We start from the raw sequence: 56,293 nt of genomic DNA on the forward strand, positions 1-56,293 counted from the left end.
TCGGCTGTACCATTATTTGCCGAGAAGTTTAAACCTTTATCGGCTGTTGCTTGTGCATTATTAGCTGCAGTCTGTGCTGTTGCAGTCGACGATTTTACCGATGAAATTGCGCCATCTACCGTATTCGAACCCGTACCACCAATGTTCGAGGTACTTACAGTACCCTCTGTACCTACAGTAGCACTCCCACCCAATACAGTTTTTATTCCATTTGCAAGATTAGAGCTATATGTTTGAGCATTTTTTAACTGGGCTACATTCACAGCATCTGTATCTGCAGCGCCTGCAGCAACACTTGTAATTTGACGAGTCGTTGTAGTCCCATTACCGACCGAAACTGCACCAGTATTAGATTGCCATGTTGTATTTGTTGCAGTAGAGTTTTTATTGGTTAAAGGATCATAACCTTGTACGCCAGATGCAGTCGAAGCAACAGAACCACTACCAATTGCAACACCATCTGCTGCAGTAGCTTGCGTATTTGCACCTAAAGCCACAGCTCTATCTGCTGTCACACTTGAATTTACACCTATTGCAGTTGCACCAATATTTCTAGCAACTGCCGTTGTTCCTACTGCTAACGCTGAATTTGCAGTTGCTTTAGCTTGAGTACCAAAAGCTGTAGATAAATCACCTGAAGCTCTTGCATTCATACCAATGGCCATAGAAGCATCACCAGAAGCAGTTGTACGATACCCACCTATAGTTTCGCCATTATTAAACTGGCCAGATCGCGTATCTAAAGCTTTACCTGTAATAGACTGATAACCTGTTTTTGTTGCATCACTTACGCTTGCAATATCATCACCACCAAGCGCTATACTAGCAGATCCTACTGCATCAGAATCATTACCTATAGCAACTGCTTCAGATTTTAGAGCTCTAGTACCCGAACCAAGAGCAAGTGCTTGAGATCCAGCTGCAACAGTAGTTTTTGTATTATAAGTTACACCGTCAATTGTATAGCTTGCTCCACCCAATGCTCTATTATCAGCACTACCAATCGCCATAGCACCATACACATTTGCATTTTGAGTCGTGTTGTTACTTGTTGCTGTGGCACCACAGCCAATTGCGATATCTGTACTATATGTTGCTTTTGATGTTGCACATGAACCATTACCAGAGCTAGGTGCCGAAGCTGTCGTACTTACAGGTGCTAAACTAGTACCATCTCCAGTACCAGTTTGAGCAGTTGCCGCAAAAACACCCTGAGATACGAGAACTAAAGCAACTGATGTTGTCGCATTGACGACTGCCCGAGTAGATTTTTTCTTAGATTTACCCAATTCAGATACTGCACACCATGCACCTAGTGCTGCATTCCAGACGACTTTGTAGACTTTATTCATAGGTATACCTTCGTTCTTTATTAAAATTTCGGCTTTCTGCTTGAGTAGAAATTAACCGGCTATTTTTTTGTTAAAGCACATTCAAGCCACATATAATCTTCATATTAATAGCATAACTTTGCGAAAAATAACAATAAAGTCAAAGACCAAGTCTCAGATCACAAAATAAATGTTAACTTATGTATCTCAAAAAAATAAGGCATTTCATCCTAAAACTCATGTACTTATGTTGGTAAAAAACAATATACCTACGCTACCAATTACATTAAATTACATTCCAATAAATTAAAATAGCAATAAATTTCATACACTTAAAAAAACAAAAGATTTTATCAATACTATTATCAAAAAATATTATATAAGACGATAGTGCTTACTTTCACACGTTTTGAATCGTTATAAAAAAGCCCCAACAATAATCGGGGCTATTACTCATTCATAATCTACATTAAAGAAGCCATATTAACCGAGTGTAAAAATTACCATTGAGAAACCAACACAATACAAACCAAATACATGCCATTTACCTTGTTCCAACCAAGAAGATAGCCATTTAAGTGCCAACATACCTGCAATAAAACTTAAGATCATGCCTAAAAGACTTGGTAAAATGATCTGCTGTAACCCTTGAGTACCAATATGGCTATGCATCAAACGTAAAAGCTCTTTTAAAATAATAACTGGCGTTAACACCACAGCAAGTGCAAAACTAAATTGCTCTGCTTTTTCACGAGATATGCCTAAAAACAAGCTGGTCGAAATAGTTGCACCTGAACGAGAAAAGCCCCTAAAAGGCAAACATAAAGCTTGTACAGCGCCAATAATAGATGCTCTTTTCGTGGTCATTGGTTGACTTTCACCCCGATCTAAATACGATGAAAACCAAATCACAATGCCTGCAGCAAATAAAGCACACGCGATCAATTTAGTATTACTAAATAACTGCTCAATTTCGAATGCACTATCGTGAGCAAAAAAAGTATGTTTAATAATAGATTGTAATAATAAACCTAAAACGCCTGTTACTATTGTTGCGATTACAATATATTTGGCGTGCTGTTTAAAATCTTGTACAGAAGAAAAATAACTTTGACGCCATGATTTCCAAAAATACAAAATAACCGCAAACATCGTTCCTGTATGTAACATGACCAGTAAAAAAGTCATATCAGGTGCAGAAGGATTTAAACCCAATAATTTTTCAGCCATAATCACGTGGGCAGAACTTGATACAGGAAGTAACTCGGCGAACCCCTGTATCACAGCCAAAATAAACACATGAAATAATGTCATTGTTATACTCTATTTTAAAATTGTGCCCCTTTATATAAAAATGCCATTAAGTCAAAATTAAAATTATTTTTTAAATACCATGTAACCAACATCTAATTGGAAATCTCCATTATTTTGGATACAAAAGTGTGATGTTACGGTATCTGAAGCCATCGATTGTAAATAGCGTATCGCATCTATTGCAAGTTTTGGCGTATGCATACGTTTTACCCAATCATCCAAGCAAATTGATAATGCTTGCCGTTCAATATTGAACGGGGTCAAACCATGGCTTTCAGTTAAATTTAACCACTGTCCCAAACTATAATTCCGTACGTGGCTTGGATCACGAAGTAACTCTACACTTTGTAAAAATGTATCTAACATCGGTTGATTTGAGCCAATACTATCAATGACAATAAATAATCCTTGTGGTTTAAGCACGCGATATACTTGCTGAATCGCGTGTTGAATGTCTTGCCAATGATGTGCTGAAAAGCGTGTCACGACCACGTCAAAATAAGTATTTTCAAAGGGTAAATCCTCTGCACACCCCTGCTTCACTTGTATATTGTTTATGCCTCTTTGTGCTGCTGTTTGTTCAACTAAGTCAATCATTGATTCAGATAAATCATATGCAATCACTTGCTCACATATCTGTGCAATCTGATAACTGACATGGCCTGCCCCACAGCCTAGATCAAGTGCTTTTACAGGATGAGACCGCTTTGCTATGATTTTTTTAATTTCTTCAAATTCAATACCTTGTGCATGGCTTTGACTATCTAAATAGTTTTTCGCCTTATCTTGGTATTGTTGCTGATTAATCTGTTGTTGTGTTTTCATGAAAGTGCTCTATTTATATAATAGATTTGATCATACCCCTGAATATAAATATAAAAATTGATATATTATTTGTATATACATAACTTAAAGTTATGAAAAATAATAAAACACATATTTATAAAGCAATTTCAAATAGCATATATCTAGGTTATTAACACTCAGTCTCTCTCTACAATTAAGGTTAACAAATTCAAATGTTTTTCCAATTAAGATCGTGCTATTTTAACCCATAAATAAAGCAATAAATGGCACAACAACTAACCATAGCTAAATAAGCCAAAATATATGTCAAAACAAACACCAAAGTATTTAGAGCAACCTCCAAATTGGTCAGATGACGAACGACCCGTTATGCCCGGTTCACCACCGGTGCTTGATCACACACAATTTAAGCGTTATGCCTATTTTATTATTGGTACTTTTATTGCACTAACAGCCAGCTTAAGTAATGGTTTTATTACCGCCAACTTACCACAACTTCAAGGTGAATACGGGCTTACGCCCAGTGAAAGCGCATGGCTACCTGCGGTATATGTTATGGCAAATGTTAGTGCCAACCTTGTTTTATTTAAAACTAGACAACAATATGGTTTAAGATTATTTACAGAAATTTCTTTAATCTGTTTTATTACCGTCATGATTTTGCATTTATTAGTACAAGATGGCCATATGGCTTTGGTTATTCGCTGTATTAGTGGCTTTGTCGCAGCACCACTCAGTTCTCTTGGCATGTACTACATTATGCAATCTTTTGGTAAAGTTAATCGCTTAAAAGGTATTTATGTCGGCTTTGGATTTAATCAACTTGGCATTCCTTTGGCATGGATTATTTCGCCTTTTTTAATCAATGCAAATCAATGGGTCAATCTTTATACTTTCGAATTAGGATTAGCAATTTGTTGCTTTGCCATGGTGGTTGCAGTCAAACTTCCTCGTGGTGTTCGCATAGATGTAATTGAAAAAAAAGACTTTATTACTTTTTTATTGTTAGCACCAGGCTTTGCATGTTTATGCGCTGTACTCTCTCAAGGCCCTATACTTTGGTGGTTTGACTCTACATGGCTGGCTTATGTACTTATCACTGGATTTAGTCTGGTTGTACTTGGCTTCTTTTTCGAACATCAACGCACAAACCCACTTATTTTAACACGCTGGCTTGGCACAGCATCTGTCATACGCTTTGTGATTGGTGCTTTTTTCTTGCGTTTTTTACTTTCTGAACAAAGCTTTACTGCAGTTAACTTTTTAAAAACTATGGGTATTGGGCAAGATCAATTTATTGGTCTATATAGTATTATTTTCATTGGCATATTGTCTGGTACGTTATTCAGCGCCATTACATTTTCAAAAAACCATATATTTTGGCCTTTACTGTTAGCCACTCTACTCATTTTAGTCGCTTGTCGATTAGATGCGCACTTAACAAGTGATGTTAGACCGAATAACTTTTTTTATAGCCAATTTTTAATTGCATTTGCAAATGGTTTATTTATTGGTCCACTATTATTAACAGGTATGGTACGTGCACTTAAACAGGGTACAAACTATGTTCTTACTTTCATTATTTTATTTTCAGCCACACAAAACTTTGGCAGTTTAGTCGGGTCATCTTTTTATAACACATACCAAAAACACCAAGCACAGGTATATCAACTTGATATAGAACAAACACTTAATCGCACAGACCCCAATGTGACTAACAGAATCCATCAGTATACTGCAGTATATAGTCCACACATTACTGACAATGTACTAGAGCAAGCACAAGCCACACAATTATTAGCACAGGTCGTAAACCGTGAAGCTCAAGTGAGAGCATATAATGATGTCGTCAACATAAACAGTCTAATTGCAATTTTATTATTTTTATGGACGCTAACACATATTGTTTGGCAAAAGTACAGCACTCAGCGCAAGTAAAACCTTTGGAATAAAGCCATGACAGACAAAGACACCAACGAGCAAACGAACAAATCTAGTGAAGAAGAAACGAGTAAAACAATACCTACAAGTCTGCCAACACTGATGATTATGGCCATAGTACTCGTGATTGGAATTACTGCAATTTTATGGGCGTGGCGAATTGGACCATTTAATACACCCATACAAGAAACGGACAATAGTTATGTCAAAGGAACAACGACTGTACTCTCGTCACAAATTAATGGCTATATTCAAGAGGTATTGGTAAACGATTTTGACCATGTGAAACAAGGCCAACCACTCATCAAAATTAATCCAGATCGTTACGACCAACAAGTCATACAAGCACAATCTAGTGTTGAACAAAGCCAAAATAACTTTGCCAATCAAAAACAAGCGATTGAACAACGGCAAGCAGATATTATTTCAGCAGAAGCAAAAGTCGAGCAAGCAAAATCACAATATAACTTATCTCGCCAACAACTGAGCCGTTATCAGCAATTATTAAATAGTGGTGCATCATCAAAAACTGAGCAAGATACTGTTGCTGCCAACAATCAAAATAACCTTGCTTTATTAAAACAAGCAGAAGCCAACTTAGATGTCGCAAAAGAAGCATTAAAAACAGCACAAGTTGCACAAATTGGCTTAGAAGCACAAATTAGAAATGCCCAAGCCAACCTAGATCAAGCCAAAATCACGAAAAACTATGCCATTATTACTGCACCAATGGATGGGCAACTGGGCGAAGTTACCCCTCGTTTAGGGCAATATGTAGCCGCAGGTACACAACTCTTATTTTTAATTCCTCCAAAACGCTGGGTCATTGCAAATTTTAAAGAAACCCAAATTGAACATATGAAAATTGGTCAAAAAGCATCTTTCACTGTAGATGCACTTGGCCACGAAAAATTTAACGGTACTGTCGAGCAAATTTCACCAGCTGCAGGCTCTGAGTTCAGTGTCATTAAAGCAGATAATGCAACAGGAAACTTCACCAAGGTCGTGCAACGTATTCCTGTACGGATTCAAATTGATCCAAATCAAAAGGATATTGCATTACTACGCCCAGGTATGTCTGTGTTAACCTCTGTCAATACACACCAATAAAGCAATTTATGTTGACACAGCAGACACCTATTCAGCCAATTTTGCACACATCGCACATTATATTAGACATCAAGCGATTAGATCAGATTCATCCGTTTGTGTCTGGAAACAAGTTTTTTAAATTGAAATACAATATACAAGAAGCCGTTCGTTTAAAAAAAAGTAGCGTCATTACATTTGGTGGCGCATATTCAAATCATATTGTAGCTACAGCCTATGCAGCAAAACAAAACCAGCTAAAGAGTATTGCTATTATTCGTGGTGATGAACTGGCAGATAAACCACGAAATATCACACTTACACAAGCTCAAGCATTTGATATGCAATTCAATTTTGTAGACCGTACACAGTATAAGCAACGACATCACCCACAATATTTAGCACAACTGCAACAACAATATCCCAATAGCTATATTATCCCTGAGGGCGGAACAAATTCACTGGCAATACAAGGTTGCCAAGATATTTTAACCTCAACTGAAAAACAATATTACGATTTCATCTGTGTTGCTGTAGGTACGGGAGGCACAATTGCAGGGCTTATTGAATCAACCACACCAGACACGCATATTTTAGGTTTTTCAGCCCTTAAAGGAGACTTTTTAAAACAAAATATTCAAGACATTACAGCAAAATCACACTGGACATTGCTTAGCAAATATCACTTTGGAGGCTATGCAAAAATAACAGATGAACTTATTGGGTTTATCAATACCTTTGAACAACGCTATGTTATTCCCCTAGAACCCATTTACACAGGTAAAATGATGTACGGAATCTTTGATTTAATCGCTCAAGACTATTTCCCTAAGAATAGTAAAATCCTCGTCATTCATAGTGGTGGTTTACAAGGTAAAGCCAGTTTAATGCCATAAAATCACAGCGTGTTCAGGCAAAATTCAGGTATAATGCCCTGCTTTTTTTCAGTACGGCGTAACGACTATGAATAACCACTTTGATGTCATTGTACTTGGTGCAGGGGCTGCAGGACTCATGCTAGCAGCGCTCGCAGGTCGTCGATGCCGTAGCGTACTGGTTCTAGAAAAAGCCAATAAAGTTGGTAAAAAAATCCTCATGTCTGGCGGGGGTAAATGTAATTTCACCAATTTAGATGTCGAACCAAACCACTTTTTATGCCATAACCCACATTTTGTAAAATCTGCCTTGTCTCGTTATACCCAATGGGACTTTATTGGCCTCGCTTGTGATTATAAAATTGACTATGAAGAACGCAAACACGGGCAACTCTTTACCACTAAAGGTTCAAAATTTATTTTACAAATGTTGCTTGATGAGTGTGAAAAAAGCCAATCTGTATGCATTAAAACCCAGCATGATGTGAGTCAAGTAAAAAAACAACCCAATGGTCATTTTTTAGTTAAAACATCTCAAGGCAATTTCAGCTGTGAATCCGTTGTAGTTGCGACAGGTGGATTATCTATTCCAACACTCGGTGGCTCAGGTATTGGCTATCAAATTGCAAAACAGTTTGGACACCACATTTTTGACACACGTGCAGGGCTCGTCCCTTTTACTTTTTCAGACTATATGAAAGAAAGTGCCACTAAGCTCAGTGGTAATGCTTTAGACGTCACGCTGTCCAACCATAAAACCGCATTTACCGAAGCCATGTTATTCACACACCGTGGTTTAAGCGGACCTAGCGCCTTACAACTGTCTAACTACTGGCAATCAGGTGAATCTTTTTATATTAACTTCTTCCCACAGCTCGATTTAGCACAGTTTTTAAAAGAAAAGAAACAACAACAAGGCAAATCTCTATTACGCACAATACTACTTTCACTGACGACAAAAAGTATTGTTTTAGAACTACAACAGCTAATTTGGCCACAAGAAAGTGAAATAGCGATCGGTCAAATTAATGACCAACGCTTAAATGCAATTGCCAAACAACTAGATACCTTTGAAGTTAAACCATCAGGCACTGAAGGCTACCGAACTGCAGAAGTTACACTTGGTGGTGTAGATACCACTGAAGTTTCTTCAAAAACCATGCAAAGTAACTATGTAAATGGCTTATTTTTTATTGGGGAGATTTTAGATGTCACAGGACATTTAGGCGGGTACAATTTTCAGTGGGCATGGTCATCTGCGGCAGCTGCCGCAGAGTATGTATAAACTTTATTTGGATGTTAATGGTTCATCAGTATCTTTATCATTTGCTAAGTCATCTACATCTTGTGGCTGATGGCTGACGGTCTTAGGCAATGGCTTAGGTGAATCGTCTGCCACATATGAACTTGAACTATTATCTACAAAAATTGCTTTATACGCTTTATAAAGCACCCCTGCAGTAATCCCTGTAATCACAATCGGGGCTAAATAACCTGGCTTTTTCTTTTGACCAAACATACAAGACTCCTTTATAAAAAACATTCGACTGCCTAAGACAGTCGAATGGGTCATCACTAACGTATTAGATTAAGCATTTGGATTTTCATTTTTAGGATCATACGGATTAACTTCATCTGTATTTTCTTTTGTCTCTTTCGCTTCAACCGCTGGCTTTGGCGTATCTTTATCTGCGTTGTTTTTATCTAACAACGAAGTAAGCACGCGTTCAGCAGGTTGACGACCGCCTAACCCAAAGGCCAAAGCGAAGGCAACTGCAACTGCACCCAATGTTAAACCAAAAGCAAGGTTAACAATCGAGTCGGCAATACCCATTGCACGTAAGCCCATTGCAAGTACAAGACCCATAATTAAGACACGAACAACACTACCTAACCAACGAGAGCTATTATACTCACCACGTTGTACAATATTCGCAACAACATTCGCTAACCAGAAACCAATCACCAAAATAACAGCACCGAGTAAAATGCTTGCACCGAATTGAATAAACATTGCAATCAGATTGCTAATTTGTTCAAAGCCTAAACGGTTTGATGCTTCAGATACTGCAAATAGCATCGTGAAAAATACGATCAGTGTACCAACAACTGAGGAAACTTTCGTTTCACCCATAAAACGTTGTACATCTAGTTTTGCTGGAACATTATCCACACCTGTACCAGAAAGCACATCTTGTACTAAACCAGCAACAAAGCGAGATACAATATAAGCAATCACTAAAATCAGGCCTGCTGCAATCAAATTTGGTATTGCATACATAATTTGATTTAACATTGCTGTTGCAGGTTGTGAAATTGCTTCAATACCCAATGCTTCGAATGAAACGATAAGGCTTGTAACAATAATCAAAGCAAATGCAAATGAACCAAGTACTTTGCCAATGCTTGTGTTTTTAAACAAGCCAATTTTTTCAACTTGTGCTTGTAAACCAAAGCCACTCACTACACCTTCAATAATACCACGTACAATTTTAGCAATAATATAACCAACAAAAGCAATTACACCGGCAATAAAGATATTAGGAATAAATCCGACTACTTCATTTACCATGTTCTGAATTGGCAATAACAAACCATCTAAGCGTAAAATTGATAATACGATTGGCAAAAATAGTAATAAAATAAGCCAATATACAATATTTGAAATGTTATCGCTGATCGGCTGTACACCCACCTGACCACTTAATTTCTCATCAAGTTCTGTCTTCGCTAATAATTTACTTAAACCCGCTTTTGCAAGACGCGCTAGAATCCAACCAATACCACCAACAATAAGCGCTGAAATAATATTAGGAATGAATACAAGTACTTGTGTAATCATTTGGCTAAATGGTGCGCTCACACTATTAATGTTTAGAATATTGAGTGCAGCGACTACACCTAAAATTAAAATGAACCAAAATACAAATTTAGATGTCAAGCTTTCATAATCTGGCGTGTGACCAGTTGCAGAAGACAAATGCTTATTCATATTGGCTGCACCAAGTGCTTTTTTAACGCCAGCGGCGATTGCTAACGCTAAAATCCAACAGATAATAAATACAGCAATTGCGCCTAAAATTGGCTGTAGTTGACTCCAATAATAATTGAACTCAGCACCGCCTCGCATACTCGATAAGTAATCATTCATTTTTATACCTCTTGTTTTTATTGCAAATTAAATATTTTTGTCACTCAGTTATAACTTATAGACATCAAGCTTTTTTGTGTGTGACATACCTTTATTTCTAACAATCATACGGTAAAATATTTTTGTACTGTCATAACAACAATCAACAAAAATGTGCTCTGTTCATCTCAAAACCACTAAGCAGATACTTTTTTAGACAAATTAAGTATACAATGTAATCAAAATTTTCTTATTTTAAGTAACAATAAACATAAAAATAACTGCATGAATACAATACTAAAAATGATTAAAACAATAGACATACGATAAGGTCAACTATGTGTCCTTAAAGAAATAATGTATAATAAAGATTAAATTCTCAGCATTTCTATTGTATGGCATATACGCTTAGCCCCATTTCACTTGATTTAAATACAGATATGACACATCAATGCCATGTTCATTTAACACGTGATCAACACATCATTGGTATTATTGAGTTTTATAAAGCTGGCTATACCCTGCAATGGGAAGATCTTGAGTATATACGCCGTAGAACTGAAGAATTTTCACTTTTACCAGCACCTTATGACTGCATTACTGCAATGGTTGTAGACATTCGTAATATCACACCATTTATAGATCAAGATGCTCCGATTATTCCTTGGCGTTTAGTCGATGAAGAATGCCTTATTCGTTTAATTATTCCATCAGACCGTATTGAATTTTATTCTGGTTTTTTTGAACCAACATGGATTACTTCAGACTTAACAAGTGCATTGGCTGAAATACGTACAGCATTAGATAACCTTGTGCACTAATCGAAAATATAATTACCAATAATTTTCTACAGCAATATTGCCTATACCTCGCCTGTTCATGGTAAGCCCACGATTTTTTAATGCATTTTTAGTGTCTTCGACCATTTGTGGATTACCGCACAACATAACATGGCTGGTCTCTACATTTAAGCCATGACCTATTACGCGTTCTAAAGTGCCATTTTCAATCAGTAGTGGTAACCTTTGGTTAAGTACAGCGACAGGGTCACGTGTAATAATAGGAATAAACTTAAACCCCTGATGCCCTTCAGAAAATAATTCTACAACCTGTTGTATCTTATCTGTATATGTCAACTCTTCTTGTGTACGCACACTGTAAGCCAAATAAATCTGTTGATAATTTTTCCACACATCAAAATCTTGTAACATCGATATAAAGGGTGCAACACCGGTACCTGTCGCAAGCAACCATAAATCTTTCGGTTGAGGTGACTGATAACGGGCCAATGTTAAAAAGCCATAAGCCACTTTTTCTAAATAAATTTCAGTACCTACGGTTAAATCTTTTAAATGTGATGTAAAAGCACCATTAGGAACAACAATAGAGAAAAATTCTAATGTTTCATCATAGGGTGAAGATACCACTGAATACGCTCGAACGACCAACTCACCATCTACAGAAAGCCCAATACGTGCAAACTGCCCTGCCGTAAATTTAAACGAATTCGGTCGTGTCATGGTGAAACTAAATAAATGATCTGACCAGCGTTTCACCGATAACACAGTTTCAATGGTAAATTTTTCAAGACTCATAATTTCAATGTATAAGAAATGGTGACCTCATGTTAGCATGACATCATAAATATTGATATTTTCCATTTAGGACTCAACTATGCGTATGACGTTACGCCAACTGTCCGTTTTTGTCGCTGTCGCACAAGAAGGCACTGTGACTAAAGCAAGTGATGCGGTAAAGCTAACCCAAAGTGCAGCAAGTATGGCATTGGCAGACCTTGAAGATGGCTTAGGCGTACCGCTATTTGACCGTTTGGGTAAAAGACTACAACTCAATGAACTGGGTCGATTTTTACTGCCACAAGCACTCGAAATTTTAGGTCGGTGTGAGTCATTTGAACTCACCGCTCGAGGTGAATTACAAAATATTGACTTACGTTTAGGTGCAACACTCACAATTAGTGATTACCTAATGCCAGATCTAATGGCAGGTTTTTTAAAATACCAACCCCAAGCACACTTGCAACTACAAGTGGGAAATACCCGACAAATGATTGAAGCAGTCAGTCAATTTCAACTTGATGTCGCTCTTATTGAAGGTGAATGTCATTTACCACAACTACATACCATACACTGGCACGATGATGAACTAGCAATATGTTGCTCACCAGAGCACCCTTTAGCACAACTTAAACGTCCACTTACAATTAAAGATTTTCAAGACGTTGAATGGATTTTAAGAGAGGAAGGTTCAGGAACCAGAGATGTATTTAACCATGTTATTTTGAAACATCTTCAAAATGCCAGTATTCGTCTCACATTAGGCCACAATGAAGCCATATTGAAAGTAGTTGCAGGTGGCTTAGGACTGTCTTGTATTTCTAAATTGGCACTCAAACCCATGCTAGAAACGGGCCAACTGGTCACATTAAAAACACCTTTTTGGTCACTCAAAAGACCGCTTTATATGCTCATGCATCAACAGAAATATCAAGGGCCAGGCCTAAAACTCTTTATGAAATTTTGTGAAGCAAAAGTCATTAGACCACTTGAAACCATATAAAAAAACCTGCATCAAGATAGATGCAGGTCTAAAGTCTTTATTCGCCTTTTTGTACACTACCAAAAATCTTATCGCCAGCATCGCCTAAACCAGGCACAATATAGCCTTGCTTATTCAGGCCTTGATCAATAGATGCAGTGAAAATACGTACATCTGGATGCTTATCTTCAACTTTCTGAATTCCTTCAGGTGCAGCAACAAGTACCATCACACGAATATCTTTACAACCACTGGCTTTGAGTACATCAATCGCCGCAATTAAAGAGTTACCTGTCGCAAGCATTGGGTCAATAATCATTGCAATACGGTTTGCAACATCTGGTACAAGTTTTTTATAGTAAGTACGTACTTCAAGCGTTTCTTCATCACGCTCTAAGCCCAAAACACTCACTTTCGCACTTGGAATTAAATTTAAAAAGCCATCGAGCATACCAATACCTGCGCGTAGAATAGGCACAACAGTAATTTTTTTCCCTGCAATACGCTCTACCGTGACAGAGCCAGCCCACCCTTCAATTTCTTGATCGACCACGACTAAATCTTGTGTAGCTTCATACGTCAGTAACATGGTGACTTCTTGAGATAGCTCACGAAAGTTTTTTGTACTGATATTTGCACGGCGCAATAAACCAATTTTGTGACGAATAAGCGGGTGACGAATTTCTTGAATGGGCACGAAGATATACCTAAAAGCAAACCAAATTCTGTCTAGTATAACCCGTTTCATTTAGAAATTAAAAAACTCTTATACGGTGATCAAACAAATACTTGAGACATCACCTTGACTTCATCATTTCGTCAAAATTTAAATTAAAAACGCATATATAAGTTTCAACATGATTGTACTTACTATGAAACATATAAATAGTGGTATACATTTAAAAAATGTAGCAGTTCTTATACAGATCAAAATCACTTATATCCGCTAATATAAAACCATGGACAAACAATAACTGAAAGTAAAATAGAGGACATATCCATGAATTTAGAATTTAATCATAAGTCAAATTATTTTTTAGGGGCTCAACTTGTGATTCGACACATACAAGATAAGCTCTTTAGAGAAAAAACTGACCATCTCAGCTTCTCTTTACAAGAATTCAAAAACTTATTCCAAAACGACATGGCATCTGCATCGGTCAATTTAGATGGTATTTTACATCTTGCGAGTAAATATGTCGTTGAAACTATAACAGGTGATGTAGCACTCATAAATCATTACGATATTCATTCTAATGAGCATACAACGACAATCTTCCTCAATCAAAGTGCTGTAAATGCTCTAGTCGATGATGCACACCCATTAATTCCACCAGATGCTTCGAATTACGAATAAAAAATGGGGCATTTAAAGCCCCTTTTTTGTATTCGTATTATTTACTATTTTTAGAATGTACTGTCGGGCGTACAGCAGGCCAAGTCATTGTAAACCTTGCACCTTTTAATGATGGGCTCTGATCAACAGTGACTGTACCACCAAACCAAAATGCAATACGACTCACAATAGACAAACCTAAGCCGTATCCACCCGAAGCACGCGTTCGGCTGTCATCTAAACGGGCAAATGCTTCAAACACACGCTCACGGTCCGCTTCTGCAATACCCTCGCCATCATCTTCCACACAGATGAAAGCTAAGCCATCTTCTTGAATACCACCACTAATACATACCTGACTATGACAATGTCTTACCGCATTACCAACCAAGTTTTGCACCACACGATGTAAGTAACGGCGTTCAGCTTCAGCAACTACATCTACAGAAGGTGCATTCAAAATAACATCTTTACCTGTTTTTAATGCTCGAGTTTCTGTAAGTACCTGGCTTAATACTGAAGCAATCTCAATCGTTTCTATATCTAAAGATGGCGCACCTTGCTCAAGCTTAGCATAGGTCATAATTTCATCAATCAAAGTATTTAAAGCTTCAATATCTTTGTCGATCATTTCAACTTGGCTTTGTCTAAACTCATAATCATCTTCATCTGCTAACATTTCCATACCAAATCGAATACGTGCAACTGGTGTACGCAATTCATGTGATACAGCTCGCATGAGCTCTCGTTGGGCTTCAATTAAGCGCTCAATGTGATTGGCCATATCGTTGTAGCTTGAAGAAAGACTAGACATTTCATCATAGCCATCGGCATTTAATCGTGCCGATAAGTCACCACTCTTAATCTGATTTAACGCAGCAATAGTTTGTTTTACTTTTCGTTGTAGTGGAAAAATTGCAAAATACACACCAATACTGAGTAGAAATAAGCTCAGTAAAGTAATACCAGCGGCTAGCTCAAAAGGCATCCAATTAAACATGGGCACAGGGCCAATGACTAAAACCTCTGATGGGTTATTTAATAAGGGCGAAACAATAGAGATAGTTGTGCCACGCATGGTCGCACTATCTCTATAAAGTAAAATACTTTGGTCTTGTCGAAGTCGACCAAGTTGCTCAGAGTCTAGACCTAAATCAAGTACTGAACGCATGTCTATTGGGTAAGAGAAGTGCTGTTGTATTGTTTTTAAATGTTGTTGCTCTTGGCCAGGATAATAAATTAAATAATCTAAAATAAAAATAGGTAGCGCCTTCATTTGGCGCTCACCAATTTTATTTACGGTGAGTAACAAATAATGCTTAGAGTCTGTTGTGAGCCCCATATAAATATTTGCAACCATCGCTTGTGCGTCGTAGCGCACAACTGCTTGCTGGTTATCTATACGCTTTTGTTCTGCACTCGATAATTCAATTTGATTTGCATCTATTAAATGTAAAGGTAGATCTAAAAGATCAGATGCATCAGAGATCCAATCTTTTTTTTGCTGTGTGGTCGTTTGGCGCTCTACCCCTTGCGTTATGACATATGAGATACCATCAGTCAGTGATTCTCTGTACTGTTGAGCACGATGGTAGTTAATCACCTGCGTAGAGAAGTACGCAAATAAAGTAACTAAAATAACCATCCCAACAACAGTGGCATAAATACGAAGGAATATACTGTGTTTAAGCACGAATCTTTTTCCTTAGGGTAAAGCGATCACACATCATTAATTAGAGGCCATTCGTTTCTTTTACAAATAAATAGCCTTTACTACGTACAGTTTTGATACGTTTCGGATTTTCAGGGTCATCTCCAATTTTTGGACGGATTCTTGAAATACGAACATCAATTGAACGGTCTTGACCATCATATTCAATACCGCGTAAACGCTCAAAAATGTCTTCACGTGATAAAATGCGACCTGCATTCGATGCAAGCAACCATAATAGATCATACTCGGCACTGGTGAAATCAACCAACTCACCATGTAAAGTCACTGAACGACCACCGTTATCAATCACTAAGTGATCAAATTCAATGCGTTGTGAGCCTTCATCTTCTACTGTATTTTCTGTACGGCGTAATAACGCACGAATACGTGCAAGTAATACACGTGGTTGCACAGGTTTAGCAACGTAGTCATCTGCACCCATTTCTAAACCAAGTACCTGATCCATATCTTCTGTACGTGCAGTGAGCATTAGGATAGGTTGGTGGTAATGTGCACGAACTTCACGGCAAACGGTTAGACCATCTGCACCAGGCAACATCACGTCAAGAACGACCATATCTGGTTGTTCTGCAATAATACGGCGAATTGCACGGTTACCATCTGGCTCAACAGCAACTTCTAGCCCATTACGAATTAAATACTCTTGAGTTAAACGTGCTAGACGTTCATCATCTTCAACAATTAAAATTTTCGGTAGCTTTTCTTCTTGGCTCATTTACAAGTCCCCTGTCAATTCTGATTTATATTTGTAATTTACATTTAACAAATATTTTCTCTCTAATGAGCAATATACACATGTTTACATTGTAAACAAGATCATTTTCACCAAACTGATACATGAGTAACGTAATTTGTAATAATTAGATTAGTTTATGAAAATCATAATTTTTTATTTAATCAAATACTGATTTAAAAATTAGCACTGCTTTTTTTAGTAGATGCCTTTTGAAAAAATAAGGCTGTTAAATATTCTATATTGAGGTGAAATTAAGCCAACAATAAACCAAAGCGTAAATACAAACCAAATAATCAGTGCCCATGCTTTGACTTGTTCTTCATTAAAATTTGAAAATAGTAACCCAAATACGAACACATTGAGCCAATATCTACTGATCCACTTTGCACCACCCCAAGACAGTATCCATTTAAGTACTAAACTATTGAATAAAAATAGTAATATCCATACCAAAACATTCATAGTAAAACCTTTTGTCTTATGATTTATTATCATAAAGCACTTCAGTAATCTCTGAGTAAAAAGTTTATAAGGCAATAAAAACAGACATGATTAAAAATTATAAAACAGGCCTATACACATCTTGATTATTATTTTCTATAAAACATTCACTGCGTTGCCGATAAGACCACTTAAAGATATAAATTCAATTAAATTCGCAAATCAATCATCAAAAGTCGAAACAAGATGTTTAAGTTAAAAAAGGGGCTACCTCCAATGAGGTAGCCCTTTTAATTTCAAGTCATTACTGACCTGTTAATTTTTCTTTTTAGGGCCAAGAAGCATACCCATTTGGCGACCTTCCATTTTTGGTGCTTGTTCAACAACACCTAGGTCAACCACATCGGCTTCAATCTTTTGCAATTGCAAAAGACCAAGTTCTTGGTGTGCCATTTCCCGACCACGGAAACGTAACGTGATTTTCACTTTGTTTCCATCTTCTAAGAAACGAGTAATTGCACGTAGTTTTACGTTGTAATCACCCACATCTGTGCCTGGACGCAGTTTAATTTCTTTGACTTGTACCTGATGCTGTTTTTTCTTCGCATCTTTTTGCTTTTGCTTTAAGTCAAACAAATGTTTGTTGTAATCCATGACTTTACAAACAGGTGGTTCAGCATTCGCCACAATTTCCACCAAGTCAAGATCATCTTGCTCGGCAACACGAATTGCTTCAGCTAAAGAGACAATTCCTTTTTGCTCTCCATCTGCACCAACGAGACGAACTTCTGTTGCACGAATTTCGTCATTGATAGCAGGGCGATTACTTTTACTTGCTTGTTGGTTACGATCAGTCGGTTTAATCTTTCTTACTCCACAATATGCCGGCCACGTTCGGCCACGGCTGATTTTACTAGATCAACGAAAGCCTCTGTTGACATAGTACCCAAATTTGTTCCTGAACGTGTACGCACATTCACTGTACCTTCCTCTACTTCTCGGTCACCTAAAACCAATAAATATGGAATACGTTCCAAAGTACGTTCACGAATTTTAAAACCAATTTTTTCGTTTCTCAAGTCTGAGATTGCACGAATCCCTTGGTCTTTAAGTTTTTCTACAACTTCATTACATGCTACAGATTGCGTATCTGTAATATTCATCACACAGACTTGCACTGGCGCTAACCATGGTGGCATAAAACCTGCGTAATGTTCGATTAGTATACCAATAAATCGCTCAAAACTACCAAGAATTGCACGATGTAACATAACTGGCTGATCTCGACCATTGTCTTCTGTGACAAATGACGCATCTAAACGCTCAGGTAAATTGAAATCGCATTGAATTGTACCACATTGCCAAACTCGACCTAAGCAGTCCTTGAGAGAAAATTCAATTTTTGGACCATAAAATGCGCCTTCACCAGGAAGTAGCTCCCATGCTAAGCCTGCTTCATCAAGGGCATCTGCTAGAGATTTTTCAGCCATATCCCATAATGCATCTTCACCCACACGTTTTTCTGGACGTGTAGACAACTTCATTTGCACATCTTCAAAGCCAAAGTCTTTATAGACATCTAAAGTCAGTTGAATAAATTCAGCAACTTCTTGACCAATCTGTTCTTTTGTACAGAAAATATGGCCATCATCTTGCGTAAAACCACGAACACGCATAATACCGTGTAGCGAACCTGATGGCTCATTACGATGACAAGAACCAAACTCAGCCATACGAATAGGTAACTCACGGTAAGACTTCAAACCTTGGTTAAAAATCTGCACGTGGCATGGGCAGTTCATTGGCTTAATGGCGTAGTTACGGCTTTCTGAGTGCGTAGTAAACATGTTTTCAGCATAATTTGCTGCATGCCCTGATTTTTCCCACAACACAAAATCAACAATTTGTGGCGTACGTACTTCTTGGTAGCCATTTTTCGCTTGTACTTGACGCATGTATTGCTCAAGCGTTTGGTAAATGGTCCAACCATTTGGATGCCAAAATACCATACCTGGTGCTTCTTCTTGCATATGAAACAAGTCAAGTGCTTTACCAATTTTACGATGGTCACGCTTTTCCGCTTCTTCAATACGTTTTACATATGCAGCAAGCTGTTTTTTATCTGCCCATGCTGTGCCGTATACACGTTGTAACTGTTCATTTTTCGCATCACCACGCCAATATGCACCAGAAATTTTAGTCAATTTAAATGACTTTAAAAATTTAGTGTTTGGTACGTGTGGGCCACGACACATGTCTACATATTCTTGATGATAGTACAAACCCATTTGCTGTTCATCTGGCATATCATGAACAAGGCGTAATTTATATTCTTCACCGCGCGCTTCAAATACATTAATCACTTCATCACGTGGTGTCATTTTCTTAATCACGTCATAATCTTGCGCAATTAAAGATTTCATACGCTCTTCAATTTTAGCCATATCATCTAACGTTAATGGACGTGGCATTTGAATGTCGTAATAAAAACCTTCTTCAATCACAGGCCCAATCACCATTTTGGCTTCTGGAAACAATTGCTTCACTGCATGTCCCACCAAATGGGCACATGAGTGGCGTATGATCTCTAAACCTTCATCATCTTTTGGGGTGATAATTTGTAAAGTTGCATCTTTGGTGATTAAGTCACATGCATCGACCAATTGACCATCTACTTTTCCTGCGACTGTATTTTTAGCAAGCCCAGGTCCAATACTTTGTGCAACGTCCATGACAGATACATCATGATCGAATTGTTTTTGATCGCCATTTGGCAAAGTTATAATTGGCATAAAAAATCCTTAAGGAGTGATGCCCCATACCAAGGAGCATATCACCGCAAGATTATGATGAAGGTCAGACCTCAAAATATAAAAACGGTGGTGGTAAAAAAAATATTGGCATTGATTTTACACAACTGTAAAAACAGATCAATGCTTATTAGGGTAATCTAGCCATCATCTAAGCATTAACTTCTAACCACGAGCTTTACCCTGATCAGAGAGTAAAGCCACTTGTTGTACGTAATGAAGTACTTTTTGTCTGGCCTGTTCTAACTCTTCTGGTGTTGCTTGTAGGCTTTTATCTCTATGGTAACGGAGTACATGCTGACGTAGGGTATGCTTTTCTGTAGCATTAAAATGCTTACTGAAGTCGTGTATTGCACTGTCGCCCTGCTCTATCATACGGTCAACCCAACGTACCAATTGGGCTTGTTTTTTTAAACCTTGTTTTGGTGTTAAATAGGACAGTACAACCTCTTCATTTTCATTACGCAGTAACTTACCAATACGTTGAAATTGTCGGCGGCGTGCTTCAAATGATGTAATTTGTTGTACATCAGTCAGTGCATCGATTAAACGTTCATCTACAGGGAGTTGTTGAATTTGTTTGGTTGAAAGTTCTGCCAGTTGTTCACCAAGTGCAGCCATACGTTGCACAGCACGCTTTTGCTCACTTTTACTGGCACGGCCTTCTAATGATTCAAAATCTTCACTGCTATAACTTTTTTGCGGTCGACGTGCCACGATTAATCTGCCTCATAAAATTTTGCTGTAAACAGTGCTTTTATGTCTGTTACAGCCTGTTCTTCATCTGGCCCTGTGACCACTAAACGTAACGCGGTTCCTTTACCCGCACCCAGCATAAGTAATGCCATAATATTTTTGGCATCAATCATTTTTTCACCTTTTCCAAGTTGAATGCTCGATTGAAATTTTGTAGTCACTTCAATAAGCTTGCCAGAAGCTCGCGCGTGTAAACCAAGTTTGTTAATTACATCTACTGTTGTGTCAATCATGACCAGTGCTTCATTTCTCTATGTAAAATTTGAATAGACCAATCCGTCGCAAGCGCTTTTTGGAGTCTATCTACCATGTAAACAGATCGGTGTTGGCCACCTGTACATCCGATCGACACGGTTAAGTAGTGACGATGACCTTTTGAGTATGCAGGCAACCACTTTTGTAAAAATAGATAAATATCATTATACATATCTACCACTTGGTCATGTTTGGCTAAAAACTGTTGTACGGGCTGATCAAGCCCTGATAGTTTTCGAAGTTGCAAATCCCAATGGGGATTAGGCAAATGCCGTACATCAAACACATAGTCAGCATCTAGCGGAATACCATGTTTATAACCAAATGACTGTAAAATGACGATCAGTTTATCGGACTGCCCCAATTTGGTTAAAAGTGTATGTTTTAAATCATGTACACTTTTATCTGTGGTATCTATATTTACAGTCGATCTGAGCTGTATGGGTAATAATAAACTTTTTTCTTCTTGAATGCATTCATTTAGGCTTTGACAACGCCCTGTAAGCGGATGTGGTCGTCTAGATGCACTAAATCTTGCAATAATTTGCTCATCTTTTGTACTTAAAAAAATAATGTCGACAGAACCGTGCTTTTGCAGTTGCTCAAATACACTTTCAAAATCTTGTAGATCTGCATGTGTACTTCGAACATCTACGCCTAAAGCGAGTTGCTCTAAATTATTTTCATGGTCAAGTTTTTCCACAATTTCGGGCAGTAATGCCAACGGCAAATTGTCAATACAGTAATAACCAAGGTCTTCTAAAACTTGAAGTGCAGACGTTTTACCTGAACCAGATTGGCCTGTAACGATCAAGATACGCTTCATCGCTCTATCCTTTCATACCAACGTATTTAAGCTGTCATTAATTTTACGTGTAAATTATCAATTAAACGTGTTGTGCCAAGTTTAGCCGCTACAAATAAAACCACTTCAGTATCTGTACTTTGCACAGGTTTTAAGTGAGGTGTAAAAGCCTCTACGTAGTCTACGCTAAAGCCAGCTTCTAGCAAAGATATTCGGATGCCTTCAAGTACTTCCGTTAATATTGTACCTGTATGCAGTGCTTGCTCAGCCTGTCGTAAACTTTGATAAATCGTAGGTGCAATTGCTCGTTCTTGATCATTTAAATAACCATTACGCGAACTGAGTGCTAAACCATCTTCAGCACGAATCGTTGCAGAAGCAATAATTTCTACACTTAAGTTTAAATCTTGAACCAGTTGTTTTACAACAGCCACTTGCTGGAAATCTTTTTGTCCAAAAAATGCATAATGTGGTTGTACAATATTGAATAGTTTTGTCACAATTAAAGCAACACCATCAAAATGGCCGGGTCGCGACAAACCACACAAAATTTCTGTAATTTCTGTCACTTGTATGCGTGTGATCACCGGTTGCGTGGTATATATTTGTTCAACAGGTGGTGCAAAAATAATATCACAACCAACATCAACTAAAAGTTGGCTGTCTTGTTCCCAACTACGTGGGTAGTTTTCAAAATCTTCATTTGGACCAAATTGGGTAGGATTTACAAAAATACTAACAACGACCACATCACAAATTTTTTTAGCTTCACGGACTAGACTCAAATGTCCTTCATGCAAGTTCCCCATTGTTGGTACAAAACCAATCAGTTTTTTTGTACTACGTGCTGTTTGCAACGAAGCGGCAAGACCGTGTACCGTAGTTTCAGTTTTCATTATTTTAGCTCAATTTGAAAAGTCTGTTCTAATGCAGGAAATGTCTTTTTTATCACTGCATGGTGGTATGTTGTTATTGCATCTAAAATAGCATAAGGCCCAGCTTGTTTGCTCATAAAATTATAAACAAATTTCGCAACATGGCCTTGTGTAAGGCCCAACATATCTTGTACCACGAGTACTTGTCCATCTGTATCGGCACCTGCACCTATACCAATAACAGGAACATCAGGAAATGCATCTGCAACTTCTTTCCCAACTTGGGCAGGTACACATTCAAGCAATAAAACAGCAGCGCCTGCGTCAACTAAAACACGACATTCTGCCAATAATGCATCTGCAGCTTGACGAGTTTTTGCTTGAACTTTATAACCTCCAAATACATTCACCGACTGTGGGGTTAAGCCCAAATGCATACATACAGGAATACCATTACGAGTGAGTGACATCACTGTTTCAGCAAGCCAAGCACCACCTTCAATTTTGATCATTTGTGCGCCAGCTTGCATGACTTTCTTCGCATTCTTCAATGCATCTTTTGTGTTTGCATAAGCCATAAATGGCAAATCGGCCATGATCAGTGCATGCTGATTCGCACGGCGTACACAAGTCGTATGGTAAACCATATCTCTTACTGTAACAGGCAAAGTAGAGTCATGCCCTTGTATGGTCATACCCAGTGAATCTCCGATTAAAATACTATCAATCTGAGCTGTTTCCATTGCTTTGGCCATACTGGCGTCATAACACGTTAAGCATGAAAACTTCCGGCCTTCTTTTTTAAAGCGACGCAGATCACTTAAATTAATCATGGCTTATCCTTCAATGGTGTTCACGATATATTTTACTTTGCCCAATCAGCTGTAGCAATTGGTTGTAGCTGGGTGTGCTTAACAATACTTAGATCACTTAACACCTGGCCATGTACTATCATTTTCGGATTTAAATCTAAAAGTGGTAACAACACAAAATCTCTGTCTAATAGGCCAATATGTGGCACCGTTAAACGTTCATGCTCAATATTTTGACCGTCATACCACAACACATCTAAATCCAAAGTACGCTCACCCCAATGGCGTAGTCGAACACGCCCAGATTGTTGCTCAAAATCTTGTAAGGTATCTAGCAATGCTAGTGGGGTCAGTGTTGTTTTTAACTCAACCACAGCATTTAAATAATCTGGCTGATCTTGTGGCCCCATCGGGGGTGTTGAATATAACTTTGACACACTTATAGCACCCAGCGTGGCGAGTTGCGCCACGACTCGGCATAAAATTTGTCTAGAATCACCTAAATTACTTCCCAACCCAATATATGTGGTATGCATTACTGCGTTGGCCCAAAAGTGACATGAGATAAGTTACGCTGTACTCGCTTACGCTTTAAAATAGGATGTTTAGCATCTATTACATCTACAGACGTTTCATAACCATTTGAACGTTGGCGATCAGGGGTACTTACAGCCTCTGCGGTTGAACTTGATTTCACTTTTCTTGAAAATCTAGATCTGGTGCGTTCTTCTTTAACCAGTGGCTCTTGTGTATCAATCACTTCTACAACATGTTGACGCTTTTTATTACGCTGGCGATTATATTTGGCAATCACAATCTCTTTTTCATCACGAGATAAATGTTGGTAGTCTTCCCACCACTGCCCCATACCTTCGGTTGTTGTATCACCTGATTTTTCACGTAAATACAAAAAGTCAAACCCTGCTCTAAAACGTGCATGACCTGCAAGCGATTCTATTTGCTGCGGTTTAGGATTCAATAAGCGAACTTGCATTTCCCAGACTTCACGAATAAACGTTTCTGTAAAACGAGGAATGACTGTACGTGTACATTGACGCTTAATCACATCTAAGCCTGCTTGCGCTCTGGCTTCGGCAGGTGCTAACTGCTTATTCAAATAAAATTGTGTACGCTCTAAAAAGTTGTCCCACAATAAAACAGCATAGAAAAATGCAGGATTAATACTTTTACCTACTTGTATACGCTGATCTGTATTGTAGGCAACACGTTCAATAAATGGCGTTACTTCAGGTGATATATCTGCAAAAAGCTGCTTCCAGACATCAAATTTTATCAGCAAAGGTAAAACTAGATCTAATGCACCCATAGTGAACATTTTTTGAGACTCATCATATAAACGATGAGGCGAAATATCACGTAGTAGTTTTGCCATTTCTGGCGTAAAGATTTTTAAAATATCTTCAGCAATATCAAAATTCAATTTTGCTGCAAAACGCAATGTACGTAACATACGTACAGGGTCTTCTTCAAAACGCTTTGCAGGATCACCTAATAAACGCAAGGTCTTATTTTTAATATCATCAATCGCATGACAAAAATCTAAGATAATGCCTTTTCTTGGCTCATAGTACATGGCATTAATTGAGAAATCACGACGAACAAAGTCTTGTTCAATCGTACCCCAGTTATTGTCACGCAAAATCATACCTTGAGCGCTAGTGACTTCTTTTTTTGGTGGTGCGCGAAAAGTAGCAACTTCGATCAGATCTCGACCAATATAAACATGGGCAAGCTCAAAACGGCGGCCAATAATACGGCAACGACGACCAAAGGCCGACTTAATTTGTGCAGGTGTTGCATTGGTCACTGCATCAAAGTCTTTTGGATTCAAACCCAATATTAAGTCTCTGACGCCTCCCCCAACAATGTAGGCTTCATAGCCAGCTTTGGTTAAAACATCAATCACTTCAATAATTGATGGTGGTAATTTTTTAATGGCTAAGCCATATTTTGACGCGCGTAAAGTGTGCAAAAGACGCTCTCTCCTACGTCTGTAATGAATAATTCATTGTTTCCAATTTTTTAAATTGCCTCATAATCAGTGGCAATTTCTTGGTATCTTATACTAAGCATGCTTGAGTTTCACCCTCAAGTTTTAAAGAACTAAAATATCTTTGTTTTTTTCAAAAAATTTTTCACCGATACCAGACACATTTTTAAGCTCTATAAGCTGTTTAAATGGCCCATGCGTTTTTCGATATTCAATAATTGCTTGGGCTTTTTTCTCTCCAACACCATGTAGCTGTTGTAGTTTTTTCAAATCAGCTTGGTTAATGGCGACTTTATCTTGTACCTGATTCACCACTTTTATTACAGATTGAGTCGGTTGTTTCACATAAACCGATTGATCTTCTTTCCATTTTAAATATTGCTGATCATATGATGCTGGATTTGCATATACTACACTTCCCACCATACACAACACGCATAAAACGATTTTCTTCATCATATAGATCTATTTTTCTTGTAATTTTGCCTGTTCCCACAAAGCATCCATTTCTTCAAGGCTCATGTCTGCTGTTGTGGTTTGTAGTTGTGTGGCAGATTGTTCAATAAAGGCGAAACGACGTCTAAACTTTGTAATGGTTGACAGTAAAGCCATTTCACTAGATACATTCAGCTTTCGACCCACATTAATCATCGCAAATAAGCAGTCGCCAAATTCATCTTCAATTTTTGACTGATCTTTGCTCTGCATTGCCTCATCAAGCTCAGCCCACTCTTCATGTACTTTTTGCATAGCATCTTGCACTGTAGCAAAATCGAAACCAACTTTAGCTACATTTTTTTGAATGTCTTGCGCTTGTATTAAAGCAGGACCATGTTTCACATTATCTAAGCGTGAAGTCGTATCACCACGTTGTTGTTTTTCTTGTTGTTTAATTTGGTCCCATAATATTTTCACTTGATCTGCGTTTAAGTTTTCAAAGTTTTGTTTGTCAAAAACATGTGGATGACGACGAATGAGCTTTTCAATAATGGCATTCACTACGTCATCAAAATCAAAGTATTGTTGCTCAGAGTACATTTGTGACTGAAAAACCACTTGCAACAACAAATCACCTAATTCATCTTTAATGGCGGGTACATGACCTGTACGTACCGCATCTTCTACTTCGTATGCTTCTTCAATCGCATACTTAGTTAGACTCTGTGGCGTTTGTTTTTGATCCCAAGCACATTCTTTACGCAACAATTGCATAATGTGTTTGAGTTTTTCTATAGGCGCTTGGTCTTGCATGTTTTATTCCCACAAGACCAACCCTGTTAAGATTGGCCTTATTTTGATTAATTACCTTGAATTAAACGTCTAGCACTAATAATGCCAGGTTGTTGCTCTAAACGTGCCAACAGCCGTGATAACTGTGCTAAGCCTTTCACCTCTATCATTAATTTCATATTTGCAATACCATCGCTCTCTGAAATGGTATTCACTTGCCGAATATTAATATTGTCAGAGAAAATGACTTGGGTCAGATCTTTTAACAAACCACGGCGGTCATAGGCCTCTACTACAATTTGTATACTTTGACCACGTGTGGGCTGTAATTCCCAATCTGCATCTACTGCACGTTCAGGTTCGTTGGTAATCATACGAATGTAATCCTGACAACCTTTTTTATGAATACTTACACCACGGTTCAATGTGATATAACCGCCAATCAGTTCACCATGGACAGGCTGACAACACTGTGCAATATTCAGCTCTACATTATCTAAACCATCAATTAAAATACCATGTGCAGATAGTGTATGGCTTGCCCTTGGGTTTAATGTGGGTTTGAGAATAAGCTCAGGTTCATCCTGATCTATATTCATATGGCGATTTACTTGGTTCATGAGTGCATGTAAACCAATGTCACCGTTGACCAAAGCCACTAAAATATCGTCACCTGTTTTCACATTAAAGTGATTGCAGTATTCATTCAGGTCAATACTTTTGGGATGTATTGCCAAACGTTGTAATTCTTTTGTGAGTAAATCACGTCCAACTTCAAGATTTTTACTACGGTCTTGTTGTCGAAACCAATGACGCAACTTATCTCTAGCACGTGCTGTTTTAATATATCCAAGCGAACTGACCAACCAATCACGGTTTGGCTCTCGGTCTTTTTTGGTAAAAATTTCGACCTGTTCACCTGTTTTTAAACTATAGGTCAGTGGCACATAACGTTGATTGACGCGCGCTGCATAGCAGTGATTACCCACTTCGGTATGCACATGATAAGCAAAGTCTAAAACAGTTGAGCCTCGTGGCAGTTCTTTAATATCACCATCTCGGCTGAAGACATAAATTTTTTCAAAGTCTTCAAAATCTTGTATATTTTCGTAGTCTTCTTCATCTTTAGCATGGGCACTGGCTTCATTACGCTCTTGGTAGTTTTCCAATACTGCACGTAATGAATGTAACCGATGATTAAATGAAAAATCTGTCGATTTTTCGCCTTCTTTATAATTAAAATGCGAACATACGCCCAATTCAGCTTCATTATGCATTTCGTGGGTACGAATTTGTATTTCTAACGAGCGTTGATCTGCAATGACTGCCGAATGCAATGAACGATATCCATTGGCTTTTGGGTTGGTAATATAGTCATCAAACTGATGTGGAATATGTCGCCAAATCTGATGCACAATACCTAAAACGTGGTAACACTCAGACACTGAATTGACCAATACACGTAATGCTCGAATATCGTAGAGTTGACCAAAACTTAAATCTTTACTTTTCATTTTACGGTAGATTGAGTAAATATGTTTTACTCGACCGCTAATATCCGCTTCAATATTTATTTTTTTTAGCTCGCTTTTTAAGCGGTTCACCACATCATCAATATACTGCTCTCGCTCTAGGCGTTTTTCATTGAGTAGCTTTGCAATTTCCTTATAACGATCCGGTGCAAGATAACGAAATGCAAGATCTTCTAGCTCCCACTTTAGTTGTGCAATACCCAAACGATGTGCCAATGGCGAATAAATCGTTAAAATTTCTCGGGCAACTCGCTCTTGGCGATCTTTAGGTGATTTTGCCAGATCTCTAAGCTCAAAAGTTCGTTCTGCAAGCTTAATTAAAACCACACGCACATCTTCAGTCACAGAAATCAGCATCTTATAAATGCCTGTGAGATGCTCACGCATATTATTATTAAAATGATCTTCTAAACGTTTATTTTGTTCAATCAGTTCTGACAACCGACCCATAGCGAGCGTGCCACGCACAAGGTCTAATACTTCTTTACCGTAGTTTAGCTCAACTTCTTCTAATGAGGTTCTTCCTTCCCTGACACTACGGTACAATACTGCAGCGCATAATGTTGCTTCATCTGCATATAAGTGCGCCAAAATATCTGCAACGCCAATACCTGTTACAAAAGTATTGTTTCGACTAGGAACAATTGCTTGCTGTTCTTTTTCTAGTGTATGTTTCGCAACATCTTCAAGCTGTTTCAATTCACTGCCGGTTTGAAGACGTACTCGATCTAACCACTCAGCAAGATCTTGTTGTTGTAAAGCATAACTTACAACACTTTCTTCTGTGAGTTGCGTCAGTCGTTCAGGTAATTGTTCACGTACCGTGACCATACCTATCTCCTATTAATTGCGTCATTCACTTTCGTTATTACATTGCTGTATTTTTTCAAATAAGGTAATCGACTCAACATGGCTCGTATGCGTAAACATATCCATCACCCCTGCCTGTTTAAGTCTATACCCTTTTTGCACGAGTATGCCTGCATCTCGTGCTAATGTTGCAGGGTCACATGAGACATAAACAATTCGTTTGGCATCAAAGTTGGCAATATATTGCATCACTTGTTCTGCACCAGAGCGTGGTGGGTCTATCAACAATGCATCAAAGCCTTGTTTCGCCCACGGCTGTTTTGAAAAATCTTGGGTCAGATCTTGTGCATAAAATTCAATATTTTTGAGCTGATTACGTATTGCATTTTCTCGTCCTCGCTCAACCATTGCCTCACTGCCCTCAACCGCAACCACATGCCCTTGCTCGCCTACACATTGTGCAATCGGCAATGAAAAATTACCTAAACCACAAAATAAGTCGAGTACTCGTTCTCCAACACGAAGATCAAGCAACTTACATGCCAAGTTAATCATTTGTTGGTTAACGCCATCATTAACCTGTGTAAAGTCTGTTGGTGCAAAGCCCAGTTGTAAACCAAAATTAGCCAACTGATAACTCAACCGCATCGGTGCATCTGTATCAATACGATGCACACTCCCTGCATCTTTAGGCTGTAAGTACAATTGCCAACGTTTTTGCTGTGCAAATTGTTGTAGCTTTTTCAGATCAGATGGCGGCAAAGGTGCAGTATGCCGAATCAATAAGGCAATCTCATGACTCCCCATAGACAACTCAATATGACCGATGTCTTTTCGAGCAGTTAAAATATTTAATAATTGATATACCTCGGGCAAGGCCTGATCTAACTCAACATCTAAAATTGGACAATGTTGTATAGGTACTAAACGATTGGTCTGTCTCGCACGAAAGCCCATTACCAATTTTTTTGATGAGTCAACATAACGCACGCCGATACGGGCACGGCGACGATAATCTTGACGCGTTGAGCGAATCGCAGGTAACCATACTTCAGGTGATAGACCTGAAAAATGCTGTAAGTGCGATGCTAACGTATTTTGTTTTACTCGAATTTGTTCATCGGCTTGCATATGTTGCAAGCTACAGCCACCACACACAGTAAAATGTTCACAGATCGGAGCTGTTCTATATATAGACGGTGCTGAAAGTAATGTAACCGTTTCTGCCTCTTCAAAACGCTTACTTTGGCGAATAATAGTTGCCGCCACACGTTCATCAGGCAAAGCAAACTGAATAAAGACTTTCTTACCATGTTTATCGACCGGATGATCTGCACTCTCATGATAATGGCTGATTCCACGCCCCTCGTGTGACAAGGCTTCAACTACAAAAGTATGCGTCGCTGTTGTGGTTTTGGCTTGGCGAGAATATTTCAAAATAGTACTCAAAAATTAATCATGAAAAAATGTACGACTGAGTGCCGTATGTTCAGCAACAACCTGCCAATGCATTAAAAAGTCATGCTGTTGCATGTGTGCTTTTAAACACACAATCACTTGTTGGATTGCTTCTTCATGCTGTGGCTGTGTTAACTGCCCTTTTAAAAGCACCCAACGTAAATAAATCAACCACGTTTGAATCACTGCTTGTTCAGCATTAACTTCTACAGGTGTGGTCATTTTATCACGAAATGGCAAGCCTAAAAATGCGGCAATATCATCTAATTTTTGAAAGTTTTGCCGATTAAACATCGACATACTATCCATTAAATCAATATGTTGCTGATGATATCTATTTTGATAGTTATTAAAACGGCGTTGCTGATCAATTTCACCTTGATCAAATAAGCGAGGCGCAGACAACCCATAATACATGGCTCTAAGCAAAATCACAGGTAAGTCAAACTGTGCCCCATTCCAACTGACCAAAATGGGATGTCTCTTCTCAAAAATAGATAGAAATTTTTCTAATATTTCTAATTCTGTGAGTTCTGTATGAGAAAATGAAAACAGTCTCAAACCTTTTTCATCAACCCAAAGCCCTGAAATACAAATAATTTTATGTAAAGGCAATCGATGAAAATCTGAGCCCGTTTCTTGACGACGTAGCTTATTCAATGCCTGTTCAATATCTTGTTCTGCTAAGTGGCTTAAACCATGCAAATGTGCGCCCGAAGTTAAATCAAGCGTCGTTTCGATATTAAATACTAAGATGGGTAACCGCATGATGCTTTACACCTCATCTTGTATAGAAAACAAACCTGTCGATAAATAACGGTCTCCTCGGTCACAAATAATACATACAATTACAGCATCAGGGTTTTCTTGGGCAATTTTTAAAGATGCCCATACAGCACCACCGGATGACACACCTGAAAAAATACCTTCATGTTTTGCTAAAGCACGCATGGTCTTTTCCGCTTCAATTTGAGGAATATCTATAATGCGATCTACACGTTGTGCATCAAAAATTGTGGGTAAATATTCAGTTGGCCAACGGCGAATCCCTGCAATACTTGCGCCTTCATTGGGTTGCAATCCTACAATTTGAATATTTGGATTTTGTTCTTTTAAATATTTAGACACCCCCATGATGGTGCCAGTTGTTCCCATCGCACTCACAAAATGAGTAATTTTTCCTTGGGTTTGTTGCCAAATTTCAGGGCCGGTTGTTAAGTAATGTGCATTGACATTGTCTGGGTTACCAAATTGATTTAGTACCACACCTTGCCCTTTTTCTTGCATGGCCAGTGCCAAATCTCTTGCACCCTCCATTCCTTGCTCAGGTGTCACTTCAATGAGCTTAGCACCATATGCTAACATCGCATCTTTACGCTCACTGCTCATATTATTTGGCATAATGAGCGTCATATGATAACCCCGCATTGCGGCAACCATAGCTAAAGCGATTCCTGTGTTGCCACTGGTGGCCTCTATGAGAGTATCGCCTGGTTGAATATCACCTCGTTTTTCAGCCTGTAAAATCATATTATAGGCAGCACGATCTTTGACTGAACCTGCAGGGTTATTACCTTCTAGCTTGGCTAAAATGGTGGCCTGAGTTGTTACAGATAAACGTTGCAAACGCACTAAGGGCGTGTGCCCCACATAATGGTCTAAAAGAAATTGTTCTTCTGCAAAAAAATTAGGCTGATTTTGGCTCATAGTCGTTACATTTTTCTCGTTACACTTATTGTATGAAAAAAAGCACAGCACTGCACTCTTTTCACATTCTTTATTGGTCGTATGCTTCATCACATTAAGCACAAACATGCTAAAATAAAAGAAAGTAAGCCTCTTAAATTGAGTCATGGCAAAATACAAAAAAAATATTTTACAGCAACTTCCACTCAACCATGCATATGGTCAGTTGGTATTACTTATTTTCATACCGATTGCAATTTTAGCGATGGTCAGTACCTATTTTGTACTCAAAGAAACTCGGGAGTCTGCTCAAGAGCAACAACGCTATGCAGCAATTACAATTCTAACCCGTTACCAACATACTGCACAGTTACTTTTTGAAACAATAGAAAAAAATCCAGCATTCAATAGTCGAGCGCAAAGTATTTTACAGCGCATGCTGAGTGATTCATACGTACAACGTGTTGCACTCATAGACCAAAACAATCAAATTTTGCTGAGTATTGGCAACAGAAATGACCTATCTTGGCCTGCAATTCAAAGTCAGCATAGCGTTATTGGCCCAATATCTAACCATGGTAATAGCGTTTATGCACAAAAACTTAAAACCAACCATCTAGATCAACAACGTTGGTTGGTTATTTCTTTAGACAACCAACCCTTAGAATTAGCCCACTATCATATTTTAGTCGCAATTATTATTACTATATTTATTACATTGCTCCTATTAATGATGTGCCTAAATTTTTACTCTCGGCGCTGGGTTGCACCGCTATATGAGATTCGCATGCAGTTACAGCGAGTACATGCCGACAACTTAGATGAACCCATTACACAACAAAGTAGCAGTGAGCTACAACTGCTTGAAAAAGATCTCGAACACACTTTTCAACGCTTACACCACAGTTTTTTAGAACTCAGAGATCATACAGAACAAACAGAAGATGATTTACGGCGTACTTTAGATACGCTTGAAATGCAAAATATCACCTACAGACAAGCACGTGACCAAGCCGTGTCTGCAAATCAATCGAAATCTGTTTTTCTAGCCAATATCAGTCATGAATTACGCACACCACTAAATAGTATAGATGGTTTTATTCATTTGATGCTCAGACAAAGCAACTTGACCAACGACCAAAACTTATACTTACAAACCATTAGAAAATCTTCAGCACACTTATTGGCTTTAATAAATGATGTACTTGATTTTTCTAAAATTGATGCAGGGAAACTTGAACTAGAAACCGCATCTTTTGATTTAGAAGAAACCATGTTTGATGTCATGGATATGTTGTCGCCATTGGCCGCTGAAAAAAATATATACATGGCTTTTTACTTTGCACCAGAACTACCACAACGTGTTATTGGTGATGCTCTTCGCTTTAAACAAATTTTAACCAACCTAATTTCAAATGCGATTAAATTTACTTCTAGCGGTGAAATCATTGTAAATAGTAAATTACAAACCACCAATAGCAAACAGTGTCATGTCTATTTTAGCGTACAAGACAGTGGTATTGGTGTGAGCGAAGATGATCAAAAAAAGCTATTCGACTCATTTTCACAAGTCGATACATCTATTACACGTCAATTTGGGGGCACAGGACTTGGGCTTGCTATTTCCAAGCAACTTGTACAAATGATGCATGGTGAAATTGGCTTTGAAGATAACCATATGAAAGCCACTTCAGACAAAGGATCCACATTTTGGTTTACGGCACTCTTTGAAATAGAGCAAGCAAAACAACATACTGAACAGCTATCGAATATTCATGTTATTTCGTTTATTTCTCATACCAAAACCGCTTCTATACTCAACCAATACTTAAGTAACGATCATATAAATCATCAAGCCAGTAGCTCAATCTTAGATCTATTCAGTCGCTTAAGCCAGCTTCAAACTCATAAAAATACATGGGTTATTGTAGACCATGGTGGAGATACGCATACACTACTCAAAGAAATTCGTTCTCGTTACCAAGGACATCTGGCCATTTATGGTTATCAAATGTCACTAGAACCGAGTGTACTGGCTTATTATGAAGCGACACCTTTATATCAGCCACTCAGTAGACATGCCCTATTACAAACACTTAAAAATCAAAAAGCCAACACACCAAAACAACAAACTTTTGATGGACAAGGTTTACATATCTTGGCGGTAGATGACCATTTACCAAATTTAATTGTACTAGAAGCTTTGCTTGGTGAACTCCAAGTCAAAACCACCAAGGCACTCAGCGGACAAGATGCACTCAATCTGATTAAACAACATTGGCAACAAAATACACCATTTGATTTAGTTTTTATGGATATTCAAATGCCTGTCATGTCTGGTATTGATACGACACGTGCGATTCGGTCACTCGAATCAACGCTTGAAAATACAAACACCACATTGCCAATTATTGCGCTCACTGCACATGCTCTTTCTGATGAGAAAGAAAAGTTATTGACCGTAGGTATGAATGATTATGTAACAAAACCTATTCAAATTGAGCAACTTATACATATTCTAACGACTTGGACAAATAGTCAACGCTTTGAGCAAAGAACGCCTCAAAAGCACTTACAACATGATCAGAATATAGATATTACCATTTTGGACTGGGCACAAAGCGTACGACTCGCTGCAAATAAAGAAGAATTGGCAATAGATCTTCTGAAAATGCTGATTGATAGTTTTGATACCGAAATTGAAGAAATGTGTTTACTCATTGAGTTGGAAGACTTTCCACAACTTGAACATGTTTTACACCGTTTATATGGCGCAACACGCTATGTAGGTACTACACGTTTACAGCAAGTTACTGGGGATTTTGAACAATTTATTTCAACTTTACGTAAACAACAGCGTAAAGCAGATGAAAATTTTATACAAGAAACCTTACAACGGTTTAATGAACTCAAAGGCGTGATTGAACAGACCACTATAGCGGCTCAACATAAAATACACCAAATATAATTCAAATGAATCAATAAAAGATATTATATTTAAAAATAAAAATTGTGACTATTGTCACACTATAGAAGTTATCGTATGATAATGATATGCAGGAAAAATCTACTATAGTGTCAGTATATTATGAAAAAAATGCTTACGGTCTTGGTATTACTACTCGCAACACCCTTTAGTTTAAATACATCTCACCATTCGAGTATGTTACCGTTAGATAAATACATCACTGTGGCAACAACACACACTGAAAAATGAATATAAAATAATTTTCAATTAAGCTTTTCTATCTAGCGATAGATCATTAAAGATAATTTATCTGTGTTTTATCTGTACAATAATTGAATTTTTCAACTAAAAAAGCTATATTACTCGGTCAACCATATATTTGGAAAAATGAAGTTTTATGAATTTAGAACCATCGCCCAGCGCTTCTAATTCTCACGACAATTTAGGTCAAGTGCAATCTCAAGACGTACAAGACTGTTTAAAAGTTATACATGAAGCACTTACAGATGTAAAAGCAAAAGATATTCTTGAGCTCGACATCAGCAGTATCAGCAATGTTGCAGATGCAATCGTGATTGCGAGCGGTACATCAACACGCCATGTCAAAGCATTGGCAGACAATGTTGCTGACGAAGCTCGTAAAGCAGGCTTTCGCCCAATAGGTATTGAAGGTGAACGTGATGCAGAATGGGTACTTGTCGATTTAGGCCATATCGTTGTACACGTCATGCTCCCAACCGCAAGACAGTTTTATGACTTAGAAAGCTTGTGGCGTGCAACAGAGCGAACGACTCGCTAAGAAATAGATACCGTAATAAAAAAAGCCACATAAATTGTGGCTTTTTTTATTACTTAAATCAATATAAGGCTTTATTGAGACATAAAGCCTTAACCATATTAATGACCAGAGCCATTCACTGATTTCGTCATATCTTCTACAACTTTTTTTGCATCACCAAAAATCATCATAGTTTTTTCATCATAGAACAAGTCATTATCTAAACCTGCATAACCTGTTGCCATAGAACGCTTAATCACCATGATTGTACGCGCTTTATAAGCTTCTAAAATTGGCATACCATAAATTGGAGAATTCGGATTATCTTTCGCTGCAGGGTTAACCACGTCATTTGCACCAATCACTAAAACGACATCTGTTGCAGGAAAATCTGAGTTAATCTCATCCATTTCCAAAATGTCTTCGTAAGGTACATCTGCTTCTGCAAGCAAAACATTCATATGGCCTGGCATACGACCTGCAACAGGGTGAATTGCGAAACGCACTTTCACGCCTTGTTCTTTTAATACAATAGAAAGCTCTTTAACTGCATTTTGTGCACGACCTTGCGCCATACCATAACCCGGTACAATCACAACGCTGTCTGCATTTGACATTAAAAAGCCCGCATCATCAGCAGAACCTGAACGATGGTTTCTTTCAACCTGTGCACCTTGTGTTGCAGCCGCTGCACCACTGGTCATTGCACCACCAAAAAGTACATTAATAATGCTACGATTCATGGCTTTACACATGATGTAAGATAAAATTGCCCCAGATGAACCAACCAATGAACCTGCAACAATGAGCATATTGTTTTCTAAAGTGAAACCAATACCCGCTGCCGCCCAACCAGAAAACGAGTTTAACAGAGACACCACAACTGGCATGTCACCACCACCGACTGGCGCGATCCAAACCCAACCAAAAGCGAGTGCAAAAACAGTCATTAACCAAAATGCAGTCATATTGCCACTTGTAAAGAAGTAAGCACCGCAACCCAACATGACAATAAACAAAATCGCTTGTAGTGGCTTAACCCAACCACCAGAGATCGTTTTCGCCCATTTTTTTGCAGCCAATTTACCATAAGCAAATAAAGACGCTGTAAAAGTAATTGCCCCAACAAAACACCCAACAAACAGTTCAAAGAAATGAACTTTACTCATGTGAGATTCTTCAATACCTGCATGCTTTAAAACATCTGCATTTTCACTGAATAAAGCCACTAAATGATTGTTATGCAAAATTGCAGCAACTGCAATAAGTACTGCAGACAGACCAACCAATGAGTGCATCAAAGCCACAGTTTCAGGCATTTGTGTCATCGGTACTGTACGGGCACGGGAAATCCCCACGATTGCACCAAGAACCATTGGTACTAAAATCAACCACACAACCACATGATCAACTACAAAAAATGTCGTTACTACCGCAATTGCCATTGCAACCATGCCGTAGGTATTACCACGAATCGCAGTTTTTGGGCTAGATAAACCGCGTAGCGTTAAAATAAATAATATTGCACCAATCAGATAAAACCAACCCGCACACTCTCGAATAAATTCCATGATTTAGCCCCTTAGTTTTTCTTTTGTTTTGGCTTAAACATTTCTAGCATACGTGCGGTTACCGCAAAGCCACCAAAAATATTAATACTTGCCAAAAATACAGCAACAGCACCTAAAATACTGACCACATTTACGCTCTGAAATGCAACATTGGCATCTATACCTAATACAGGTAAGCCTGTGGTCTGAATCATTGCCCCAACAATCACAATAGAAGACAATGCATTGGTCACTGCCATTAATGGCGTATGTAATGCAGGTGTCACGCCCCAAACAACATAGTAGCCGACAAAAATTGCCAAGACAAAAATAGTAATTGTTTCAATCATACCTATCTCCTTAACCTCGTTTTAGCAATAATTGGCCGTCATGTGCCACTAATAATGCTTTTTGAATTTCATCATCTAAATTAATTTTAACTTTTTGATTCTCATCAAACAAAGTACTTACAAAATTAAAGACATTACGTGAATACAAAGCAGATGCTTCTTTTGCCACAGTAGAAGGAATGTTTGGTACACCTAAAATTTTAACGCCGTTTTCAGTCACAACGGTTTCGTTCACAGCAGAGCCTTCAACATTACCACCCGTTTCTACTGCCATATCTAAAATCACAGAACCCGCTTTCATTTTTGCAATGGTAGCCGCATGAATCAAACGTGGTGCATTACGACCAGGTAGGAGCGCTGTTGTAATCACAATATCTGCATTACTCACCGCTTTGTCTACAATCACAGATTGATCTTTAATGTACTGCTCACCAGGCATCCAACCATAGCCATTTTTCAATGCATCGTCAGCACGTTGTTGCTCTTCTGGTGACATGGGTACATCTAACCACTTACCACCCAAAGACTCGACTTGATCTTTAGCTGTTGGGCGTAAGTCAGTTGCTTCAACCACTGCACCTAAACGTTTTGCTGTTGCAATGGCTTGTAGACCTGCAACACCAACGCCCATAATCACAACTCGTGCAGGTTTTACTGTACCTGCAGCGGTCATTAACATAGGAAATAAGCCTTGATACTCAGTCGCAGCTAACAATACTGACTTATAACCAGATAAGTTTGCTTGTGATGACAGCACGTCCATATTTTGTGCACGAGACAATGTTCGTGGTAACAGTTCAAGTGAAAATGCAGAAATACCTTGTTTTGCAAAATCATCTAATTCAGTGTTACGAAATGGATCAAACATCGCAACCACAATGGTACCAGCTGCTATCGCTTTAATTTCATCACCAAAAGGCGCTCTTACTTTTAAAATAATGTCACTGTTTGGGTATGCATTATCTACAATAACAGCACCTACTTGTTCATAGGCTGTATCGACATAGGCTGAGTGGGTGCCTGCACCACGCTCAATAACAACACGATGACCAGCACCAATCAACTTTTTTACCGTTTCTGGTGTTGCTGCCACACGCTTTTCATCTGCTACAACTTCAGTTGGTATTCCAATCTGCATGAGTATTCCCCAAGCTAATGTAATTGTTTAAACATGACGGTTTGTAGTTCTCACTACTTTTCCGTGACTCATCTATTGCTTCGACTCTATGCATTTTACACAAAAATACGACCCATTATTTATTTTATAAATGAGCAGTATTTTTAGATCAACTTTTATTGCACATGACAAAGTAGGTATAATATCAAGGTTTAACTTCTAGATTAGCTAAAATTTATCGTTAAATACAATTAGCCTTTTGTCTTAACAGATCAATTATCTATAAAATAAATTGATCACTTCTTCTTGCCTAATTTTTATCAGGCCAGCCATTTTTTACTAAAGTCATATTTTGCAACAAGTCTCACATGATGATGACTATGCGCAGACTCTGATTAAAATTAAATACAATAATCGTGGTATATAGCACTCCTCAATGCCAATACAGCAAACCTGATTTACCATTTTTCTATATAAAAAATGCTAGAAAAAAGTAAAATATTAATTAATATTCAGCGATATGATGGGATAAAGCATGAAAAAGGCAATGTTTGGTGGTGGTTGTTTTTGGTGTATAGAGTCTGTTCTTTTAGAACTTAAAGGCGTTCATCACGTTGAAAGTGGTTATGCAGGCGGCCAAAGTACCAATCCAACTTATGAGCAGGTCTGTGGTGGAACAACTGGGCATGCCGAAGTTGTTTATGTGGAATTTGATGAACACGTCATTCATTACCAAGATTTACTCAATGTATTTTTTGGCATGCACGATCCAACTACACTGAACAGACAAGGAAATGATGTAGGTACACAATACCGCTCTGTTATATATTTCTATGATGAGTCACAAAAAAACATTGCAACGACAATGGTCAATGATTTAATTGCAGAAGGGCTTAACGTTGTCACAGAGATACAACCTGTGTCTAACTACTACAAAGCAGAAGAGTACCACCAAAACTTCTATGCAAAAAATCCAGAACAAGGCTATTGCAACTTTGCAATTCCACCTAAACTACTCAAGTTACGCCAAAAATTTCAGCATTTACTTAAATAGACACAAAAAAGGAGGCTTTTTAGCCTCCTTTTTATTAGTTTTCACTCATAAAAGATAGATCGCTTAAACCAGCTTCGCTCGCACGAGACATCACTTGAGCCACTGTATCATAACGAGATTCTTTATCTGCCCTTAACTGAACTGTTGGTTTTTGATCAGCTTTTCCAGCATCTTGAAATCTTTTTGCTAACTCATCAAGTGTAATTACTTCAGAGTTCCAAGCAACCTCGCCTTTCGCATTAATACTAATGGTAATTGCTTTGGGTGGCGGTGTTGTTATTTCCGCTGTTGTTTTGGGTAAAGTCAACGGAATAGATGGATTAGACACTGTCGCTGTGACCAAAAAAATGATCATTAAAACGAGCATAATATCAATCAATGGAATGAGGTTCATTTCATTCATGCCAGAATCTTGATCTTCACCCAATTGAAAGCCCATTAAGCATCTCCTCTCGCTTGAGGTTGTATTACTTTCGAATCTTGTTGCAACATCGTATTAATCAGTAAATGATGTGCTTGATCTTGTAAACCATGCGATAGTGCGCGATTACTACGCAAGCAGATGTTGTAAGCCAATACTGCAGGAATTGCAACAGCAAGACCAAAACCAGTCATAATTAAAGACTCACCTACTGGTGTTGCCACTTGAGCAAGTCCTGCTTGCCCTGTACTACCGACAGCAACAAGTGCATGAAAAATACCCCATACTGTACCAAACAAGCCTACAAAAGGAGCAAGTGAAGCAATTGTTCCCAGCACAGGTACACCTTTTTCAATGCCTGTTTTCTGCTCTGAAATTTCACGCAATAATGCTTGTTCAGCAACAGCTTTACGCTGTTCAAAAGTCAAATTTGAAAGCTGTGCTTTTAACTGCGTTAAAGACTGCTCTAAACGAGCAAATGCTGTTTGCTTAAGTTTTTGAGTCCCAATCAAGCGTACAAAAAAGACAGTCCATGTAATAATAGACATGCTTAATAGTACAAAATAAAGGGTTTTACTTACTGCATCTGCACTTTGCCAGTACACTGAAAAATTCATTACTCTGTTCCTAATTTATTAGCAATATTAATTAGCTTAAGTCAAATGGTTGTTGTGCTTTAATCGGATAAGCAACGCCATTTTCCATATATGGTTTAAATTTTGCACCACGTACAGCACGTAGTATTTTTTGGTCAAGCGCAGGAATCCCTGAACTTTTCACAACAGTCACACTAATAATTTTACCTTTCTCATCTGCCTCAATTAATACCACAATTGAACGAGGCGAACCTCTTAAATCATTTTGATCATATGATGGTTTTGGAGAAAGGCTCCATTGCACACCACTCCCACCAATACTGACACTTTTCGGTGTTTTTTCTGCAGGTTCTGCAGCAGGTGCCGGTTGAGGCGTTGGCGTTGGTGCAGGATCTGGCTGTGGCACTGGCTTTGTTTCAACGGTAGATACCACTGGCGGAACAATGACAGGTTGCGGTTTTTCAACCTGCTGAACTTCTTTTTTGGGTTGCTCAGCTTTTTTAACTTGCTGTACTTTTTCTACTTTCTTAGGCGGTGGCGGTGGATTCTTAACAATTTTAACCTCTTTCACCTCTTTTTTAGGCTTAGGGGGTTCTTTAGGTTTTGGCGGTTGTGGTTTTGGCGGTTGTTGAATTTTCACAAAATGTGCTTGTATTGGCTCTTTTTTCACAACTTTTACGTGATGTGGTTTCATTTGCCCTAACGCCCACAAAACCGCAATATGACCAACCACTACAGCTGTGAAAGCGGCACCCACTTTAATTTTCATATTTTTAGGAGAATGTTTTGTATTTAACACAGAGGAGTGACTCATAGCACAATAGTGACCTTGTTATATGATCTGTTGAACGGTTATATCACCGTACGCATAATTAGATGATACCATTTATCTATAATAAATGAGAAGTGTTTTCATTTGCAACCTATTTTTTGCAGACATTATGTTGCTCTACATATTTATCTGAACATCAAATATATTGCGCATAATGTATAGTTATAACATAACAAATACAATCTTAACTAATGGGTTTGTTTCTTCATTTTTAACGTATGTAAAGAAAATACACTGTTAAACCCATTATTTATAAAGATTTAACAGTGTGTAATTTTTTATGTAGATGCAACATCTTTGGTTGGTAAGTGATCAATATTTTCATCTCTAGTATAACGGTCAACGACAACGCTCACCATCATATCTCCCTCAACATTGACCATCGTTCTTACCGTATCTAAAACACGGTCTATCGGTAATAAAATGGCAATTGCTTCTGCAGGTAATCCAACAGATTGTAATACCATAATCATGGTGACCATGCCCGCACTTGGTATGCCAGGTGCACCAAGAGAAGCAATCATAGCGGTTAAACACACAATAATTTGTTGCGTTAGACTTAACTCTAATCCCACTAAGTTTGCTACAAATAATGCAGCTGCCGCTTCATATAAAGCAGTACCATCCATATTTAAATGTGACCCTAAAGGAATTACAAACCCTGTAATTTTAGGGCGAACACCTAAGTTCTCTTGTGCACATTTCATACTTAAAGGCATAGTTGCAGAGCTAGAACTCGTCGCAAAAGCGGTAATAAGTGCTAAACGAGCACCTTTGAAAAATTTGATGGGTGACATTCTGCCAAAAATCCAGAGTAATGTCGGCAGTACAATAAGACCATGAAATAATGTTGTACCTGTAACAATACCGGCAAATTCAGCAAGACGGCTAATGACTGAAAGGTCCTCTTTTGCAATTAATTTAGCCAACAGTGCAAAAATACCAAACGGCGCTAACTTCATGATCCAAGACACAAGCATCATCACTAAATTAAAAAACTCTTCATTAAAGGTTCTAATGTGTTGAAACTTGTTACCACCATAAACCAATGCTAAACCAATCAGCATAGCAAATACGACGACAGACAAAACATTCCCATCGCTGAATGCTTTAAATGGATTAATTAAAGTATTTTGAATAAAGTTAGTAAAAAATGATGACGTATCTAGGCTTTGAGCAGGACTGTGATATTGGTCCATTGCATGCTTAAATAACGAGACATCCATACCTTTGCCGACTTCAAAAATATGGGCACAGGTGAGGCCTAAAATTAAAGATAAACTCATTGTGGTGAAACTACACATGAGCGTCACTTTCCAGACTTTACCCAATTGCTTACCTGATTCTAGACTCGCAACCCCGACGACAATTGATGTAAAAATAAGTGGTACAAGGAGCATTTTCAAACAGCCAATGAAAATACTACTCATAATACTTAATCCATAAATACTGTTGCTAAACAACGCAGTATCAGGATAAACACGCAGAACACAACCAACAACAACCCCAAGTAGTGCTGCGATAAAAATTTGGCTATTTAGACTCATAATTGTCCATTTTTATCTTGTTTTAATGTTTCATCATATAACATTGGTTAAAATTTGCATTATTTTTTTTATACTATTATATGAATTTTTTCATTAAAACAGCACTTTAGTGTACTTTACAGATTAGCTCTCACGCATCCGCATAAGTCCCTCTTGTACAGTGCTACATACAAGCTCACCATCTTGCCACATATAACCATAATTCATACCTCGAGCATTACCAGTCACAGTCGCTTCCATATCATAAAGGACCCACTCATCTGCACGCATTGGCTTATGAAAATAAATGGCATGATCAATACTTGCGCACTGAATGTTCGGAGATAAGTAACTCAAACCATGTGGTCGAAGTGCTGTAGTCATCAATACGAAGTCAGAATAAAAGGCAACAATCGCTTGATGCAACGCGACTTGGTCCTGTTCCCCCTTTAAAGAATCATGCGTTTTTACGTAATGTGCATACAACGGTTCTGCAGGTTTTGGTTTAAAGAAATTACGTACATCACTCAAAGGTTTAAGCTCAATATGCCGTTCACGTATAAAACTAGGCTTGAGTGGTTCTGGAATAAAACGCATCATACTTTCTTTAATTTCTTGCTCACCTTGCAAAGTATCTGGATGAGGATAGTCTGGTTGTTTTTTTTGATACTCTAAACCTTCCTCTATAGATGCAAATGAAATGAGTGCTGTAAAAATCGTCCGCCCATATTGAATCGCACGTACTTGGCGACTCACAAAGCTCTGTCCATCTCTTAAGCGTTCGACTTCGTAAGTAATGGGTTCATTAATATCGCCACCACGTAAAAAGTAACCGTGCAACGAATGTGCAGGGCGATCGGTCGTATATGATGCCGCACGTAATGCTTGACCTAAAATTTGGCCGCCAAATACTCGCTTACCAATAAAGTCACGACTTTGGCCAAGGTACCTATTTTCATCTAGTTTTTCTAACGTTAAAATTTCGATTAGTTCTTGCGTTAACCTAGTCATTCTTACTCAGCTATTCATTACTATTTTTAAAGTGGGTGTATTAGATCATTTTTTTATTGCCCTGTATTTTGCCATTTATTCCACTTTTTGACTATTTTCATTCATCTTCAATGGCATTTTTTATAGTTTTACTGTCTTAAAAGATACATTTTGGGTAAAATCAGCGCTTCGAGTGTATGTTACCCATCTAGTTTTTCTTGTATTCATCAGAAAAACTTAGGTGTTTATGAGGAGTTTTTCATGCCCAAGCGCAGTTTTGGTCAAATCTATCGTAGATTATCAAGTAAAGTACTTGACCTAGTGGTTAAACCACGAGTTCTTGGAGATGTACCTACACTTCATATCGCAGAACAAGTGACACCTCAAAACAACGATATTAAAACTGTGGTGTGCTATGTTTTACAAACATATTCTAGAAGTAATGCTTTAGTACTTGACGGCGAAACACGGCGTTTAAAACTGCATCCTGCACTTGAACCACTCCAACTCGAACAGCACCGAGAAAACACATCAGTCTTTTTTTTACAACATCAAGACACCAGTTATTTAGCAAAGCATAAGCATGCCCTCCCCCCTAAGCTCGTGCGTTTAATTGACTTTATTGAAGCCAACCCAGATATCGATATTCAACTTATTCCTGTAACGGTTCTATGGGGACGCTCGCCGGACAAAGAAAACTCTTTATTTAAATTACTGTTTACCGATACATGGGCCACACCAAGCAAAGTCAAACAATTGGTCAATATTGGACTACATGGTCGGCAAACTTTTTTAGAATTTCACCATCAGCATTCTTTACGTGCACTTATTACCACAGCAAAACAAACTCATCCGAACCTTTCACCAGCAACGTATATTGTTAATCATTTAAATCAATATCTTGACCGCCAACGTGAGGCAGTGCTTGGGCCCGATTTATCTGACCGCCGCAACGTCATTCAATCATTGATGAAATCACCCGATTTAGAAGAATCTATTCGCCGTGAAAGTATTCGCAGTAAAATCAGCTTATTTGAAGCACAGCGCAGAGCAGTTGGATACATCAATGAAATCGTGTCTGATTATTCTTACTCGACCATACGTTTTGGTGACATGGCACTGACTCGACTGTGGACACAACTCTATGACGGCGTTGAAGTACATAACTTTAATACAGTAAGAGAGTTAGCGAAAGACTACGAAATTATTTACACCCCATGCCATCGCAGTCATATCGACTATTTACTTTTATCTTACATTATTCATCGTCGTGGCCTCATGGTGCCGTATATTGCTGCAGGCGATAATTTAAATTTACCGTTGGTCGGTCAATTTCTACGTGGTGGTGGTGCCTTTTTTATTCGTCGTTCATTTCGTGGTAATGGACTATATACATCTGTTTTTAAAGAATATTTATATAGCATTGTCTCTCGAAATACGCCTTTAGAATATTTTATTGAAGGTGGTCGCTCTAGAACAGGCCGTCTACTGCCACCTAAAACGGGTATGCTGGCCATGACGGTACATAGCCACTTGCGTAACAAAGGTAAAAATAAACCAATTGTGTTTATTCCAACGTATATTGGCTATGAACGCCTTATGGAAGGCGCAACTTATATTGGCGAGCTACAAGGTAAACCTAAAGAAGCTGAGTCAGTTTTGGGCTTAATCAAAACCGTTCGTAAAATTGAGCGCATTTTTGGGCAAGTACACCTCAACTTTGGTGAGCCTGTGTTCTTAGATGACATGTTAAAACAGCACCAAGCAGATCATATTCGTATTGAAAAAAATGACGACCCTATTCCAACCGAAGTGTCTGAAGCGATTACCAGCTCTGCATATCAAATACTCGAGAAAATTAATAATGCTGTAGTGATTAACCCTGTCACATTATTATCACTCATTTTACTTTCAACAGAAAAACATACTGTCAGTGAAGAGTTGTTAATAAAACAGCTCAACACCTACCTCAGCATCGTTCGAGAAGTACCATACGATGAACGCACTGAAATCACTCCGTTTTCAGGTCAAAAAATTATTGAGCATGGTTTGAAACTCAAACTCATTCAGCGTGTACCGCATGCACTCGGTGATATTATTGCGATCGCAGATGATCAAGCAGTACTACTGACGTACTTTAGAAATAATATTTTACATGCATTTATTTTGCCGTCTCTGATTGCTTCTTTGGTCGATTTAAACGGTGAAATTGCACGAACTGACCTTGTTAATGTCATGGTGACACTGTATCCATTTTTAAAAGCTGAGCTGTTTACAAAATGGGACAGCACAACCCTTGCACCTGCAATTGAACAATATATAGATCAGCTAATTAAAGTAGGGATCATCAGCACAGATGACAATATTCATCTGATCAGTCCAAAACCGAATACAGAAACCCATGACCAGATTTTAATTTTGGCAGGCTCTGTCAAACAAAGTCTTGAACGCTACTACATGATTTTAGCGATTATTACGCAACGTGGTTCTGGAAATATTTCTGTCAAGCAAGTGGAAGATTTAGGCTATTTGCTCGGGCAACGCCTATCTGTACTGTACGAATACAACTCACCCGACTTTTTTGATAAATCGCTCTTTCAAAGTTTCTTAAAAGTACTCACGCAAAAAGGCTATATTCGTGTACAACAAGGCCTAATTGAATTTGATCAATACTTAACTAAAACAGCGCAATATGCCAATTTAGTGTTAGATGATACTAAGCTGAATATGCTCAAACACATTACTCAGTTTAGTGATACAGAGTTACAAGAAGCGCTGAGTGCTTTGGCCGCAGACAATGCCAAACGGCGCTCTCGCAAAAAAAAATAAGCGTATTCAGCGATAGGCACTCAAACATTGAGTGCCTATTTTACATTTGGCATTATGCCTTTAATTGTTCTAAATACACATCAAAGCAATTTGGATGCTCAAACTCAAAGCCTAACTCCTGTAAATGTGTGGCATAAATTTTTTTACCTGTTTCAGCCATTGACTCATACTCAAGTAACGGCAGCCCACATTGTCTTTGGAACCACATTAAAACCTCATGTAATGGATACGGTTTTGAATCACTGACAATATAATGCGACTTCATCAAATCTAATGTCGCCAAAACTGCCAAAAACCGTGCTAAATCGTTTATATGTATGCGATTAGTCCAATGTAATTGTTCATAGTACGTTGTGTTTTGAGCAAGTTTACGCATACGATTTATACTGGTGCCATAAATACCTGATGGCCGCACAATCACACAACGTTCCGCAAAAGCCTGAATATAAGCCTGTTCCATGTCATATAAAATTTGACCTTGTTCATCATTCACAGCCACAGCAGTATCATCATTTACCGTACCACCAACATGCCCGTTATACACACGCGTAGAAGACACGACAATACAGCGCTGTATTGGGTGCTGATGCAAGGCCTGAATAATCGCTTTCGCACTATTCAAATACGTATCTTTATAGCTCTGTATACTACGTTCTTGAGGGCTTAATAAAATATACACACAATCAATCGAATCTAACCGACTTAAATCAATCTGAGCAACATCTTGGCATAAATGAGAAATATCTGTTTTTTTTGTACGACTGAGCGCAGTAATTTGGTGACCTTGTGCAAATAAATGTTTTGCAACACGCTGGGATGTTTTACCATAACCTATAAATAAAATATGCATGATATGACCTAAAATAATATGGCTTTAATTCGTGACCTCAAAGGCGTGACCTCAACCGCTTGTAACCTATTGGAAAAGCTACATCTATTGACTACAGATGATCTGCTATTTCATTTACCTCGTGACTATGAAGATCGTAGCACGATTGTTGCCATGAACCAATTAAGCATTGGGCGAAGCTACCTGCTTGAAGGTGAAGTCAAATCTGTTGATTTTCCACCAGGCAAACGCAAGTCTATGGCAGTACAGGTCCAAGATGAATTTGGCAAAGTCACATTACGCTTTTATCATATTTATAAAGCACTCACGGACAAACTAAATATTGGGCAACGTGTTCGCTTATTTGGTGAAGTACGTATTGGTGCGAGAGGTTTAGAACTCTATCACCCCGAAATACTCACATTACAGCCTTTAAGCCGATACAGTCGCTTAACTGCTATTTACCCTAGTACTGAAGGGCTGAATCAAAAGAAACTAAGAGAATATATACAACTGGCTTTTGACTTACACAGCCATGATTTAACCGAGTTACTCCCTAAACAATTCAGCAAAGATTACGCACTAAAAGATGCATTATCATACATTCATCACCCACCCTTACAAGCCAATATGCAGCAGCTCATGCAAGGTCAACACCCTGCACAGCAAAGGCTTATTTTAGAAGAGCTAGTAAGTCATCAACTCAGCCTGCTGACCCGTAGAGCCTATGTACAGCACACAGCATCCGCACGATGTAAACCAAGCAAACAGCTGGCTAAAGCACTTTTGGCGACTTTGCCCTTTTCACTGACCAATGCACAGCAGCGCGTTTCCAAAGACATACTGAGTGACCTCACCCAAAATAAGCCCATGCTCAGATTGGTACAAGGTGATGTGGGTGCAGGAAAAACTTTGGTTGCAGCCGTTGCTGCCTGTCATGCACTAGAGTCAGGCTGGCAAGTGGCACTGATGGCACCTACTGAAATTTTAGCTGAACAACACTATCTTAATTTCAAACGTTGGTTAGAACCCTTAGGCATACATGTGTCTTGGCTATCTGGCAAACAAAAAGGCAAAGCACGCCAAATGGCCGAAGCCACCATACAACAAGGCATTGCTAAAATGGTGGTAGGCACACATGCCTTATTTCAAGACAGTATTAATTTTAAACAACTCGGCTTAGTCATTATTGATGAGCAACACCGCTTTGGTGTAGACCAGCGCCTTGCGCTTAGAGATAAAGGACCCAACCAAACCACACCGCATCAACTGATCATGACTGCTACCCCTATCCCCCGTACACTGGCCATGAGTGCTTATGGAGACCTAGATACATCGGTGATTGATGAACTACCACCGGGACGTACGCCAATACACACTGTGACTGTGCCATTAGAGCGTAGAGAAGACGTTTTACAACGTATAGTGAATAACTGTACTGATGGCAAACAGGCCTATTGGGTCTGTACTTTGGTTGAGCAATCCGAAACCCTAGATGCGCAAGCTGCTGAAGCAACATATATAGAAATACAACAACGCTTTCCTGAACTGAATGTCGGCTTAGTACACGGTAAAATGAAAGCCAACGACAAACAAGCCGTGATGCAAGCATTTAAAAATAATGAATTACAACTCCTCATTGCGACTACAGTCATAGAAGTCGGTGTAGATGTACCGAATGCAACCATTATGATTATTGAAAATGCAGAACGCTTAGGACTATCTCAGCTCCATCAGCTCAGAGGTCGTGTTGGGCGAGGTGCACAGGCCAGCTTTTGTGTCTTGCTCTATAAGAACCCACTTTCACAACACGGTCAAGAACGCCTCAGTATTTTAAAAGAAAGTAACGATGGCTTTGTGATTGCTGAAAAAGACCTACAAATTAGAGGCCCGGGCGAACTGCTTGGCACAAAACAAACGGGTGACTTAGGCTTTAAAGTCGCTAACCTAGAAAGAGATCAATATCTCCTTAGCCAAGCACAACATATTGCACAGCAACTCATGCAACAAGACCCAAAAACAGTCGATGCACTGCTCAACCGCTGGCTACCCAATGCCCCACGCTACGCTTATGTTTAGTTCACTAATATCAAAACTTGGCACACTTAAACCATGTGTGCTATGTGAAAGTGCAAGCGTTAAAAATAAACTTAGCCTCTGTATAGACTGTTGGGAATATCTCAAAGTAGAGCCATTTCATATCATAAAACAAGATATTTCAATACTCGCAACAACACGCTACCAATATCCTATTAATAAACTTATTCAGAAATTTAAATACAACCATCAACTACAATATCTAAAGCTCTTTAGCGACCTACTCGACCAACTTACAATACCCAATGTTCAAGCCATCGTCGCAATGCCAATTTCTATAACTCGCTTGCATGATCGAGGCTACAATCAAGCACAGTTACTGGCAAAAATTATTGCAAAAAAGCATCGCCTACCTCTTTGGGAGCCCATTGAACGTATTAAAGAACACAGCCAAAAAGGGCAATCCCGTACTGAACGCCTCACCAATAATATTCAACAACAATTTAGAATCAAAGACAAACAAGGCATAAAATACCGTCGTGTTTTGATTGTGGATGACGTTGTAACAACAGGCAGCTCTATTCAGGCCCTTAAACTCAGACTCGAACAAATCGGATGTAAACACATTCATGTCATTTGCATTGCAGCCGTAGAGTAAAACTAGGGTACAATTTGATCTTGTATACCCCACTTGGGTTCAGGTATTTGATAACTTTCAAACTGTGTAACTAAATTTTCAATTTGGTCTGACACACATAAAGCCGTAGCAAAACGTGATTGCGTAAATCCAGTGCGAACTGTCTGCTCAATCATGTCTAATAAAGGTTGATAGAATCCTTCAACATTCAAAAAACCACATGGTTTTGTATGTATGCCCAATTGCGCCCATGTCCACTGCTCGAATATTTCCTCCAACGTACCTGCACCGCCAGGAAGTGTAATAAAGCCTTCAGCCAACTCAGACATTTTTAACTTACGCTCATGCATCGACTCGACAATATACATTTCCGTGAGTCCTGTATGCGCAAGCTCCATCCCAACCAAAGCCTTTGGCATCACACCAACCACTCGCCCACCTGCTTGCAATGCACTGTCTGCAACAGCACCCATCAAACCCGAACGGCCACCACCATACACCAAAGTTTTATCCTGCTCCGCCAAATAACGACCAGTCTTTTTGGCAGATTCAATAAAGCAAGATTCAAGCCCTGGTTTAGAACCACAAAAAATTGCAATGGATTTCATAAAAACGACCTAATTATCTGTAATAATAAAATAAAGTGTGTATTTTTCACTCAAACAAGAAACTGAACACTGTTTTTAATCTCTTGCTTGACTAAAATACACACATCATTACAACCATTCTACTTTTAGGAGAACATGCTCCAATGCTTGAAGCTTTTTATGCCACAGAGCGTGGTAGTTTGGAAGATGGCGCCATCAATGGTGGCTTTGATCTACACCCAGATTGGGTATGGGTAGACCTGATTGCCCCATCTCAAGAAGAACAACAATGGGTCACAGATGCCTATCAACAAAACCTCCCAACACTCAAATCATTAGAAGATATTTCATCATCTGCACGTTTTTATCGAGATGATGATGGTGTGCTTCATGTAAGTACCTACTTTCTCACCAAAAATAGAAACTATCAAGCAGACAATGAACATGATGATGATGGCATTCTCGCCACAGTACAAACTGTTGCTTTTATTCTCAATCACGAACGTTTAATCACCTTGCGTGGTGAGAAATTATTGGCTTTTCGTGCATTTCGTTCACGTGCACGACGTAACGACTATGACCGTGACTACAAAGATCCGATTTGGATTCTACTCGGTTTATTTGAAGCGAAACTCGATGAACTCGCAGATATTTTAGAAGATATTCACAAAGACTTAGAAAAGTATTCAACCGATGTGCTCAACAACCATCACCGAGAAAAACATCTCGACCTCGATGATATGATCACCCGCTTAGCACAACAAGAAGATATGCTGGGTAAAGCACAGCTTTGTTTAATTGATTTACGCCGTATTTTGACTTTTTTGTCTCGGCCACGTGCTTTAGGCAGTCACATTTATGACTCAGAAATTCGTGAAATGAGCGAAGATGTGCGTTCATTGGTCGAACATAACGCTTTCTTATTCCAAAAAGTACGTTTTTTAATGGATACCACATCAGGATTCATTAATACTGAACAAAATGACACCATTCGACGCTTCTCTATTTTACCAAGCATGCTTGCGCCACCCATGCTCATTTCTAGCGTTTACGGTATGAATATTGAAGAACTTCCTTATGCACATAGCCCTGTAAGCTTAGTGATTGTCGGTGGGTTCTTATCCATTTCATTTATTGGCCCCTATTTTTACTTTAAATGGAAAAAATGGATTTAAAAAAAAGCATCTTAAAGATGCTTTTTTTCTATCAGAGTATTTTATGCAACCATATTGAGTTGATGCTCTAAATGACAAGACTCTATAATCTTTAACATTTTTTTTGGCACGGACTTAAATACCAAGTCATTCACATTTGGGACCTGACGTATCCACTGCACAAATACAGCAAGGACTAATGTATTACCATGTTCTAAAGCAGATAAGTCAATCACAACGGGGAAAGAAGTTTGTTTCAAAATCGCTCCTAACCCTTGCTGATATACTTGTTCTGCATTGGTAAAATCTATTTGGCCTTTTACCACCAAAGATTGATTCACCACATTCAATTCAGCACGCATAAATTACTTCTTCACTGCTGCACCAGCATCTGGTTGAAAACTTGCAATCGCTTTATCTAAATCACCACCCGAACGCTGAACACTAGAAGCAAACTGATTTCTAAACTGCAAACCTAAATCAATACCTGCAACATTGATATTACGAATTTTCCACTGACTATTGTTATCAGAAAGCTGAAAAGCTATCGGTGTTTTTTGGCCTTGATTAATAAAATCTAGCGTCACTATTTGATACGCACTTGCAGATGGTCTATATGGACGAATTGCATACGATTGATTTGAATATTTAGCCAAAGCAGAACCATAATTTTGGATCAAACTTTGACGTAAACTTTTTTCAAAATTTGCACGCTGTTGTGGTGTGCTATTTTGTGGTGACGCATACGTTCCCATCACAATACGAGTAAAAGCTTGTACATCTACATATGGCTCTAAATTCTGCTTTAATATTGCATCAATAGCCGCAGAGTTATTTTGTAGTTTACCATGCTCAGCCTTTAAGTGATTAATCAAGCCATCAGCGACTGTTTTAATAAAATCATTCGGTGCTTGAGCTGGCGCTGCCACAGCTGTTCCAATGCTCGCAACTAAAGCTGTTGCTACAAACATGTGTTTAAATATACTAGTCAAAACATTTACTCCTAAAATATTATTCAGCAAACGATGGTTGTGTATCTTTTGCAGCTTGTGTCGGTGCAGTGCCTGAACTACTGTCACTACTTGGGCTTGATTTACCCATCCCTGTTACAAACTTGCTAATTAAATCCTCAAGATCCATTGTACCTTGGGTATTATTAATACTTGAGTCAGGTTTTAAATAATTTACACCACCGCCTGGTACAATTTTCAAGTACTTCTCACCCAATAAACCATTGGTTGCAACCATAATATAAGCATCTGAATCTATATTTGTAATAGATTTCATGCTGTCTAACAGTTGTTTTTCCATTTCTTTTTGTTTCTGAACATTCGCTTGCTGATAATCATCACCATAGCGTAATTCTTCTAATGAATCTTTTTCTACAGATTTTAATTGGTCAGGCGAAAAGGTGGTCAGATTTTTATCTAGTTCAAAAGTTACTTTTGCCAACCTTGATACAGGGTCTAAATTGATTTTATCTACACGTCCAATAGTCACACCACTCATCGTGACTTTAGCTCGATTTTTCAATCCATTCACATTATCAAAAGTCGCTGTCATTTGATACGTTGTACCTAAGCTCGTACCCGCTAAACCACTGACTTTCATTGCTAAAAAAAATAATGCCAAACCAAAGATGATTACAAAAATACCTACGGTCAATTCACTCACACGAGCTTTCATCAGACGCCTCCAAACATGACCGCAGTCAACACAAAATCAAATCCTAAAACACATAATGATGAATATACAACTGTTCTTGTTGTTGCTGTTGCAATGCCTTCAGAAGTCGGATTACATGCATATCCTTGATAAACCGCAATCCATGTACATACCACTGCAAAAATAACGCTTTTAATTACACCATTAAGTACATCGTGAAAAAAATTCACACTACTTTGCATGCCACTCCAAAATGAACCAGCATCTACTCCTAAGAAGTCCACACCGACCAGTTTGCCACCAAAAATGCCAACTGCAGCAAAAATAACCGTCAGCATGGGTAGACTTATAATCCCAGCCCATAACCGTGGAGACACGATTCTTTTTAAAGGGTCAACCCCGATCATTTCCATACTAGATAGTTGCTCTGTTGCTTTCATCAAACCAATTTCAGCTGCTAGTGCAGAACCTGCTCGACCTGCAAATAACAGTGCTGCCACAACAGGTGCAAGCTCTCTTAAAAGCGTGAGTGCAACCATTGTACCCAGCATTGACTCACTACCAACGTTAACCAATATGGTATAGCCTTGCAAACCAATCACTAAACCAATAAATAGTCCAGAAACAACAATGATCAAAAGTGATAAAACACCAACTTTATACATTTGCTGTATAAATAAACGTATTCCTAGCAAAGTTGGTTTTGAAAAAACAATTTGCAACAATAATAAGGTGGCAGTACCCATACCACGCACTGCATTAATCACATAACGACCTAATAAGGCTATCGCATTCACGACCTCACCTCTTGGCTTAAATACTCATTAGAGTTAAATTGAAATCCTACAGGGCCTTCTGCATATCCATTTAAAAACTGTTGTACAAATGCAGACTCATGCTGTAACAATTGCTCAGGTGTACCTTCACCTTGAACACGGCCATCTGCAACAATATAAATATAATCAGCAATCGACATCGTTTCTTTTACATCGTGTGACACAATAATCGTTGTTAAATCTAAAGCATCACGTAGTGATCTAATTAAACGTGTCAGAACACCCATAACAATAGGATCTTGCCCTGCGAAAGGCTCATCATACATAATTAAATCAGGATCAAGTGCAATTGCTCTTGCAAGTGCAACGCGTCGATTCATCCCACCAGATAACTCAGATGGCATCAATCGCTCAGCACCTCGTAACCCAACAGACTCTAGTTTCAATGCTACAAGTTCAGCAATTAAATATTCAGGTAATTGAGTGTGTGCACGTATAGGAAAAGCAACATTTTCATATACAGACATATCTGTAAACAGTGCACCACTTTGAAAAAGCATTCCCATGCGTGCACGTGCTGCAAACAGATCATGTCGATTCATTGTAGAAATATCAACGCCATCTAAAAATACAGTGCCTTGATCTGGTGACAATTGACCACCAATTAAACGTAATAGAGTGGTTTTACCTGTACCAGACGGTCCCATAATCGCAGTAACTTGACCTCGTTTAATCTCCATATCAATATTCTGATATATCACTCTGTCACCACGCTTAAAGCTTAAATTCTTGATACGAATTAACGTATCTGAGAATGATGATGCAATATCACTCATAATACGTGCCTCATTCCTATTTTAGCAGTTAGCATAATAGAGATATTTTATTCTATCTAGATTATTTTGATAGTAAAATTATAGTTTTTTGAAATATAGTTAAATAACGCCATTTATTATATAAATATAAAAAAATATTTGAATAGTCTATTAATTGAGTTAATAAACTACGGATTGCACTTCCTCATTTTTCAACATACTTTAAACAATAATCAAAGCTTATTCAGAATTTAAATCAAAACGGCTTTGTTGCATAAACATTAAAAGTTAGATTTATAGTATTCATACCAAATTTAAGGCATAACTTGGGTATGAGCTAGGCCTAATTCAGTTAACACATTGATTTTAGCGATTTGTATTAATATAGCGGCGAGTTTGCTGAGTTAAGGGGGATGTATTGGAGCTAATTATTTTGAAGTGGGTGTTT

At 38.4% G+C, this 56,293-nt stretch carries 55 protein-coding genes; 15 read left to right on the forward strand and 40 right to left on the reverse strand.

The features are described 5' to 3' along the window. From BLS38_RS11660 to BLS38_RS11670, 3 genes are all read right to left on the reverse strand, one after another. A partial coding sequence (locus BLS38_RS11660) for an ESPR-type extended signal peptide-containing protein (protein ID WP_280137759.1) occupies positions 1-1,352 on the reverse strand: 1,352 nt, incomplete at its 3' end. 462 nt (positions 1,353-1,814) lie between these two features. Beyond that, a complete protein-coding gene (locus BLS38_RS11665) occupies positions 1,815-2,645 on the reverse strand; it encodes an undecaprenyl-diphosphate phosphatase (protein WP_092749793.1) in 831 nt (276 codons plus the stop codon). A gap of 63 nt (positions 2,646-2,708) precedes the next feature. Beyond that, entirely contained in the window at positions 2,709-3,470 is a 762-nt protein-coding gene (locus BLS38_RS11670; RefSeq protein WP_092749795.1) for a class I SAM-dependent methyltransferase, read from the reverse strand. Between the two features lie 285 nt (positions 3,471-3,755). Here BLS38_RS11670 and BLS38_RS11675 point away from each other — a divergent pair, with 285 nt between their 5' ends. The 4 genes from BLS38_RS11675 to BLS38_RS11690 all read left to right on the forward strand — a co-directional run bounded on the left by BLS38_RS11675 (position 3,756) and on the right by BLS38_RS11690 (position 8,642). Continuing rightward, positions 3,756-5,390 carry an MFS transporter gene (locus BLS38_RS11675; protein ID WP_092749797.1) on the forward strand — a complete coding sequence of 545 codons (1,635 nt, stop codon included), beginning with the start codon at positions 3,756-3,758 and terminating at the stop codon, positions 5,388-5,390. 18 nt (positions 5,391-5,408) lie between these two features. Next, entirely contained in the window at positions 5,409-6,503 is a 1,095-nt protein-coding gene (locus BLS38_RS11680) for an HlyD family secretion protein (RefSeq protein ID WP_092749799.1), read from the forward strand. A gap of 8 nt (positions 6,504-6,511) precedes the next feature. After that, the gene (locus BLS38_RS11685; protein ID WP_092749801.1) at positions 6,512-7,378 is read left to right on the forward strand and encodes a 1-aminocyclopropane-1-carboxylate deaminase/D-cysteine desulfhydrase; all 867 of its coding nucleotides are present in this window, start codon (positions 6,512-6,514) and stop codon (positions 7,376-7,378) included. A gap of 67 nt (positions 7,379-7,445) precedes the next feature. Continuing rightward, the gene (locus BLS38_RS11690; protein ID WP_092749803.1) at positions 7,446-8,642 is read left to right on the forward strand and encodes a BaiN/RdsA family NAD(P)/FAD-dependent oxidoreductase; all 1,197 of its coding nucleotides are present in this window, start codon (positions 7,446-7,448) and stop codon (positions 8,640-8,642) included. Between the two features lie 3 nt (positions 8,643-8,645). Here the strand turns inward: BLS38_RS11690 and BLS38_RS11695 are convergent, their stop codons facing one another. Beyond that, positions 8,646-8,876, reverse strand: coding sequence for a hypothetical protein (locus BLS38_RS11695; protein WP_092749805.1), 231 nt, complete (start codon positions 8,874-8,876; stop codon positions 8,646-8,648). A 69-nt stretch (positions 8,877-8,945) separates the two neighbouring features. Next, entirely contained in the window at positions 8,946-10,508 is a 1,563-nt protein-coding gene (locus BLS38_RS11700) for a mechanosensitive ion channel (RefSeq protein ID WP_092749807.1), read from the reverse strand. A 374-nt stretch (positions 10,509-10,882) separates the two neighbouring features. On the opposite strand from BLS38_RS11700, the gene BLS38_RS11705 reads away from it, so the two are divergent. Next, a complete protein-coding gene (locus BLS38_RS11705) occupies positions 10,883-11,308 on the forward strand; it encodes a hypothetical protein (protein ID WP_092749810.1) in 426 nt (141 codons plus the stop codon). A gap of 12 nt (positions 11,309-11,320) precedes the next feature. Here the strand turns inward: BLS38_RS11705 and BLS38_RS11710 are convergent, their stop codons facing one another. Then, positions 11,321-12,082, reverse strand: a complete 762-nt coding sequence (locus BLS38_RS11710) for a ferredoxin--NADP reductase (protein WP_092749812.1) — start codon at positions 12,080-12,082, stop codon at positions 11,321-11,323. 79 nt (positions 12,083-12,161) lie between these two features. Between BLS38_RS11710 and gigC the strand changes: the two genes are divergently transcribed. Beyond that, positions 12,162-13,067, forward strand: a complete 906-nt coding sequence (gene gigC / locus BLS38_RS11715; RefSeq protein WP_092749814.1) for a LysR family transcriptional regulator GigC — start codon at positions 12,162-12,164, stop codon at positions 13,065-13,067. Between the two features lie 37 nt (positions 13,068-13,104). Here gigC and upp read toward each other — a convergent pair whose 3' ends face one another. Then, entirely contained in the window at positions 13,105-13,743 is a 639-nt protein-coding gene (gene upp / locus BLS38_RS11720) for a uracil phosphoribosyltransferase (protein ID WP_092749816.1), read from the reverse strand. 303 nt (positions 13,744-14,046) lie between these two features. Between upp and BLS38_RS11725 the strand changes: the two genes are divergently transcribed. Further along, a complete protein-coding gene (locus BLS38_RS11725; RefSeq protein ID WP_092749818.1) occupies positions 14,047-14,403 on the forward strand; it encodes a hypothetical protein in 357 nt (118 codons plus the stop codon). Between the two features lie 37 nt (positions 14,404-14,440). On the opposite strand, the gene BLS38_RS11730 is transcribed toward BLS38_RS11725, so the two are convergent. The 18 genes from BLS38_RS11730 to cysM form a co-directional block, all read right to left on the reverse strand. After that, positions 14,441-16,075 carry an ATP-binding protein gene (locus BLS38_RS11730; protein WP_092749820.1) on the reverse strand — a complete coding sequence of 545 codons (1,635 nt, stop codon included), beginning with the start codon at positions 16,073-16,075 and terminating at the stop codon, positions 14,441-14,443. A 40-nt stretch (positions 16,076-16,115) separates the two neighbouring features. After that, positions 16,116-16,832, reverse strand: a complete 717-nt coding sequence (gene bfmR / locus BLS38_RS11735; protein ID WP_092749822.1) for a response regulator transcription factor BfmR — start codon at positions 16,830-16,832, stop codon at positions 16,116-16,118. A 216-nt stretch (positions 16,833-17,048) separates the two neighbouring features. Continuing rightward, a complete protein-coding gene (locus tag BLS38_RS11740; protein WP_092749824.1) occupies positions 17,049-17,315 on the reverse strand; it encodes a hypothetical protein in 267 nt (88 codons plus the stop codon). Between the two features lie 294 nt (positions 17,316-17,609). Next, positions 17,610-18,158 carry a translation initiation factor IF-3 gene (infC, locus tag BLS38_RS11745; protein WP_092749826.1) on the reverse strand — a complete coding sequence of 183 codons (549 nt, stop codon included), beginning with the start codon at positions 18,156-18,158 and terminating at the stop codon, positions 17,610-17,612. A 5-nt stretch (positions 18,159-18,163) separates the two neighbouring features. Further along, entirely contained in the window at positions 18,164-20,086 is a 1,923-nt protein-coding gene (gene thrS / locus BLS38_RS11750) for a threonine--tRNA ligase (protein WP_092749828.1), read from the reverse strand. Between the two features lie 183 nt (positions 20,087-20,269). Then, entirely contained in the window at positions 20,270-20,821 is a 552-nt protein-coding gene (gene yjgA / locus BLS38_RS11755; protein WP_092749830.1) for a ribosome biogenesis factor YjgA, read from the reverse strand. Between the two features lie 2 nt (positions 20,822-20,823). Continuing rightward, entirely contained in the window at positions 20,824-21,093 is a 270-nt protein-coding gene (locus BLS38_RS11760) for an HPr family phosphocarrier protein (protein WP_092749832.1), read from the reverse strand. Continuing rightward, a complete protein-coding gene (gene rapZ, locus BLS38_RS11765; protein WP_092749834.1) occupies positions 21,090-21,941 on the reverse strand; it encodes an RNase adapter RapZ in 852 nt (283 codons plus the stop codon). The genes BLS38_RS11760 and rapZ overlap by 4 nt, the downstream gene beginning before the upstream one ends. Before the next feature lie 26 nt (positions 21,942-21,967). Beyond that, on the reverse strand, positions 21,968-22,816 hold the full coding sequence (gene panC / locus BLS38_RS11770) for a pantoate--beta-alanine ligase (RefSeq protein WP_092749836.1): 849 nt from the start codon (positions 22,814-22,816) through the stop codon (positions 21,968-21,970). Beyond that, positions 22,816-23,628 (reverse strand): 3-methyl-2-oxobutanoate hydroxymethyltransferase, encoded by an 813-nt coding sequence (gene panB, locus BLS38_RS11775; protein ID WP_092749838.1) that lies wholly within the window; start codon positions 23,626-23,628, stop codon positions 22,816-22,818. The genes panC and panB overlap by 1 nt, the downstream gene beginning before the upstream one ends. 32 nt (positions 23,629-23,660) lie before the next feature. After that, complete coding sequence (folK, locus tag BLS38_RS11780; protein ID WP_092749840.1) at positions 23,661-24,143, reverse strand: 2-amino-4-hydroxy-6-hydroxymethyldihydropteridine diphosphokinase; 483 nt, start codon at positions 24,141-24,143, stop codon at positions 23,661-23,663. Then, a complete protein-coding gene (gene pcnB / locus BLS38_RS11785; protein ID WP_092749842.1) occupies positions 24,143-25,600 on the reverse strand; it encodes a polynucleotide adenylyltransferase PcnB in 1,458 nt (485 codons plus the stop codon). The genes folK and pcnB overlap by 1 nt, the downstream gene beginning before the upstream one ends. Positions 25,601-25,723: 123 nt before the next feature. Beyond that, a complete protein-coding gene (locus BLS38_RS11790) occupies positions 25,724-26,044 on the reverse strand; it encodes a ComEA family DNA-binding protein (protein ID WP_425283485.1) in 321 nt (106 codons plus the stop codon). A 39-nt stretch (positions 26,045-26,083) separates the two neighbouring features. Beyond that, positions 26,084-26,851 (reverse strand): nucleoside triphosphate pyrophosphohydrolase, encoded by a 768-nt coding sequence (mazG, locus tag BLS38_RS11795; protein ID WP_092749896.1) that lies wholly within the window; start codon positions 26,849-26,851, stop codon positions 26,084-26,086. A gap of 65 nt (positions 26,852-26,916) precedes the next feature. Then, complete coding sequence (locus BLS38_RS11800) at positions 26,917-29,211, reverse strand: RelA/SpoT family protein (protein WP_092749846.1); 2,295 nt, start codon at positions 29,209-29,211, stop codon at positions 26,917-26,919. 21 nt (positions 29,212-29,232) lie between these two features. After that, the gene (rlmD, locus tag BLS38_RS11805; RefSeq protein ID WP_092749898.1) at positions 29,233-30,630 is read right to left on the reverse strand and encodes a 23S rRNA (uracil(1939)-C(5))-methyltransferase RlmD; all 1,398 of its coding nucleotides are present in this window, start codon (positions 30,628-30,630) and stop codon (positions 29,233-29,235) included. A 12-nt stretch (positions 30,631-30,642) separates the two neighbouring features. Beyond that, complete coding sequence (locus BLS38_RS11810; RefSeq protein WP_092749848.1) at positions 30,643-31,416, reverse strand: ribonuclease H-like domain-containing protein; 774 nt, start codon at positions 31,414-31,416, stop codon at positions 30,643-30,645. A gap of 6 nt (positions 31,417-31,422) precedes the next feature. Then, entirely contained in the window at positions 31,423-32,355 is a 933-nt protein-coding gene (gene cysM, locus BLS38_RS11815) for a cysteine synthase CysM (protein WP_092749850.1), read from the reverse strand. Positions 32,356-32,500: 145 nt separating this feature from the next. Between cysM and BLS38_RS11820 the strand changes: the two genes are divergently transcribed. The 3 genes from BLS38_RS11820 (at position 32,501) to rsfS (ending at position 36,101) form a co-directional block, all read left to right on the forward strand. Continuing rightward, the gene (locus BLS38_RS11820; protein ID WP_092749852.1) at positions 32,501-35,302 is read left to right on the forward strand and encodes an ATP-binding protein; all 2,802 of its coding nucleotides are present in this window, start codon (positions 32,501-32,503) and stop codon (positions 35,300-35,302) included. Positions 35,303-35,422: 120 nt separating this feature from the next. Beyond that, complete coding sequence (locus tag BLS38_RS13305) at positions 35,423-35,551, forward strand: hypothetical protein (protein ID WP_280137760.1); 129 nt, start codon at positions 35,423-35,425, stop codon at positions 35,549-35,551. Positions 35,552-35,699: 148 nt separating this feature from the next. Next, positions 35,700-36,101 (forward strand): ribosome silencing factor, encoded by a 402-nt coding sequence (gene rsfS / locus BLS38_RS11825; protein WP_092749854.1) that lies wholly within the window; start codon positions 35,700-35,702, stop codon positions 36,099-36,101. A 98-nt stretch (positions 36,102-36,199) separates the two neighbouring features. Here the strand turns inward: rsfS and BLS38_RS11830 are convergent, their stop codons facing one another. From BLS38_RS11830 to BLS38_RS11840, 3 genes are read right to left on the reverse strand one after another with little or no spacing between them, the layout of a single operon-like run. Beyond that, positions 36,200-37,651: an NAD(P)(+) transhydrogenase (Re/Si-specific) subunit beta gene (locus BLS38_RS11830; RefSeq protein WP_092749856.1), complete on the reverse strand. Its 1,452-nt coding sequence runs from the start codon at positions 37,649-37,651 to the stop codon at positions 36,200-36,202. A gap of 11 nt (positions 37,652-37,662) precedes the next feature. Next, positions 37,663-37,980, reverse strand: coding sequence for a proton-translocating transhydrogenase family protein (locus BLS38_RS11835; RefSeq protein WP_092749858.1), 318 nt, complete (start codon positions 37,978-37,980; stop codon positions 37,663-37,665). 10 nt (positions 37,981-37,990) lie between these two features. Continuing rightward, positions 37,991-39,118 (reverse strand): NAD(P) transhydrogenase subunit alpha, encoded by a 1,128-nt coding sequence (locus BLS38_RS11840; protein WP_092749860.1) that lies wholly within the window; start codon positions 39,116-39,118, stop codon positions 37,991-37,993. Positions 39,119-39,632: 514 nt separating this feature from the next. Between BLS38_RS11840 and msrA the strand changes: the two genes are divergently transcribed. After that, a complete protein-coding gene (msrA, locus tag BLS38_RS11845; RefSeq protein WP_092749862.1) occupies positions 39,633-40,151 on the forward strand; it encodes a peptide-methionine (S)-S-oxide reductase MsrA in 519 nt (172 codons plus the stop codon). Between the two features lie 34 nt (positions 40,152-40,185). Here the strand turns inward: msrA and BLS38_RS11850 are convergent, their stop codons facing one another. From BLS38_RS11850 to BLS38_RS11870, 5 genes are all read right to left on the reverse strand, one after another. Next, on the reverse strand, positions 40,186-40,590 hold the full coding sequence (locus BLS38_RS11850) for an ExbD/TolR family protein (RefSeq protein WP_092749864.1): 405 nt from the start codon (positions 40,588-40,590) through the stop codon (positions 40,186-40,188). Continuing rightward, entirely contained in the window at positions 40,590-41,189 is a 600-nt protein-coding gene (locus tag BLS38_RS11855) for a MotA/TolQ/ExbB proton channel family protein (protein WP_092749866.1), read from the reverse strand. The genes BLS38_RS11850 and BLS38_RS11855 overlap by 1 nt, the downstream gene beginning before the upstream one ends. 31 nt (positions 41,190-41,220) lie before the next feature. Then, the gene (locus BLS38_RS11860) at positions 41,221-41,982 is read right to left on the reverse strand and encodes an energy transducer TonB (RefSeq protein WP_092749868.1); all 762 of its coding nucleotides are present in this window, start codon (positions 41,980-41,982) and stop codon (positions 41,221-41,223) included. 296 nt (positions 41,983-42,278) lie between these two features. Further along, positions 42,279-43,547 (reverse strand): dicarboxylate/amino acid:cation symporter, encoded by a 1,269-nt coding sequence (locus tag BLS38_RS11865; RefSeq protein ID WP_092749870.1) that lies wholly within the window; start codon positions 43,545-43,547, stop codon positions 42,279-42,281. A 123-nt stretch (positions 43,548-43,670) separates the two neighbouring features. Next, positions 43,671-44,537, reverse strand: a complete 867-nt coding sequence (locus BLS38_RS11870; RefSeq protein ID WP_092749872.1) for an acyl-CoA thioesterase — start codon at positions 44,535-44,537, stop codon at positions 43,671-43,673. 240 nt (positions 44,538-44,777) lie between these two features. On the opposite strand from BLS38_RS11870, the gene plsB reads away from it, so the two are divergent. Continuing rightward, positions 44,778-47,345: a glycerol-3-phosphate 1-O-acyltransferase PlsB gene (gene plsB, locus BLS38_RS11875; RefSeq protein ID WP_092749874.1), complete on the forward strand. Its 2,568-nt coding sequence runs from the start codon at positions 44,778-44,780 to the stop codon at positions 47,343-47,345. A gap of 52 nt (positions 47,346-47,397) precedes the next feature. Here plsB and BLS38_RS11880 read toward each other — a convergent pair whose 3' ends face one another. Then, positions 47,398-48,195 (reverse strand): NAD(P)H-binding protein, encoded by a 798-nt coding sequence (locus BLS38_RS11880; RefSeq protein WP_092749876.1) that lies wholly within the window; start codon positions 48,193-48,195, stop codon positions 47,398-47,400. Positions 48,196-48,213: 18 nt separating this feature from the next. Here BLS38_RS11880 and recG point away from each other — a divergent pair, with 18 nt between their 5' ends. Continuing rightward, positions 48,214-50,253: an ATP-dependent DNA helicase RecG gene (recG, locus tag BLS38_RS11885; protein WP_092749878.1), complete on the forward strand. Its 2,040-nt coding sequence runs from the start codon at positions 48,214-48,216 to the stop codon at positions 50,251-50,253. Further along, a complete protein-coding gene (locus tag BLS38_RS11890; protein WP_244518305.1) occupies positions 50,228-50,869 on the forward strand; it encodes a ComF family protein in 642 nt (213 codons plus the stop codon). Before recG ends, BLS38_RS11890 begins: the two co-directional genes overlap by 26 nt. A 2-nt stretch (positions 50,870-50,871) precedes the next feature. On the opposite strand, the gene BLS38_RS11895 is transcribed toward BLS38_RS11890, so the two are convergent. Continuing rightward, positions 50,872-51,456 carry an LOG family protein gene (locus BLS38_RS11895; RefSeq protein WP_092749882.1) on the reverse strand — a complete coding sequence of 195 codons (585 nt, stop codon included), beginning with the start codon at positions 51,454-51,456 and terminating at the stop codon, positions 50,872-50,874. 143 nt (positions 51,457-51,599) lie between these two features. On the opposite strand from BLS38_RS11895, the gene BLS38_RS11900 reads away from it, so the two are divergent. Further along, positions 51,600-52,610 carry a CorA family divalent cation transporter gene (locus BLS38_RS11900; RefSeq protein WP_092749884.1) on the forward strand — a complete coding sequence of 337 codons (1,011 nt, stop codon included), beginning with the start codon at positions 51,600-51,602 and terminating at the stop codon, positions 52,608-52,610. A 41-nt stretch (positions 52,611-52,651) separates the two neighbouring features. On the opposite strand, the gene BLS38_RS11905 is transcribed toward BLS38_RS11900, so the two are convergent. Genes BLS38_RS11905 through BLS38_RS11925 form a run of 5 tightly spaced genes read right to left on the reverse strand, consistent with a single transcriptional unit; the run spans position 52,652 to position 55,866 of the window. Continuing rightward, positions 52,652-52,951, reverse strand: coding sequence for an STAS domain-containing protein (locus BLS38_RS11905; protein WP_092749886.1), 300 nt, complete (start codon positions 52,949-52,951; stop codon positions 52,652-52,654). Positions 52,952-52,954: 3 nt separating this feature from the next. After that, on the reverse strand, positions 52,955-53,560 hold the full coding sequence (locus tag BLS38_RS11910; RefSeq protein ID WP_092749888.1) for an MlaC/ttg2D family ABC transporter substrate-binding protein: 606 nt from the start codon (positions 53,558-53,560) through the stop codon (positions 52,955-52,957). Positions 53,561-53,600: 40 nt separating this feature from the next. Continuing rightward, positions 53,601-54,275 (reverse strand): outer membrane lipid asymmetry maintenance protein MlaD, encoded by a 675-nt coding sequence (gene mlaD / locus BLS38_RS11915; protein ID WP_092749890.1) that lies wholly within the window; start codon positions 54,273-54,275, stop codon positions 53,601-53,603. Then, entirely contained in the window at positions 54,275-55,051 is a 777-nt protein-coding gene (gene mlaE, locus BLS38_RS11920; RefSeq protein ID WP_092749892.1) for a lipid asymmetry maintenance ABC transporter permease subunit MlaE, read from the reverse strand. The genes mlaD and mlaE overlap by 1 nt, the downstream gene beginning before the upstream one ends. Next, positions 55,048-55,866: an ABC transporter ATP-binding protein gene (locus BLS38_RS11925; RefSeq protein ID WP_092749894.1), complete on the reverse strand. Its 819-nt coding sequence runs from the start codon at positions 55,864-55,866 to the stop codon at positions 55,048-55,050. Before BLS38_RS11925 ends, mlaE begins: the two co-directional genes overlap by 4 nt. Positions 55,867-56,293: the final 427 nt, after the last annotated feature.

It is taken from the genome of Acinetobacter boissieri, from assembly GCF_900096955.1.
GTDB lineage: Bacteria > Pseudomonadota > Gammaproteobacteria > Pseudomonadales > Moraxellaceae > Acinetobacter > Acinetobacter boissieri.

What these genes read in the sequence shown, in the direction of transcription:
- BLS38_RS11705 (WP_092749810.1), top strand. Translation starts at nt 10,883, where the DNA reads ATGGCATATACGCTTAGCCCCATTTCACTTGATTTAAATACAGATATG.
- cysM (WP_092749850.1), bottom strand. Translation starts at nt 32,355, where the DNA reads ATGAGCCAAAATCAGCCTAATTTTTTTGCAGAAGAACAATTTCTTTTA.
- msrA (WP_092749862.1), top strand. Translation starts at nt 39,633, where the DNA reads ATGAAAAAGGCAATGTTTGGTGGTGGTTGTTTTTGGTGTATAGAGTCT.
- BLS38_RS11905 (WP_092749886.1), bottom strand. Translation starts at nt 52,951, where the DNA reads ATGCGTGCTGAATTGAATGTGGTGAATCAATCTTTGGTGGTAAAAGGC.
- BLS38_RS11900 (WP_092749884.1), top strand. Translation starts at nt 51,600, where the DNA reads ATGCTTGAAGCTTTTTATGCCACAGAGCGTGGTAGTTTGGAAGATGGC.
- folK (WP_092749840.1), bottom strand. Translation starts at nt 24,143, where the DNA reads ATGCATACCACATATATTGGGTTGGGAAGTAATTTAGGTGATTCTAGA.
- BLS38_RS11810 (WP_092749848.1), bottom strand. Translation starts at nt 31,416, where the DNA reads ATGCGGTTACCCATCTTAGTATTTAATATCGAAACGACGCTTGATTTA.
- gigC (WP_092749814.1), top strand. Translation starts at nt 12,162, where the DNA reads ATGCGTATGACGTTACGCCAACTGTCCGTTTTTGTCGCTGTCGCACAA.
- BLS38_RS11675 (WP_092749797.1), top strand. Translation starts at nt 3,756, where the DNA reads ATGTCAAAACAAACACCAAAGTATTTAGAGCAACCTCCAAATTGGTCA.
- BLS38_RS11880 (WP_092749876.1), bottom strand. Translation starts at nt 48,195, where the DNA reads ATGCATATTTTATTTATAGGTTATGGTAAAACATCCCAGCGTGTTGCA.
- BLS38_RS11840 (WP_092749860.1), bottom strand. Translation starts at nt 39,118, where the DNA reads ATGCAGATTGGAATACCAACTGAAGTTGTAGCAGATGAAAAGCGTGTG.
- BLS38_RS11910 (WP_092749888.1), bottom strand. Translation starts at nt 53,560, where the DNA reads ATGTTTGTAGCAACAGCTTTAGTTGCGAGCATTGGAACAGCTGTGGCA.
- BLS38_RS11690 (WP_092749803.1), top strand. Translation starts at nt 7,446, where the DNA reads ATGAATAACCACTTTGATGTCATTGTACTTGGTGCAGGGGCTGCAGGA.
- BLS38_RS11850 (WP_092749864.1), bottom strand. Translation starts at nt 40,590, where the DNA reads ATGGGCTTTCAATTGGGTGAAGATCAAGATTCTGGCATGAATGAAATG.
- bfmR (WP_092749822.1), bottom strand. Translation starts at nt 16,832, where the DNA reads ATGAGCCAAGAAGAAAAGCTACCGAAAATTTTAATTGTTGAAGATGAT.
- BLS38_RS11870 (WP_092749872.1), bottom strand. Translation starts at nt 44,537, where the DNA reads ATGACTAGGTTAACGCAAGAACTAATCGAAATTTTAACGTTAGAAAAA.
- BLS38_RS11725 (WP_092749818.1), top strand. Translation starts at nt 14,047, where the DNA reads ATGAATTTAGAATTTAATCATAAGTCAAATTATTTTTTAGGGGCTCAA.
- BLS38_RS11860 (WP_092749868.1), bottom strand. Translation starts at nt 41,982, where the DNA reads ATGAGTCACTCCTCTGTGTTAAATACAAAACATTCTCCTAAAAATATG.
- BLS38_RS11700 (WP_092749807.1), bottom strand. Translation starts at nt 10,508, where the DNA reads ATGAATGATTACTTATCGAGTATGCGAGGCGGTGCTGAGTTCAATTAT.
- rapZ (WP_092749834.1), bottom strand. Translation starts at nt 21,941, where the DNA reads ATGAAGCGTATCTTGATCGTTACAGGCCAATCTGGTTCAGGTAAAACG.
- BLS38_RS11800 (WP_092749846.1), bottom strand. Translation starts at nt 29,211, where the DNA reads ATGGTCACGGTACGTGAACAATTACCTGAACGACTGACGCAACTCACA.
- rsfS (WP_092749854.1), top strand. Translation starts at nt 35,700, where the DNA reads ATGAATTTAGAACCATCGCCCAGCGCTTCTAATTCTCACGACAATTTA.
- mlaD (WP_092749890.1), bottom strand. Translation starts at nt 54,275, where the DNA reads ATGAAAGCTCGTGTGAGTGAATTGACCGTAGGTATTTTTGTAATCATC.
- plsB (WP_092749874.1), top strand. Translation starts at nt 44,778, where the DNA reads ATGCCCAAGCGCAGTTTTGGTCAAATCTATCGTAGATTATCAAGTAAA.
- BLS38_RS11925 (WP_092749894.1), bottom strand. Translation starts at nt 55,866, where the DNA reads ATGAGTGATATTGCATCATCATTCTCAGATACGTTAATTCGTATCAAG.
- BLS38_RS11835 (WP_092749858.1), bottom strand. Translation starts at nt 37,980, where the DNA reads ATGATTGAAACAATTACTATTTTTGTCTTGGCAATTTTTGTCGGCTAC.
- recG (WP_092749878.1), top strand. Translation starts at nt 48,214, where the DNA reads ATGGCTTTAATTCGTGACCTCAAAGGCGTGACCTCAACCGCTTGTAAC.
- BLS38_RS11790 (WP_425283485.1), bottom strand. Translation starts at nt 26,044, where the DNA reads ATGGTGGGAAGTGTAGTATATGCAAATCCAGCATCATATGATCAGCAA.
- panC (WP_092749836.1), bottom strand. Translation starts at nt 22,816, where the DNA reads ATGAAAACTGAAACTACGGTACACGGTCTTGCCGCTTCGTTGCAAACA.
- BLS38_RS11865 (WP_092749870.1), bottom strand. Translation starts at nt 43,547, where the DNA reads ATGAGTCTAAATAGCCAAATTTTTATCGCAGCACTACTTGGGGTTGTT.
- BLS38_RS11855 (WP_092749866.1), bottom strand. Translation starts at nt 41,189, where the DNA reads ATGAATTTTTCAGTGTACTGGCAAAGTGCAGATGCAGTAAGTAAAACC.
- BLS38_RS11740 (WP_092749824.1), bottom strand. Translation starts at nt 17,315, where the DNA reads ATGAATGTTTTGGTATGGATATTACTATTTTTATTCAATAGTTTAGTA.
- BLS38_RS11695 (WP_092749805.1), bottom strand. Translation starts at nt 8,876, where the DNA reads ATGTTTGGTCAAAAGAAAAAGCCAGGTTATTTAGCCCCGATTGTGATT.
- thrS (WP_092749828.1), bottom strand. Translation starts at nt 20,086, where the DNA reads ATGCCAATTATAACTTTGCCAAATGGCGATCAAAAACAATTCGATCAT.
- BLS38_RS11895 (WP_092749882.1), bottom strand. Translation starts at nt 51,456, where the DNA reads ATGAAATCCATTGCAATTTTTTGTGGTTCTAAACCAGGGCTTGAATCT.
- BLS38_RS11665 (WP_092749793.1), bottom strand. Translation starts at nt 2,645, where the DNA reads ATGACATTATTTCATGTGTTTATTTTGGCTGTGATACAGGGGTTCGCC.
- BLS38_RS11680 (WP_092749799.1), top strand. Translation starts at nt 5,409, where the DNA reads ATGACAGACAAAGACACCAACGAGCAAACGAACAAATCTAGTGAAGAA.
- BLS38_RS11670 (WP_092749795.1), bottom strand. Translation starts at nt 3,470, where the DNA reads ATGAAAACACAACAACAGATTAATCAGCAACAATACCAAGATAAGGCG.
- BLS38_RS11890 (WP_244518305.1), top strand. Translation starts at nt 50,228, where the DNA reads ATGCCCCACGCTACGCTTATGTTTAGTTCACTAATATCAAAACTTGGC.
- BLS38_RS11820 (WP_092749852.1), top strand. Translation starts at nt 32,501, where the DNA reads ATGGCAAAATACAAAAAAAATATTTTACAGCAACTTCCACTCAACCAT.
- BLS38_RS11830 (WP_092749856.1), bottom strand. Translation starts at nt 37,651, where the DNA reads ATGGAATTTATTCGAGAGTGTGCGGGTTGGTTTTATCTGATTGGTGCA.
- BLS38_RS13305 (WP_280137760.1), top strand. Translation starts at nt 35,423, where the DNA reads ATGAAAAAAATGCTTACGGTCTTGGTATTACTACTCGCAACACCCTTT.
- BLS38_RS11760 (WP_092749832.1), bottom strand. Translation starts at nt 21,093, where the DNA reads ATGATTGACACAACAGTAGATGTAATTAACAAACTTGGTTTACACGCG.
- BLS38_RS11710 (WP_092749812.1), bottom strand. Translation starts at nt 12,082, where the DNA reads ATGAGTCTTGAAAAATTTACCATTGAAACTGTGTTATCGGTGAAACGC.
- BLS38_RS11685 (WP_092749801.1), top strand. Translation starts at nt 6,512, where the DNA reads ATGTTGACACAGCAGACACCTATTCAGCCAATTTTGCACACATCGCAC.
- panB (WP_092749838.1), bottom strand. Translation starts at nt 23,628, where the DNA reads ATGATTAATTTAAGTGATCTGCGTCGCTTTAAAAAAGAAGGCCGGAAG.